The following is a 56,961-nucleotide window of genomic DNA, read 5'->3' on the forward strand; positions in this document are numbered from 1 at the left end:
CATTTTATCATGCCAAAATTCACTTTGTGGATGATTAATTAGTTTATCTTTTAATTCTTTATCTGAATTAGTTTCCAACTCTGGCTTTATGTTCAAGCTTCTTTGCATCGTTAAAGATTGGTCTAAACTTGCTTCAGAAACTTTCATATCTTTTTCAAAATAATTTACACCATCGGTATTAATTGGATTTAGCCAATTTCCTTCTGAACCTCTTGAAGGATTTATTGGATTTTTTCCTGTTTGAAATATTAAATCTAATAAATCAATTAAGATATAACTCTCTACAATTTTATCATTTTTCAATTCATGTACTTCGCAGCATTTAAGATTTACCATTTTATTAATTGGCTTTATTCCAAAAATAGGTTTTTTGAATGTGCCTGAAAGCATCGATACTGATCCAACTTGAACTTTATCTCTAAATGTACCCCCAATGACTATCTGTTCTCTTCTCTCAATGTCTGGAAAAGCTTCAAATAGAGGTAGCCAAAATTTTTCTTTAAATGTATTTGCACCTTCAAATTCATTAACAGGGTGAAAACAATTAACTTTTACATCTTTGTCAAAATAATTTTCTATATTTTGATCTAATTTAGATATTCCACCTTCTATAATTGTTTTTAAGTAGCCTCTTACTTTTGTTTTATTATTGAAATTTTCTTCAGGTGTAATTTCTAATTTTTTTACACCTTGCCGTTCTTTTAAACCTGTATCAAATTGTTGTATTGGCATTTATAATAATTTAAGTAGGGTTAATAACATAATTCAATTAGAAAAACATATGGAAAATAGGTTAGCAAAATTTAATGAGTTGGTTCCAAGCACCCTGCCCTTTGTGGAAGGAAAACTTGAAGGTCACAAAGAAAGAAAAAATTATTCTATAGTTGGACCTGGTGTAGCTGAAGATAGCAAACAATTTATAAAAATTGCTATGCCTCATAGTTTTAATTTAGGCGCTGTGTCAGCACTTCCCCAAAATGGTTCGGGCCTACATAGTCACACAACTGCAGAAGTATTTGTTATTTATTCTGGTAGATGGAGATTTTATTGGGGAGCAGAAGGAAAAGATGAAACAATTTTGAATGCTGGTGACATAATTTCAATGCCAACTAACATGTTTAGAGCATTTGAAAACGCAGGTGACGAAGAAGGACTAATTTTTGTTGTTTTAGGTGGAGATGATCCTGGAATAATAACTTGGGTTCCAAGTGTTTTAGAAAAAGCAAAAAAAACTGGTATGGCACTATTAAATGATAATTCATTAATTGATTTATCTGTTAATCAAATTCCAGACGGAAAAACAATTCTCGAGCCTATTTCTCAAGAGGAAATAAAAAAATTTGATAACTATAAATTGGATCAACTAGAAAAATTTATATGTAAAAGTAATGAAAATTCAAAACATGAAAACAAACTCAATGAGAATGTTAATTTAATTCAAATTCTTGGAAGCAAATTTGAAAAAAAAGAGTTCTCTCCAGTAATAAATCAAGATACAGGATTTAACCTTTCAATTTTAAAATCCAGTAAAGGCTATATTAATAATTTAAAATTTGAAAAACCTACAATAATGTTCTCAAGAACTGGAAAATGGGAAATTATGATTGATGATTTTAAGTGTGTTTTAAATGCTAAAGACACAATTTCTATTCCAATTAATTCAAAAGTTAATATTAAAATAGATGAAAATGAGGACAGTTACTTAAATTGTGTAACACAAATCTAATGAAAGGTTTTGATCCAAAATATAAAAACTTTCCTGATTACATACTAAAAATAACTAAACAAATTTGGGAAAATAAAGATGTTGAGTCTATTGGTCAATTTTATAGCGATAACATTCCAGTTAGATCACCATTTGGTGTCACCTATGGAAACAAACCTGTAATCGATGCTACTTATGCGACCTTAAAAGAATTTCCTAACAGACAATTGCTTGGTGAAGATGTGATTTGGAATGGAAATGATGATATCGGTTATCATTCATCTCATAGAATTTTAAGTAAAGGAACACATCTTGGTGATGGTTCATACGGCAAACCAACTGGTAAAGATATTTATTACAGAGTAATTGCTGATTGTGCATGCAAAAATAATCAAGTCTATGATGAATGGATTGTTCGTGATCAAGGTGCAATGGTAAGACAAATAGGATTTACACCAAAAGATTTTGCGCAAATGCTTATAGATAAAGAAGGTGGTGTTGAAAAAGCAAAACAATTATTTAATTCAAATTCTGAGATGAATTCAGATTACAAACAAGACGTTGTACCTAATGATTCTGCTGGAGGTAAATACTCCAAAATATTAAAAAATATCTTTAAAGATGATTATGATTTTTCCAACTATGCAAGAGCTGCAACTATTTATTGGCCTGGAAACAAAATCGGACATGGGAGAGAGGATATAATGAAATTTTGGAATGCTTTAAAAAATACTTTGAGTAATATGAAATTTTCTGTTGAGCACATTGGTTATTTAGAAGAGGAAGACAAAAATCCTAAAGCATCAATAAGATGGTTTCTAGAGGGTAAACATTCTAAAGACACTGAAGAATTTGGAGAAAAATCAAATAAAAATATTTTTATAATGGGTATAAACCATGCAGAAATAATTGATGAAAATGTTATAAGAGAATGGGTTTTGTTTGATGAGATTGCAATTTGGAAACAAATTTTAATGAAATAAATTATGAGTAAAATTAAAACAACACATGTAGGAAGTTTACCAAGATCAAATGAATTGTCTGATCTTTTATTTAAGAAAGATCAAAAAGAAAAAATAGATTTAAATCAATTTGATGAAATTGTTCAAAGAGATGTAGACAATATTGTTAAAAAACAAATAGAAGTTGGAATTGACTATATTAGTGACGGTGAAATGTCTAAGATTAGCTATGCAACTTATGTTAAAGATCGAATTGATGGCTTTTCAGGAGAGAGTGAAAGAAAAGCACCAAAAGATTTAGATGACTTTCCATCTTTTAAAGAAAGAATTGCAAGAACAGGTGGTACTCCTACTTACACAAGACCTTGTTGTACAAGTGAATTAAAAATTAAAGATAAAACTTCCCTAACAAAAGACATAAATAATTTTAAACAAGCTTTAGAAAAAAATAATCATAAAGATGCGTTCATGAATGCTGCTTCTCCAGGAGTTATTTCAGCTTTCTTACCCAATAAATTTTATAAAAATGATGATGAATATTTAGAAAATTTATCTAACCTGATGAAAGATGAATATGAAGAAATTACATCAAATGGATTAAAACTTCAGTTAGATTGTCCAGATTTAGCTCTTGCAAGACACATGACTTTTAAAGATTTATCAGAAGAAGAATTTTTAAGAAGAGCAGAAAAACAAATAGAATGTTTAAATAACGCTATTAGCAATATAGATAGCTCCAAGATAAGAATGCATATTTGCTGGGGAAATTATGAAGGACCCCATTTACATGACATTGCGCTAGAAAAAATTATGCCTATAGCTTTAAAGGCTAATATACAAACTTATTTAATTGAGTCGTCAAATCCAAGACATTCTCATGAGTGGCAAATTTTTGAAAATTTAAAAATCCCAAACGACAAAATAATTGCTCCTGGAGTAATCGACTCAACCACAAACTTTGTCGAACATCCCGAGGTTGTAAAAAATAGACTTGTAACTTATTCAAAAGTTGTTGAGAAAGATCAACTGGTTGCTGGAACAGATTGTGGTTTTAGTACCTTTGCTGGCTTTGGAAATGTTGATGAAAATATTGTTTATAAGAAGCTAGAGTCTTTGGTGCATGGCGCAGAACTTGCGTCAAAAGTGATTTAATTACCTCTTTAATTTAAACTTCTTAATAGATATAGTTTTTGAACTTAAATTATAATTTAACAACAAATATAAAGAGAGAAAACATATGAGAAAAATACTAGTTACTTTATTGTTTTTACTTTTTGGAACTTCTGCAAATGCAGATTGTAACATTAAAAGTGGTTCAATAAATATTTTGGCTAATGATTTTCCTGCATTAAGAACTTTCGTTGAAACTTCTAAACAATGTAAAGGAAGTGCAGATTTTAAAGTGACTCATTCATCTGAGCACAATAAAATCGCAGTGCCAGCTCTTACTGCAAATCCATCTGAATTTTCAGCTAGAATTGCAGCAAACAGTTCAATCGTTCCTTTAATGAACCAAGACTTAATAAGACCTTTGGATGATCTTGTTAAAAAATATGGAAAAGGAATTCAAGACTCTCAATTGATCACAATTGATGGAAAAGTAATGGCTGTAGCATTTATGGCTAATACTCAACACTTATACTATAGAGAGGATGTTTTAAAAGATCTTGGTATAGCTATTCCGAAAACATATGAAGAGGTAGTTGCTGCTTCTGAAAAAATTAGAGCTTCAGGAAAAATGCAATATCCATATGCTGCTGCTTACAAAGCAGGTTGGAACTTAGCAGAAGAGTTTGTGAACATGTACATTGGTCATGGTGGTGAATTCTTTAAGTCTGGAAGTGCAGAACCAAATATAAATAACGCAAAAGGTGTTGCTACTTTAAACATGCTTAAAAAATTATCTGAATTAAGTAACCCAGATTATTTAACACATGATAGTGAAGCTATCAAAGTTGAATGGGAAGCTGGAAATGTTGCATTAATGACATTGTGGGCTTCTAGATCAGGTACACTTTTAGATGATGAAGGTGATGCTAATATTACTAAAGCTACAAAACTAACAGGTCCAGCTACTGTTGCTGGTGGAAATATCCCTGCTGCAACTTTATGGTGGGATGGTTTCACACTTGCAAAAAATAGACCTGATGCTGATGCTGAAGCGACATTTAGAGCTTTAGCGCATGCTGCATCGAACAAGAAAATGGTTGCTGATGCTGCTGACCAAGCTGTTTGGTTAGTAGAAGGATTTGTTCCAGGACCAAAATCTATTGGTGTAATTGAAGCTGTAAAAATGGGTGCAAAACCATATCCAATGTTACCACAAATGGGTTTAATGCATGGCGCATTAGGAAGTGAGATTGTTGAGTTTTTACAAGGTAAAGAGTCAGCTGAACAAGCATTGAAAGATGTTGAAGCTGCTTACACTAGTAAAGCTAAAGAACAAGGCTTTCTATAAAATCTAATCTTTAAGTGGGGACTTGGTCCCCACTTAACAAAAATTTTCAATGCCTAATAAAACATTTTTTTGGTTTTTTTTACCAACAGGATTAGCAATGGTCCTATTTATTGGGCTTCCTATCATTTCTACTGGAATTCAATCTTTTTATGCTCAACATGATCAAGTAGTTAAAGAGGTTAAAAAATGTGATCCATTTGGCTGTACTGTTTCAATTGTAGTCGACAATGAAGCAACTACTAAAATAAGAGAGGCAAAACCTCTTGGAAAATTTAATGGTTTTGGGACGTATATAGATAGAAATCATTTAGCAACAGAAGAAATAAAAAAATTTTGGAATGAAACAGAAACTTTTGGTGAATTTGTTGACCAAGTAACTAATCTACCATTTTACAAAGCACTAATATTTACATTAACTTATTGCATATTTGTAACTCCAAATGTCTTGTTGTTAGGTTTTATTATAGCTTTGAGTTTAAACGCAATCTCAAGAAAAATTAGAGGTCCTTTAATTTTTGGTACTATTTTACCAATGATTGTAACTCCACTAGTTGGGTCTTTGGTATTATTCTGGATGATAGACTCTCAAGGAATAATTGGAGCTAATATTCAAAATTTAATGAATGATCCATATTTGTCTTTGAAATCGTCTAAAACTCTCACGTGGATAACAATTATTATATATGGAATTTGGCATCACTCCCCTTTTGCATTTGTAGTTTTTTATGCTGCGCTTCAAACAGTTCCTCAGGAACCTATTGAAGCTGCAATTATTGATGGTGCTTCAAGATTTCAAAGAATTAAACATATTGTACTACCTCATATCTACCCGGTAGTAACATTTGTTGCATTAATATCATTGATGGACAATTTTAGAGTTTTTGAGCCAATTATAGGTTTTAGTGCTGAAGGTAGTGCGCAATCTCTTTCATGGTTAATTTACGATAACTTAGTAAATGAAGAGGTTATTTTATTTGGTTCAGCTGCAGCGACATCAATGATGACAATCATCGGAATAGCTATTTTGCTTGCCCCTGTATTAGTTAGAACATGGAAAGAATTTAAAACTGCGAGATAAATATGGATTACGGTTTAGATAAAAAATCAAATACTTTAAAAACATTTAATACCATATTTATTATTTCTTGGTTATTAGTTGCATGCTTTCCATTCATCTGGACTTTTTGGGGATCATTTAAAGTAAGAGCAGATTTTTTCTCAAGGTCAGACTGGTGGTATGCTGTTTCAGCTTTTAATACCTTGATTGAAACTGGAGAAAAATTTACAACAAATGCTTATCATGAAGCTTGGTTTGAGGGTGAATTTTGGAAAGCGTCCAAAAATACGATTATTGTTACTGTGTTTGTTGTTAGTATTTCATTGTTTTTGGGAACTCTGGGAGCGTACGCTCTTTCAAGATCAACTGAGAAATACGCATTTTGGATTTTAATGGCAGCTTTAATCTTTAGAGCTATGCCACATATAACTCTAGTCTCGGGTTATCTATTTCCATTTTTTGAATTACAAATATGGGGAATACTGCCAACAACTATTGTTGTTTTAGTTGCTATTAATCAACCATTTACTTTATGGTTACTCTATTCATTCTTTAAAACAATTCCAAAAGAGCTTGATGAAAGTGCGTTGATTGATGGATGTTCATATTTTCAAGCATTCAGGCATATTATAATGCCAGTGATGTGGCCTGGAGTTATTACCGCTGGACTATTTAGTTTAATGCTTGCTTATAATGATTTCACGGTAACAGCTTTACTACTTAATCAAGAAAATCATACAATGGTTCCAAAAATACAAAGTTATTTAGGAACTAACCAACATGAGGGTAATCTAATGTGGGCAGTTTCAGCGGTAGTTTCTGCAACGGCACCATTATTTATGTTAGTCATGTTCTTCCAGAGACAAGTTATCAGTGGTTTAACTACTGGAGCTGTAAAAGGTTGAAGAAAAATTACAAAGCCTTGTTATTCGGTTCTATTGGAACTCTCGTTGAAACATCAGAAATTCAGAGAAAATCCTTTAATGAAGCATTTAAAAAAAAAGGATTGGATTGGTATTGGACTAAAAAAGAATATATCAAACTTCTAAACAAATCAGGTGGTAGAGATAGAATAACAGAATATGCAAGAACAAAAGGTATTAAAGTTAATGCTAAGCAATTAAGAGATTTAAAAACTAAACTATTCAATAATTATTTAAAAAAAAATCATTTAAAATTAAGACCTGGTGTTAAAAATATAATTAATGTTTGTAATAAAGAAAAAATTAAACTAGCTTTTGTAACTTCTACCTCAAAAAATAATATTAATTCTATTCTTTTCTCATTAAGAAAATCAATTAGTCCAAAAAACTTCAATTTTATTGGAAATTCAAAATTAGTTAAAAATTTAAAACCAAATCCAGACATATACCTTCTTGCATTAAAAAAGCTTAAATTAAAACCTAACCAATGTTTAGCTATTGAAGATTCTCAAGAAAGTTTAAATTCAGCAGTTAAAGCAAAAATTAAATGCATAATTTTTCCAGGAAAGTTTCACTTAAATAAAAAGTTTAAGAACGCTTTTAAAAAATTAGAGAAATTAAATAAAAATATTATTCTGAAATAAAATCATTTACCAGATTATTAAATCTATCTGGTTCTTCTAAGTGAACATTGTGACTGCAATTTTTAAATATTTCTAGACGACTATTTTTAATATTTTTATTTAACGTGTCGACCTGTTCAAAATTGTAAGAGATATCTTTATCACCCCATATAATTAAGGTGTCATTTTTAATGTTTTTCAAATTATCAATACCTCTCCAATTTTTCATTGCGAGTAAAGCGTTATCAGCAGTTTCTAATGAAACATTTTTAACTGCATTAGCACATAAAAAATAATTTTTATCTTTATCCCCTTTTACAAACCATTTAGGTGGAACTCTTGAAAATGATACTTCAGCACCCTCTTTCTTAAGTTTCTCTCTTGTTTCGTCCATAGTTTCAAATCTACCGGGGATATCTCCAATAGATCCTGTTGCAAAACAGATTAATTTATTAACTCTATCACCAATTAATTTTGTTATTTCTTGAACAATCATTCCACCCATTGAATGTCCAATTAAATTAAATTTTTCGATTTTTTTTTCATCTAGTATTTCAATTATTTTTTTTGCCATCGCATTAATAGAATTTAATGATTGCACATTATGACTTTCACCAAAACCAGGAAGTGCAGGAGCAATAACTCTAAAATTTTTTGAAAAGTAATCTTTTTGAAAGCACCACATCTCTGAGGAGCCTAAATATCCATGTACTAAAACAAATGGAAAACCTTCACCTTTATCATCTACAAAAATATTACTCATAAAAGCTTAATTATCATTTCCTTTAAAATAAACAAAACTAAAAAACTCATAAAAGCTATGATGAATATATTTATTACCTGCCATATTTTTTTGTCATTAGCATACTTGGAAAGATAATTTGATAAATATCCCAAAATAAAGAAAAACAAAAATGAAGCAAAAGATGCACCTATCGCAAATGAAAGTTTTTGATTTAATAAGTAGTTCTTAGAAAAATTTCCAAGAATAAAAACTGTATCAGAGTAAACATGTGGATTTAAATATGTGAACCCTAATGTTTTTAAGAAAATATTTAACTTTGATACCGCAATAACATTACTTTGAAAATTAACTTCTTTGTAATGAGTTTTAATTTTTGAATAAATAAAATGAATTAAAAAAACCACTAAAAGAAGGTTAAAAATAAATTCAACTATTGAATTAAAAAATTGATTAAAAAAATGAAATAAAAAAATTCCAAAAAAAATTAATATTAAATCAGAAACTGAGCAAATAAAACAAACTAGAAATACATGCTGTTTTTTTAAACCTTGTTCAATTACAAAAATGTTTTGAGCACCAATTGCTAAAATTAAACTTAGGCCAGTAAAAAAACCTAACAGTGCGTATTCCATTGATTTTTCTTAAACTCGTTTTCTACCCTGAACAACTCTATCAAGAATAAGAGCCACAAATAATATAGCAACACCTGCTAAAATACCTTGTCCTACGTTTGCGTATTGAAGCGCTTCTAATACATCTTGACCTAAACCTTTGGCACCGATTAATGATGCAACAACTACCATTGCTAAACTTAACATAACTGTTTGGTTAACACCTGCTAATATAGATGGAGTTGCTAATGGTAAATCTACTTTTCTAAGCAAGTACCATTTAGATGCACCATAAGCGATTGCGGCTTCCCTAATTGTTTCAGGCACTCCTCTTAAACCAAGAACTGTTAGCCTAACTACAGGTGTTCCACCAAATATCATTGTAATAATAACTGCTGCAACTTTTCCAGTTCCAAAAAATGCTATTACAGGAATCATGAATACGAAAGCAGGCATTGTTTGCATGAAATCCATAATCGGTCTGATCATTGAATAAAATCTTTGTCTCCTTGCACAAAAAATTCCAAGAGGAATACCAATTACAATACTTAATACTGCTGCTGTTCCTAAAAGAGCTAATGTTGTCATAGCTTTAACCCAGAAACCTAAAAATCCCATGTAGCACAAAAATCCTGCTGAATATATTGCAGCTCTAGGTCCTGCCGCTAATCCAGTTAAGGTTACGATGGTTGTAATAATTACTATCCAAGGAGTTTTTACAAAAAGTAACTCTAAGAAATCTAGTACTGATCTAATACCTATGGTAATTGCTGTAAATAACGCATCTCCTTTCAATACTGCATAATCAAAGATTGTTTCTACCCATTTTATTGATGTTAACCTGATATCTGGATGAGTTGGAAAATCATCCATTAATGAAATTACACCAGGAAAACTATAATGCACTACAGAAAAAAACATAATAACTGCAGCAAACATTGCGCTTGATACAAAATTCTTAACTTGCATTCCAGGTCTTAGGGTTTTGTCTGATAACCATTCTGAATATCTTTTTTCTAATATCGAGTTAGCTAGTATTCCTTGAACAATTTTAATGGCAATTAACAATCCAATACCAAAAATCGTAATCCAAATAGCTGATGCTTCAATTCTTGCTACTTCATCTATATAGCCTTGCATTGCATCTTCTAGTGATTTGATATTTCTTTTATAAACATCAACTTTATCTGGATTATTTGTAATGGCTGCTTCTAACTGCTTATTTCTAAAAGCTATTGTTGATTCAACTTGTTTGATTTTTTCTACAGCTTCTTTGGTAATATTACCAAACAAACCTCTTATTATTTGAACTACAGAAAAAGTCTCTATTATTAGGAAAGCCAAAGCCCAATTCCAAATATTTCTCATTCCAAACCATATTGGTCCTAAAATTCCAGCATACAAATTGAATGAAAATGAAAAAGAAGGTTTGCTACCAATTTTTTGAAATTCTTTAATATAATATTCAGGATTAGATTTTACAAAATCTGTAATTAATTCTGATCTAGTTGGATTGTGTATTTGTTTATTCTCCATCTCCACCCTCTATAACCGCTTTTAAAAGATCTGATTGCGTTAACACACCAACATTATTTTGATTATTATCTTTAACTAACAATGGTCCTTCGCTAGATTTTGATAACTCAATGAGCTTGCTTAATAATTCATTCTCTCCAACACTTTTGTTGTTTTCATTTAATTTTCCATTAGCACTCTCGTAACTCTCAATAGATTGCATGATTGTTTTTGCTTGAACAACTTTAAGTCTTGAAATTCCTTTTACAAAGTCAGCAACATATTCGTCTGCAGGACTTACAACTATTTCTTCAGGTGTACCTATTTGGATTACTTTTCCATCTCTCATAATAGCAATTCTGTGTCCTACTCTTACTGCTTCATCTAAATCATGAGTAATAAATACTGTAGTTTTTTTCATTTGTTTTGAGAGTTTGATGAATTCAGCCTGAAGCTGTCTTCTAATCAGTGGATCTAATGCGCTAAAAGGTTCGTCCATTAACAGAAACTCTGGATCAGCTGCTAGTGCTCTTGCAAGACCTACCCTTTGTTGCATTCCTCCAGATAGTTCGTGAGCAAACTTATTACCCCAACCTTGTAGCTCTACAATTTCTAAAATTTTATTTGCAGCGTCTAATCTATCATTTTTGCTTACACCTCTTATCTCAAGCGGCATTGCAATGTTATCAACAACAGATCTGTGAGGCATGAGTGCAAAGTTTTGAAAAACCATACCTATTTTTTTATTTCTTAATTCTTGAAGGCTTTCTCTATCTAAGGCCATTACATCCTGACCATTAATTAAAATTTTTCCTGATGTTGGTTCTAAAAGTCTATTAATATGCCTTACTAATGTAGACTTTCCACTCCCTGAAAGCCCCATAACACAGAATATTTCACCTTGTTTAACATCAAATGAAACATCTGAAACTCCAATAACTGAGTTGTAATTTTCTAAGGCTTCTGTTTTTGAAATTTTTTTATTTTGGATTGCATCTAATGCTTCTTTAGAAGTATTTCCAAATACTTTCCAAACATTTTGAATTTGTATTGCTGAACTCGATGAATCCATTTTTGTCTTTTATTATAGGAAAATATACTCGGCAATCTTAAATTGCCGAGTATAGATTTTGATTTAGATTATAGTCCTAACCAACCGTCTACAGTTGATTTATTTGCTTCCATCCAAGCTCTTGCTACATCAGCTGGATCTTTTTTCTCAACTGAAACTGCATATGCCATTGCAGAAACATCATCAGCTGTTAATTGAAAATTCTTAAAGAATTCTACAATTGCTGGTGATTGACTCTCTAAAGAAGTAGCCCAACCGATTTGGATTTGCTTAAGAGCATCTTTTGATGCAACATAAGATTTCTTGTACCAGTCAGCATCTGCTTTAGGTTGAATCATTTTATATTTTGCAGGATCATATTTTGGTTCTGTTAACATTACTACGTCAGCCATTCCCCAAATTGCATGAGGCTTGTAACAATAGAATGCATATCCTTCACCTTTTTTGATTGAGTCTAGTACTCTTGCATTTTTAACTGCTTCAGCAGCTCTAACTGCTTCGATACCAGCATCATATAAACCATAGTCTCTTAATTTAACCTGGTTAACATTTGCAGAAGCCCAACCATCAGCACCAATCCAAAATTCACCTTTACCATTTCCATCGCTGTCCATTGCTTTAACAACTTCTGGTCTAGCTAAGTCTTCAATAGCTGTAATATTCATTTTTTTTGCAAACTGTTGGGAAACACAGTAACCTTGGTTTCCTTCATATGGTTTGCTGCTTAATTTTAAAGTTCCTTTTGGAACTAAATCATTAGTGTAAGCTTCTTGGTTTGGTAACCAAATATCAGGGTGAACATCGATTTCACCTTTTCCTCTGTCAATCGCTGCATAAATTGCAGTATTGTTTCCAGGAACTAATTCTGCTTCACCACCCATTTTGTCTATAACTACTGCAGCAAGTAAATTTGCAATTGCAGTTGCACCTGTCCAACCTGGATCTCCAATTTTAACTTTTTCTGCGTTTGCAGAGAAAATTGATAAAATTGAAATTAATCCAGCTACAAGTGTAGATTTGATTATTTTCATTATCTCTCCTTAATTATTTATAGATAAAGTCTATCGCGAATTGAGAGAAGGTGTCAAAGAAAATAAGTATCTAAAAATTAGATGTATTTTTACTATTCTGGGTTAGATGTAAGAGTTTTAATCTCTAGTATATTTTCGTTAGGGTCTTTTACAAAGAATGTTTCTTGTTCATACTTTGTGCCTTTAAATCTTAAGTATGGTTCGTCATAATATTTTGTACCACTATCTTTTAATCTTTTTTTAAGTGCATCAAAATCTTTTCTAGATAAGTGTACACCAAAATGGGGTACAGACACATTTCCCATGTCCACATCATGTCTTTCGTTATCTAATTTATGATCACTTTTATGAAGTGTTAATTCATTACCCCAAAAGTCAACATCAGCCCACTCTTGTGCAGAATTATCCAATCTACATCCTAAAGTTTCGCTATAAAATTTTTTTGCGACCTCTAGATCACCACAAGGTATAGCTAAATGAAAACAATTAGTGTTTTTGTACATAATTAATCTTTAATAACAGAATATAATGACTATATAAGCCACTTATTAAAATTTCAAGTGAGCATAAAATACAATGAATGATTATTTACAATCGATAATTGATAGAGATCCTGCAGCAAAATCAAAGCTTAGTTTGATTTTAACCTATCCAGGTGTCAAAGCAGTATTCTTTCATAGAATAGCAAACTTTTTTAGTACTGCTAAATTTTATCTAGTTGCAAGAATCATTTCTCAATTTTCAAGATTCTTAACTGGAATTGAAATTCATCCTAATGCAAAAATTGGAAAAAATTTATTTATAGATCATGGCATGGGAGTTGTGATTGGTGAAACTTCAGATATTGGAGATAATGTTACTATCTACCATATGGTTACATTGGGTGGAATTGCACCAAGTATAAATTCAAATGATCAAAGAAATATGAAGAGACATCCAACAATTAAAGATGAAGTGGTTATTGGATCAGGAGCACAAGTACTAGGTCCGGTAACTGTTGGAAGATGTGCAAAAATTGGTGCAAACGCTGTAATTACAAAAGATGTTCCTGAGAATGCTGTTATGGTTGGAATTCCCGCTAAGAATGTTGGAATAGCTGATAGTGAATTTAAACCTTACGGAATTACCCCTGATAGTGATAAAAAATCAGAAAATGAATAATACGCAAAACGATTTTATTTCTGGGATTGGAAATACTCCACTTATAAAACTTAGAGCTGCATCAGAGATTACTGGTTGTAATATTTATGGTAAGGCAGAATTTTTAAATCCAGGCGGATCTGTAAAAGATAGAGCTGCACTTGCATTAATTAAAGATGCACAAGAAAAAAAATTAATCTCTAAAGGTGGAACCGTTGTTGAAGGTACAGCTGGTAACACTGGAATTGGATTAGGTCTTTTAGGAAATTCTTTAGGTTACAAAACGATTATTGTAATGAACGACAATCAAACTCAGGAAAAAAAAGATTTACTTAGAAACCTTGGTGCTGAGTTAAGATTAGTTGAACCAAAGCCTTATAAAGATGACAATAACTTTGTAAAGGTTGCTGCAAGACTTGCAGATGAATTAAGACCTTCAAATAACAATGGAGTTATTTGGGCTAATCAATTTGATAATACTGCAAATGCAAAAGGTCATTATGAGGGAACAGGTCAAGAGATCTGGGAACAGACAGATGGTAAGGTAGATGGTTTTGTGTGTTCATCTGGAACTGGTGGCACCATTTCGGGTGTAAGTAATGCATTAAAAGAAAAGAATAAAGATATCAAAATTTACCTTTCAGACCCCAAAGGTTCTGCTCTTTATAATTATATAAAGAATGGAGAGTTAAAATCTGAAGGAGGATCTATAACAGAGGGAATTGGTTCAAGTAGAGTTACAGCAAACTTTGGTGAGGCTAAAATTGATGATGCTTACTCTATTGATGACCATGAAGCTTTACCTATTCTTTATGATTTAATTCAAAATGAAGGTCTAAGTTTAGGAACTAGTTGTGGAATAAATATTGCTGGAGCTATTAGAATGGGAAAAGAATTAGGACCTGGTAAAACCATCGTTACAATCCTTTGTGACAGAAGCGATAAATATGCAACTAAAATGTTCAATAAAAAATTCTTAGAAGAAAAAGGTCTACCAATACCTAGTTGGTTTTAGATATAAATCTTATCTGCTAATCCGTAACAAAGTATTGCACTTAACAAAGTTAGAATACCTGGTGCAATAATTCCTTCATTAGATGTTTGTGGTGTGTGACCGAGCTTATTGATTTTAATATTATATATACCAACAATAAAAGCTGAAAGGTTTTGTAAAAACACTAAATTAAAAAATGCCCATGTTCCTTGAAGACCATCAGGTCTAATAAAGCCAACCCATATTGCCATCGCAACAGCACCTATAAACAAAGAACCAAAAAATCTGGTCATTCCAGCACCAGTATCATCAATACCGAACTTATCTAAAAATTTCTTTGTAGCGAAAACGGTTTGATATGCATAAACAGCAAAAACAATAAAATGTACTAAAAATACAATTAAATAAAAAATTCCATTAAATTTTTCGATCATATTAAAACCCTATCAAATTTTATCATCAGATAAAACAACATAATCAGCAATTTTTGTGCTCCTTAATTGCATAACTGACGCGCGTTATAAACACGAGAGACTTTGTCATGAATATGTAACAGTCTTCGATTACTTATAATTAATAATTAAAAAGAAAGATAAAATGAAAAAAATAATAATAATTTTGATGCTTAGTTTATTTACTACAATTGCTAACGCTGACGGCCATGCAAAAGCAAATGCGTTTGCTATTACTTTGAAAGTTCCAGCTAGTGATGTTGCTAAAGTCGAAGAAATGTTAAAAACGCACCATAAATGGATGAAAGAAACTCATCCAATGACCGGTGAAAAAAAATTAAATTCATATTCAGTTATCAAAGGACCTGAATGGAATAATCCTGCAGATCCTTCACAAGGTATGACTGGAAATATGTATTTTATTTTAACTGAGTATTATGAAAATCCTGCTGGTTTTCAAAATCACCAAGAGCTTGGAAGCAAATGGCCAATGATACAAGAATTTCAAAAAATGCTATTTAGTTATGTTGTGGGATATACTTTTCCCGGAACAACTGTTGTTACAATAAAATAAATAGAAGAAAATTATGAAAAAAATAATAGTGATTTTATTCAGTGTTTTATTTCTGACCTCTGCATATGCGGATATGTCTGATAGTGACAAGAATAGAGCTTGGGAATGTAGTGGTATTTATATGGCTAACTATTTCTTGCCAATTGGTGAAACATTTGAATATAGTATGAAAGAAAAATCTATGGCATCAGTTAAAGTTTTAAAAGCTTATGCCCTAGAAGTTGGAGTCCCTGAAAAGCAATGGGATGAAGGAGTAAACAAAGCTGTTGATAAGTTTTATGGATCTAAATTTGATAAGGCTAAAACTAACGCTTGTCATGACTTTATAAATTCAACAGTACCTAATGGAGAAGATAGAGTTAAGAAAGTAGTTCAAACTCTATATTAATAAAAGATAAAGATAAGGGAAAAAAAATGAAAGATATATTGGTAGTAGGAAAATTAAAAGAAGGATGCTTTGAAAAGTTTATGGGCTTTATGCAATCAGATGAAGGTATGGTTGAAAGAAAAAAAGTAGCTGATGTTACTAAAACAATAGCTAGTGTTTCACCTGATAAATCAACAGTAATGTTTAAAATTGTAGTTCATGACATGGCAGCACTTCATTCATTTATGGATGGGTCAAACCCAGTTTCAAAACCTGTATTTGATGAAGTAATGGATGGTTATGAAATTTACGAATTAGCTAAAGTATAAAAAGAACAGAGACTCCACATTTTGGATTATCTCTGCTAGACTTTAATTATTAAATTAAGCAACAGGAGAAAAAATGTCTAAATTTTATATTATTGGAAAGATTAGTCGTGATCTTGCTTTAAGAATGCAAAGTGATCCTAATGCAGACAGAGGAGCAGCTATCAAAGCTATTTGTGATACTGTTGGAGTAAAGTTTCATAGTTATGAGTGGGTTCGAGGAAGATTTGATGTAATCAATGTTATTGAAGGAGATTACGAAAGTGTTCTTGGAATGAAGGTTGCAATTATGAATGCAGGTTTAATGGAAGATATTATGATTCATGAAGTATTTGATTATAATAAAACTTTCAATAAAGCTGCAGATGCTGGAAAAAACTTTAAAAAACCAGGTGAATAAAAGAAAGGAATAAATGTCCATCTTAGAAAAATATAGTGCCGCATTAAAAAATAAAGACGAAGCAGCGATGAATGAGCTTTTGCATGATGATTTTAAATTTACAATGCATAAATCAGGAAATGTTTTAACAAAAGTTGATGTTATCAAATGGGCAATGAGTGGTGATATCAATCAAGATAAAGTTAGAATTGTTTACGAGAATGATGAAGTTGGAATTCATCATGCTTTTGTTACATTTAACGATGGAAATGTTGAGGCTGTAATGGCAGTTTATAAATATGACAATGGAAAAATTGTTAGTTTAGAAACTGGCGCTACTCCAATGCCTAAATAATTATATATATTTAGCGGGATTTCATTTAATATTATTAAATGAGTCTCGCTACTTCATACTTGTTCCTAGGTATTGCTGTATTCCTAGGAGTTACTTCAAATAGTTTTGCTAAAAGTGCTGAAGGATTTACTCTTCTCTTTCCAAGTATAATTACTGCAATTACAATTGTTCTGTGCATGTATGCCCTTTCCTTAGTGATGAAAAATATACCAATGGGTATCACTTACGCTTCATTTGCAGGATTAACAATCATTGCAACAGTTATAGTAGGCGTAATTAAATATAATCAAGTTCCAAATCTTTACTCCATGATCGGATTAGCATTTATTATCATTGGAGTTTTAATGGTTAATTTGTTAGGAAGTAAATAATATGAAGCCTCTTATAGGATATTTGTTTTTAGCTAACGGTATAATTTTTGGAATAGCTTCAAACAGTTTTGCTAAAATCTCTGAAGGTTTTACAAAGCTAACTCCTTCAATTTTATGTATTTTGTTTATGTGTATTACAATGTTTTCAATTGCAAAAGCTATGCATGCAATACCTGTAGGATTTGCTTATTCAATTTATAGTGGTTTGACAGTAACAGGAGTTGTTCTTTTTGCTGTATTAAAATTTAATCAAGTTCCTAATATTTATGGGATAATTGGAATTGCTTTGATTATTATTGGCGTTGTAATGGTTAATTACTTGGGTCGATTAAATTGATATTTTTTTAAAATGTCTGGAAGTTGATAACTTCCATCTTCATTTAAAGATAGTTCATATTCATTAACAACAGTAGTTATATCTAATGGAGAATATAAATGTGGGTACATATCACCATTTGATGCTTGTTCCCAAAGTAAGTGTTCAAGTTTAAAAGCATTTACTCTCAATAAAACTAGGTTTTCTTTATTTGGGAAATGTTTTTTTAAGGTTTCCTCGACCTGATCCTCTTCTGAGAAATGAATGTAGCCATCTTTAATATCTTTTTCAGATCCACCATAAGTTCCTGATTGCTTAGCTTTTTGCCATTCTTCTTTATCTATGACTTTAAAAATAAATTCTAAATTCATTTTACCAGGAAGAGTTCGGTCCTTTTAAAAATTCTAGTTCTTCTTCAGTAGACTCTCTTCCTAAAATTTCATTTCTATGAGGATATCTATGAAATTGTCTAATAGTTTTGGTGTGGTCTTGCCAAAATTTTTTAATCTTATTGTATCCTTCATGTTCCCTTAAATATTTATTTAATAAGTAATAAGCCATTTCATGATCACTAATTTCTTCACTATGAATTAAAGGTAAAAGCATAAAAAGTCTTTGATCAACATTCATAGCTTCTAAATATCCAGAATACACTGCATCATTTACTATCAATCTAGTTTTTTGATCTTGAGCAAATGCTTTTTTATTATCTCTAAATATATTTCTTGAAAATTGATCAAACAAAATTACTAAAGCTAAACAGCTCATGGGATTATCCTGCCAATCATCATATTCATTTTGACAAGCAAGCTCATAATCATTTAAAAATTTTTCTTTTATCTTTTGATCAAATTTATCATCCTTCTTAAATCTCATTTCAAAAGGAGTTTCTTTAAACCAGAAATCTAAAATTGATTGCGCTCGTTCTGGTATCATTCAGCTAAAGGCTTTAATAATTTTAATATTTGTTTATGATTTGCTTTATTATTTGAGACAATAATATTTCCTCCTACTACAGGATTTCTATTCCCCCACGTAGTTACTATGGCTCCACTTGCTCTCACTATTGGCATTATTGGATGAATGTCCCAAATTTTGTTTGCACACTGTGCAACCATTTCCAATCTACCTTCAGCTAGTTGACAATATGTTAAAGCATCAAAACATGGAAATTGCATTCTTTTAATAAATTTTTGAATTTTGGATTGTTGTTTTAAGGTTAGTTGATTATGAAAAGCTGCAGCTAATTTCGAATTTGCAAAATTTAGTTTAGAATTAACTTTTAGTTTTCTTTTTTTATTATTTTCAAAAACGTATGCAGTGTTTTTATTTACATTTAAGTAATATTTTTTCATTTTAGGGAAATTTGCTAATCCTAAAATTGGCTCTCCATTATAATTTAATGAAATCAAATTACTCCAACTAGGATTACCAACAACATATGATCTAGTTCCATCAATTGGATCTATTACCCATGAAAATTCACTTTTGGTATTTTTGTGACCATACTCCTCACCTATAATTTGATGATCTGGAAATCTTTTAGAAATTTTAGACCTTATAAACTTTTCAAAAGCTTTGTCAGATGTAGTTACTGGATCGTAACCTTTACCTTTCATCTTATTGGTTATCTTGAATGGCTTATCCAACTTAGCATAATAAAATTTTGTTAGATCTTTTGCTAACTGGTTTAAAAAACTTGAAAATACTGGATATTTTTTTGTATCAAAATTATTCACAAAGAACTCATACTATTTAATTTATATTGATTAAAGTTAAATTTTAAATAATGCTCAATGATTATTTATGAAAATTGAGCTTCACGAAAATAAAGTCTACTTCAATAATGGTACTGAAAAAAAAGAAATACATCCTTTTTGGTTAAGAGAAAGAGTGGATGGTGAAGAATTTGTTGATAAAGGAACTCAACAAAGACTTTTTGACCCAACTAGTTTGAGCAATGATATAATCATTAATAAAGCCTCTATTCATGATGAATTTTTAGAAGTTAACTTTAATGATGGAATTAGTTCTAAGCTTAATCTTAGTAAAATTGCTTTAGAATTCTCAAAAGAAGATACGGTTATAAAATCTATAGAAAAAACTAAATGGGATTCCAGTTTAAGTTATATTAAAAATTTTGAATACCAAGATAATTTTTATGAAAGTAAAGAAATGCATGACTTACTGGTTTCTTTCTATAAGTTTGGATTTGTTGTAATTAAAAATATACCAACAACTAAAAATTATATTGTTGAGTTTGCAAACTCAATAGGCAGTGTTAGACGAACAAACTTTGGAGAATATTTTGATGTTAAATCAAAACCTGACCCTAATGATCTTGCATATACTTCTTTAGCTCTTGCACCGCACACAGATAATCCATATCGAAACCCTGTACCATGTATCCAACTTTTGCATTGCATAGAGAGTAAAGTTTCAGGAGGATATTCTACACTGGTTGATGGATATACTGTTACTGAAGATTTAAAAAAAAGTTATCCTGATTATTATAAAATCTTAACAGAAGTAAAAGTAAGATTTAAATTTATTGATAAAGAAGTAATTTTAGAATCTTTGTGTCCTTTGATTGAATTAGATGAACATAAAAATTTTAAACAAGTAAGATTTAGTCCAAGATTAGATTTTGTTCCAATCTTAGATAAAGAAGAATTAGATTTATACTATCAAGCAAGAAAAAAACTGTCTGAAATGTACAATTCAGATAAATATAGAATAGAATTTAAACTTGCTCCAAAAGATTTAATGATGATGGATAATCATAGATTACTTCATGGACGAACAGTTTATGATGCTAATGAAGGAGAAAGATTTTTACAAGGTTGCTATATAGACTACGATAGTACCGAAGGAAAATTAAGACACTTAAAAAGAAAGTTTAATCTATAGAAATATTTTCTATTTGAGCTTCTGCATCCCTAATAGATTTTTCATAGTCTAAAGCCATTTGATCAGCGCTTATAACTTCAACTTTTTCAATTCCAAAAAAATTTAAAATAAATTTTAACCAAGGCGTTAAAAAATCTTCTGAGCTATTTAGTTTTGTACCACCAGAAGTAATTACAAGGTATGCTTTTTTATTTTTTAATAACCCTTCTCTTCTACCATTAGGTTTAAATTTAAAGGTTTCCCCTATTCTTGCAGCTAAATCTGACCAAGCTTTAAGAGTTGCGGGTGGTCCGTAATTATATATTGGAGCTGAAATTATAATAATATCACTCTCTTTTAATTCTTTTACAAGCTTGTCAGAAAGTTCAAACATTTTCTTATGTTCTGCAGTTTGATCTTTCTCATCAATTTTCATTCCAGATTCTGTTAAACCACTTACAAAAAGCATTTCATCATCTAAATCTCTATAAATGACTTCATCCTCTGGTTTTTTAATTTTTTCCAAAAGTTTTTTTGCTAATGCTCTCGATGTTGAGCCTTTTTTTCTAGCACTTGAATCTATTTGATAAATTTTCATTAATTACTTTAACCAAAGTTTTGCATAAAAGGAAAGATCTCAATTAAATAAAACCCAATTGCTTGCAATTTATTTGTAATAATTAATATCCCAGTTACTAAAAGAATTGCACCACCTGCTTTTGATATAATATTTATATACTGGCGCATATTTTTTGAAAAAATTAAAAACTTTTGAATTAAATATCCTGATAAAACAAAAGGTATAGCTAAACCTAAGGAGTAAAAGCTTAATAAAATTATTGCTCTTGATAAAGTATCCTCAATTGAAGCTAAAGCCAAAATTGATCCTAATATTGGACCAATACAAGGTGTCCATCCAAATCCAAAAGCAGCACCAATTATCACAGGAAAGAAAAAACTATCAATTTTTTTAAAATCAAATCTTCTATCAATATTTAAAAATCCAAAATTAAAAACACCTAATAATTGTAATGAAAAAAATATAACAATAAGTCCTGCAATTATTCTTAAAGATTGAGAGTTCTCTAACAATACTTGTCCTAAAAAGGATGCTGAAGCTCCAAAAATTATAAATACTAATGAAAAACCAAAACAAAATTTAATTAAAGGAACAATATTAAAATTTTGTTTTTCTGTTATTTCCTTAAGAGATTGGCCTGATACAAAAGATATATATCCAGGTATCAAAGGTAAAACACAAGGAGATAAAAAACTTATTAACCCTGCCCCAAAAGCAATTAAATATTCAATCATCTATCCAGTGTTTTTCATTGCTGCAGAAATTCCTGCGATAGATGTCATTAAAGCATCGTCTAAATATTTCTTATCTAAATTTTTATATTTTTTATTTGTTAATTTATTCATTATATTTGCCTGCAGAATGTTTAGCATCTCAGTGTAGTTGTTTCTGATAAATAATGCTTTTCTAAACTCTTTTCTCTCTTTTATAACTTCTTTTGGAGTAATTTTATTGTGCAATTTGACCAATGCATCAAATTGAAACCTTAATCTTTTTCCAATTCTTATCAAAGATTTGTCAGCTAAATTATTTTCATAAATTACTGATATTTCAGGATCAACCTTTGAAATCACCATGTCCAAAATATCCATTGTTGATACAAAATAAGGCCAGTTCCTCTCCATGTCTGTCATAGTTTTTTTAAATTTTTTAATTGATCCATATCTCAAAGCCTCAGTTGTACCGAGCCATGCAGGAAGCATTAATCTAATTTGTGTCCATGCAAAAACCCAAGGAATAGCTCTTAAACTTTGAATATTATCAACATTTTTTCTTTTGGTGGGTCTTGAACCAATTGCAAGTTTTCCAAGAGATTTATGTGGAGTAACAGTTTTAAAATATCTAATAAAATCTTCACTTTGATTTAAATACTTTCGGTAAGCAGATGTAGAAATCTCAGACATTTTTTGAATAAGCTCTCGCCAATTTGGTTTTGATCTAGGAGGTGGATTTAGAGTTGCCTCCATTACTGCACCGATATAACTACATAGGTTGTATTCAGCTAAAGGTTTATAACCATATTTTTGCTGTATCACCTCTCCTTGATCAGTAATTCTAATTTTTCCATTTACTGTTCCAGATGGTTGAGATTTAAGAGTTGCCTGAATTGGTCCTCCTCCTCTTCCTGGAGATCCTCCTCTTCCATGGAAAAATACAAGATCTATTTTATATTTTTTAGCTAAATTTCTAAGTTCTTCTTGAAGTTTGTATTGATGCCAACTTGCAGATAGTTTTCCTGCATCTTTACTAGAGTCTGAATATCCAATCATTACCTCTTGTTTTGAGTTGATCATTTTTCTGTACCAAGGAAGTTTAAATAAATTTTGCATAACACCATTGGCATTCTTTAAATCATCTAAAGTTTCAAAAAGTGGTACTACTCTTAACAAATTCTTTGTTTCGGCCTGTAATTGCAATAAATAAACAGATAAAATATCAGATGCTTTTGAAGTCATTGAAATTACATAAGCACCCATACATTGCTCTGGCTCTTTAGATATTTGCTTAAATGTTCTCCAAACTTCCAAATTTTCTTTGTCTCTTAATTTAATTTTATTAACAAAAGACTTTTTTTGTTTTATTAAATTATTAAGTAATTTAATTTTTTTCTCTTCAGGTAATTGTGAATAATTAATTTTATTTTTCTTTTTAAATATTTCATTTAAAAGTTTTTCATGTCTATCAGACTCCTGTCTGATATCTAATCTTGCTAAATTTATTCCAAAACATCTAACTCTTCTTATCAAATCCAACAAATCTGCATTTGCAATGTGTTGACCTTTGTTCATGTTCAAGGAAGTTCTAACTTCTCTTAATGGATTTATAATTTCATACTTATCTTTTAGTAATTTATTTTCATCTAAGGGTTTATTATAATTTATATGTGCTTCAATTAACTGATGTGTTCTTCTTACTTTGTCTCTTAAAGGTCTTAAATAAACTCTATAAGGTTCAAAACTATTTCCAGTAACTTTTTTGATTGCTTGTGAACATTCTTCCATTGATAAATCTTGAATTAATTTTGTAAGTTCTCTTTCGTATAACTTTGCAGCCTGCCATCTTGAAAATAAAATTACTTTTTTTGTTACTTCAGATGTAACATTTGGATTTCCATCTCTGTCTCCACCCATCCACGAACCAAATTGAATAGGATTAAAATTTCTAGGAAGATCTTTATTTAGATTTTTCCTAAAAATATCATTCAACCTTTTGTAAACTCTTGGAATTGTATCCCATAAACTATCTTCTATTACAGCCAAGCCCCATCTAGCTTCATCAAGTGGTGATGGCTTGGTTCTTTTTAGTTCATCAGTTTTCCAAATAATAGCTATCTCCGAATACAGTTTTCGATCTATTTCAATAATCTTTGCAGGGTATTTTTTGTAAAGATGACGTTGTTCCATCAAGGTAGTTAAATTTGCGTATTTTTGAATTAGTGTTCTTCTCTTAACTTCTGTTGGATGTGCTGTGAGTACTATTCCAATATCAAGTTTTGTTGCTTGATCATAAATTTTTTTGTCAGAGATTTTTCTATTTTTAAATAGATTGTTAATTATATCCTCAATAAAAAGATTTTGTTTTTTGTTCTTAAAATATGGATTATCGTATTCATTAAGTTTTCTAGAAGCATCTAACGACTCAGCTAAATTCATTAAATTTAGAATATGTGAAAAAGCTCGAGTGACCTTAAAAGTAATTTCAGGTGAAAGCTTTCTTATGTCTTTTGAAATTTTGGAAAATACCTTACTTTTATTTTTATCTAATAAGGTGTTTTTAGATAATAATCTTAATCGCTCAACAATATTGAAAAATTTTGTGCCTTCTTGATCTTTGATTACTCTTCCAAGGAAAGTTCCTAATAATCTTATATCTTCTCTTAAAAGCTTAGTAGGTATTCGTTCATAGTAAAGATCTCTCTGCTTCATTACTTAAAATAAATTTTTTTTGTAAAACTCCTTTTGTGTTTGTTTTTACACCAAAAAAGAATCCTGAATATCTAAATTTTCGCAAATCAGCCTTGTCCATTCCTTTTGTAGCTGTTGAAACGTACAGTTCTTGATTATTCTTGCCACCAAACGCACAATTAGTAATATTTTTGGCTGGAAACTTAATTCTGTGAATTAATTTTGCTCTACTATTAAATACTGAGACACAAGCCCCACGAAAATGTGCAACCCATAAATTTTTGTTTTTATCTACAGTCATTCCGTCTGGAACTCCTTCTTCAAGAGTTAACTTTTTAAATATTTTTTTACTAACTATTTTATTATTTTTATTTATCTTAATTTTATAGATAGTTTTTTTAGGACTATCAGTGTGGTAAAAATTATATTGATCAATAAATGCTGGGCCATTTGTAATTCTATAATTTTTATCAACTCTAGTTAATTTAAGATTTTTATCTAATTTATACAAAGATCCTTTTTCAATTTTTCTCTCTAAGTTATCCATAGTTCCAAACCAAAGATTTCCAGCAGGATCTGTTTTACCATCGTTTATTCTATTCAATTTTAATTTAGCTTCTATAGGTATCGATTTTAAAACTTTTTTTGATTTTAAATTTTGAATTCTTATTTCACCCTGCAATCCTAAAATAAATATATGATCTCTTACATGAGCAATGAAACCTACTTCTTTATTTACTTTAAATATTTTCTTTTTTTTATTTTTTATATTTAAAGAACAAATTTTCTTTTTCTTTATATCAACAAAATAAATTGAGTTGTGTTCTTTAACCCAAAGTGTTCCTTCACCTAAAGTACATCTTATTTTCCAAATTGGTTTAGGCTCTGTAGTTTTAATTTTATTCATTTACTTCAAACTCCTTAATAAAGTCCTCATTTGGGTTTATACCAATACCTGCATTGTCTGTCACTGATGCAAATCCCTTATTGTTTTTAACTTGATCTAAAATTGAAAAATTTTCTTTTGGTAGATCTGTAATAAAGATATTTTTCTCTGTTGTATCAAATTCGAGCATAGATTTTGTTGGGAATAATCCCCCTGGCATATCTGGTTGTGCAGTCAGTAAATGAAGATTTAGCGCTATACTTACAGCAGATCCCCAAACATGATTAATTACAGGAACAAAGTTAGCCTGCGCCAAGGCTGCAACTTTCAAATATTCTGTAATACCTCCTAATCCACATACTTCTGGTTGTGCTATATCGATGCAATCATTGTTAATTAATTTATTCCATCCATACTTTGTAAATTCTGCTTCACCTCCAGCAACACTGGTTGATATATTTTTTTTTAATTCTCGGTAACCGTTGTAATCTTCAGGAGCGACAGGTTCTTCAAACCAATAAACATCTAGTTCATCAAGTCCTTTTCCAACATAAAGAGCATCTTTCAGATTATAAGCATGGTTAGCATCCACCATTAATTTAAAATCTTCACCTATAGAATTTCTAACTGCTTGAACTAACTTTAAATCTTCTTTTGGACCTAGTCCAACCTTCATTTTCATTGCTTTAAAATTTTTTGATTTAATCTGTTTAGCTTCTTCTTCAAACAACGGAATTAGTTCATCCACTGATTTTTTTTGTAACATCATTCCATATCCATAAACAGGAACTTCATTATTACATTTTCCACCAACAAGTTGGTAAAGAGGAGAGTTTGTTTTTTTTCCTAAGATATCCCATAGAGCTATGTCAACACCTGACAAAGCTTGTATTGGCATTCCCTTTTGACCACTATCTCTTAAAAGATTGTAAACTTTTTGCCAGATATGTTCTTTATTCAAAGGATCCTCGCCTATTATTAAAGGCTGAATTACCTTTTCAACAATGAACTTATTGGCTAAAGCAATATTACCTGGACCAAAACATTCGCCCCATCCCGTAATGCCTTCGTCAGTTTGTACTTCAACTAAATGGGCTGTTCGGTGTTTATAATATTTTTGTGAATAACCTAGTTCTTTCTCTAACTCATATTTAAGTACATGACTTTTAATAGAAGTTATTTTCACAAAAGATTATAAAGCAACTACTTTAGAGTTTTGCTCTCCTAAATTTTCAATTGATAATCTCATTGTATCACCAGCTTTCAAGAATTGTTGTGGTTTCATTCCCATACCAACTCCTGGAGGTGTACCAGTTGTAATTATATCACCTGGCTGTAATGACATAAATTTACTTAAATAAGATACAATAACGTTAACATTAAAAATCATAGTATTAGTATTTCCAGTCTGCATTCTTTTACCATTAACATCTAAACTCATTTTTAAATTATTAATGTCAGCAATTTCATCTTTGGTTACCAAGTAAGGTCCAATTGGTCCATACGTGTCATGAGATTTTCCTTTAACCCATTGACCCATTTTTTCTATTTGCCATTCTCTTTCACTAATATCGTTAACTAAACAATATCCTAAGATGTGATCTTGTGATTGAGCTTCAGAAATATGTTTTGTATGTTTTCCAATTATAATTCCTAATTCTACTTCCCAGTCTAATTTTTTTGAACCAGACACAATTTCGATATCATCGTTAGGACCATTGATACAACTTGTTGCTTTCATAAAAGTAATTGGCTCAGATGGAACTTCTGCCCCTGTTTCAGCAGCGTGATCTGAAAAATTTAAACCTATTGCAATAAATTTTCCTGGTTTTGTAATACATGAGCCAATTCTTTCACTTGAAGATATTTCTGGAAGACTTGCTAAATCAGCACTTTGTAATTTTGAAATAGTTTCAAAATTTAAATGATCAGGATTTAAATCTGAAATATGTGAACTGATATCTCTAATTTTACCATCTTTGTCTAAAGCTGCTGGTTTTTCTTGTCCTTTTTGACCTACTCTTAATAATTTCATAATTGTCCTTTTGTTATTAAATTATATTGAAATTCCACCATCAACAGAAATTGTAGTTCCTGTTGTAAATGTTGCATCATCACTTGCGAGATAAACAGCAACTGCAGCAATCTCTTCTGCAGTTCCTAATCTTCCCATTGGTTGTCTTGCAATAAAATCTTTTTTTGCCTGAACTGGATCTGGGCTCTGGTTTACTCTGTCTTGCCAAGATGGTGAGAAAACTGTTCCAGGAGCAATTGAATTACATCTGATATTTTGTTTTACAAAGTCAGCAGCAATTGCTTTAGTTAAACCTATTACAGCGCCCTTTGTTGTTCCGTAGACAAATCTGTTTGGAAAACCTTTTAAACTTGAAGCACATGAAGACACATTAATTATGCTTCCACCATTTTGTTTTACCATCAATGGTAATATCGCCTTACACATAAAATACATTGATTTCACATTCACATTTGATGAGAAATCCCAATCTTTTTCATCACATTCAAGAATTGTTCCATGGTGAACAAATCCAACTGCATTAAATAATACATCTACTTTATCAAGAGTTTTAGTAAATTCTAAGATAGCGTTGTTATCAGTTGAGTCTAATTTGGTAACTTTAATATCTGGATATTCTTTATTTAATTCTGCTAAAGTTTTATCGTTTAAATCTGTAGCCGTTACATGAGCTCCTTCTTTATGAAATGCAATTGCTGTTGCTTTTCCAATTCCTTGTCCTGCTGCTGTTACAACAATTTGTTTGCCATTAAGTCTTCCACTCATTTTTTATTTATCCTTTCAATCTCGTTATAAAGTGAACTGTGATCAGTGTTACCATGACCATTATCAACTAATGTTTTATACATTTCTTTAACTAAATTTGAAATAGGTAAATGAGTATTATAAGAATTTGCACATTCTAAAATGTTATTCATATCTTTTAAATGAGTATAGGTCTTACCCTTAGGGCTAAAATCTTTATCAATCATTCTTTTTCCATGGGTTTGAAGTATTTTACTATCCGCCCATCCACCTGAAAGAGCTTTGATTAATTTATTTGGATCTGCTCCAGCTTTTTCACATAATGTTATGGCTTCTGCAACAGCTCCTATTGTAACTCCAACAACAATTTGATTTGCTAGTTTTGAAACTTGTCCACTTCCAATAGGTCCAACTAATGTTGGGTTTCCCATTGTTTTTAAAATTTTTTCAGAATTATCAAAAACACTTTGTTCACCGCCAACCATGATAGCTAGTGAAGCTTCTTCTGCTCCAATTGTTCCTCCTGAAACTGGTGCATCTAAATAATTTATATTTTTTGATTTTAAATTAGTTCCATGTTTTGTTGCTGTCGTAGGTTTTACAGAACTCATATCTATAACTGTTGAACCTGATTTTAAGTTGTCTAGAAAATCTGAACTAGAGGTTATTGCATCTACAGCACTATCATCAGTTAACATGGTAATGACAAAATCACTATCCTTAACTACATCGCTTATCGTTTTTGAAATTTCCGCACCAAAATCTTTTAATGGTTCTGCTTTTTCTATTGATCTATTAAAGGCTTTTAATTTAAATCCAGATTTTAATATATTTTTAGCCATTGGAAGGCCCATTAGACCTGTTCCAATAAATCCAATTGTTATCATGGCTTAGGTTTAAATTCGTGGAAATTTTGTGTCATTGCTTCAGGGAAGAACATAACACATGCTAATACAATTAACTGAATTACTATAAATGGAGCAAAACCTCTAAAGATATCTGTTAAAGATATGTGTGGAGGAGCAACCGATTTTAAATAGAAAGCGGCGGGCCCAAATGGTGGACTTAAAAATGAAACTTGCATATTTACACAGAATAATATTCCAAACCAAATAGGATCAAAACCAAGTGCAATTACAATTGGTAAAAATACTGGCATCGCTAATAATACAATTCCAACCCAATCCATAAATGCTCCCATGATTAAGAACATAATCTGCATCATGAAAATTAAATACATTGGTTTCAAATCATAAGCTAAAATTGTTTCTGCAACATATTTTGGACCACCGGCAAGAGAATAAGCTCCTGCTAAAACCGTTGCACCAAAAGTAATAGTTAAAATTGTTCCAGATGCTTTAAAAGTTCTTGTTAATGCATCCTTAAATAAAAACCATGTCAGTTCTTTTCTAGCAAAAATAATAATTAAAGTAGCAACAACACCCATTCCTGCAGCTTCAGTAATACCAGTCATTCCAGAATAAATTGAACCTAATACAATAATTACAATTCCAATTGGTGGAAGTAGACCTGGAAGGTAAGACATTTTTTCTTTTAAAGTTAAAGCCGGCTCATCACTCAATGGAGCTAAATGAGGTTGTAACCTTGTTCTAATAAGAATGTATGTAATAATTAAACCTGAAATCATTAAACCTGGAACAATTGCTTCTTGGAATAACATCGTAATAGAAGTCTCCGTTGTTAATCCATAAATAATTAAAACAATTGATGGAGGTATCATTGTTCCTAAAGATCCAGATGCACAAATAATACCAATAGACATGTCTTGATCATATTTAAGTCTTAACATTTGAGGTAATGCAATTAATCCTAATAAAACTATTTCTCCTCCAATAATTCCACTCATTGCAGCCATGATAGTTGCCATGATTGCAGTAACTACACCTACTCCACCTCTAGTTTTTCTTAACCACGCGTTTAAAGCATCATAAAGATCTCGTGCAATGTTAGAGCGTTCGAGCAAGGAGGCCATAAAGATAAACAAAGGCACTGATAAAAATGAATAAGTAACAACCAGTGAGTAATACCTTGAAAGCAATATTCCTAATGCATGCTCACCTATGTATAAAAATACTAGTACTGCACCCATGAAGCCTGATGCAAATCCCATCGGAACACCAATAGATATTAGTGCTAATAATCCCACTATTAATATTATCGAGAGTGTTCCTATTTCAAATTCCATCTTACTTTAATTCTTTAGAAGGGTCGTATTGTTTCTCTTTTGGATTTCTCCAATCAATGATTAGGTTATTTACAGATTGAACTGCTATAAGAAATACACATAAAAGTGTAAGTGGTTTCATTGTAGCTGGAATTGGAGGATCCCAATAAGTTGCAAATCTCTCCCAGGTAGTGAAAGATCTGTGTGCATCTTCCCATCCACCATAAATTACTGCTGTAGCAAAAAGAACAATAATTATAGTACTAATTAAGTCAAAAATTCTTTGAGTTGGTCTTCCAACCCAGTCGTAAAGTAAAACTATTCTAATATGGCTTCTTAATCTTGTTGCATATATTCCACCAACTAAATAGCAAACACCTGCAAGCCACAAACATAACTCATTAGCCCATAAAGTTGGCTTAAATAAAACATATCGCATAAAAATTTCATACATCATCACAATTACAATTACAGGAATTAAATATTTTATTGTGTGACTTAAAAATAAGGAAACTCTATCAATCCAATTAATTGGAAAATCATCTTTACTCGCTACTTTTTCGTTTTGTTCTTGTAACTCTTTATCTATCATTGAGTAAAAATTTTAGATTTTATTCGAAGGGCCTTTTCAGGCCCTTCAAAATTTATTTATTACATAATACCATTAGCTTTCATGTAAGCTTTGTGTATTTCGATTAAAGCCGCAGCTTCTGGAGATTTAGTCTTCCATTCTTCCCAAGCAGCAAGTGCAGCTGTTCTGAATTTAAGTCTATCTTCTCTAGACCAGTCATGAAGAGTAACGCCCATTTCATTTAAAGCTTTTACAGCTTCAGCGTTTTTTCTCTCAACTAGACTAGTAATAGTTCTTCCAGCAATTTCTATTCCAGCTTTCATAGCACCTTGCTCATGTGGCTTTAACTTGTTCCATACTTTTGTGTTACAAGCTAAGTGGTCAGCCGGCATAGAGTGGAAACCTGGGTATGTAGCATATTTGTTTTGCTCATAGTGTCCACCAGCATAGTTAGTTGCTAAAGATGAATAGTCAGCACCATCGATTAGACCAGTTTGTAAAGCTGTAGGAACTTCACCAAAGTCCATAACGATTGGCTTAGCGCCTAAAGTTGTAAAGATCATACTTTCCATTCCTGGAGGTGATCTAAATTTAAAGTCTTTCAATGAAGCAACATCTGGAATTGGTCTGCTAGATATTAAAGACTCATGTCCTGGTATCCACCAACCAATTAAAGTCATTCCATATTTGTTGTATAATGCATCAACAGCATCTTGAGCACCTGGGTAGTTCAAGAATTCATATTGTTGGTATGGGTTATCGTATCCACCCATTACATCACCTGCGAATTGGAACGCTGCATTTTTACCAGTTTGGTAACCAGCACCAGTCATATCACAATCGATAATTCCAGTTTGTGCAGAGTTAAATACCTCAGCAGATTTACCTGTTACTGAAGATGAGTAGAACATTTCAATTTTCAAGCTTCCACCAGAAAACTTTTCTACATTTTTTGCGAACTGAGCCGCAACTTCACCATTTGGTGAACTAGCAGTAAAGTGAGTTTCAATCTTTAAAGTCTTTGCATTTGCAGAGCCAAATAAAGCAACTGAAACCATAGCCACCGCTGCTAAAGTTTTAGATATTAATTTAAACATTATCTTCCTCTCGTTTATGTTTTTTCGAAAGTTAATCATAAATGATTTTCTATTTCAATTAAATCGGTTCAATTATTATATATAGAAATTATATATATTTTATAAACACAGAGAATAGAATTGTTCTAAACTACTTCTGAAATCAAAGGTTTTTCATTAAAAAAACAATAGATATTGTCTACTGCCATCATGCTCATTGCAAGACGTGTTTCATGTGTCGCACTACCTACATGAGGAAGAACAAAACAGTTATCTAGTTTTAAATATCTGTTATCTAAATTTGGTTCATTGTTGAAAACATCTAAACCGGCTGCATAAATTTTTTTATTTTCTAGTGCATCAATTAATGCATCGTCATCAATTGTTGATCCTCTTGATGTATTTATGACAACTGCATGTTTTGGTAATAAACTTATTGTATCTTTATTAAGAATGTATTTTGTTTCTGCGGTAGCTGGTGTGTGTATGCTTACAAAATCACAATTTGGTAACATCGAATTTAAATCTGAATAATATTTTGCACCATCTTCTAAATCTGCAGACAACTTATTTCTATTATAATAAATTATTTTCATTCCAAATGCTTTTGCACTTTTAGCAGCCATTCTTCCTATTCGTCCCATACCAATAATACCTAAAGTTTTGCCAGTAACTGAGTTACCAATCATAAATTTAGTTAAGTCAGGTTTTTGATTTTTCCAATTATCAGTTCTAACTAAATTATAAGCTTCGCCAATTCTTCTTGAGGCAGCTAAAATTAAAAGAACAGTCAGTTCTGCAACAGCTTCGTTTAACACGTTAGGTGTATTGGTAACTTTTACTTTTTTTTCTAAAGCAGAATTAACAGAAATATTATCGTACCCCACTCCCACCTGAGCAATAATTTTTAATTTACCATTTAGATTATTAAAAAAATTTTCTCCAATTTTATCAAACCCTGTAGAAATCATCCCATCATAGTCATTTATTATCTTGATTAACTCGCTTTCTGGAATTGGTTCGTCTTTAGGGTTTAATGTTACTTCAAACTCTTTACTCAATTTTTCTTCTGCTAAATCTGAAATTTTTCTAGAAACTAATATCTTTGGTTTCATTTAATGAGAGTCTCTGGGTAAACCTTTTGTATGAGATACATCCAAGTATTTTCCTCTAGAATTAATACAAGCACCATCATCTAATTGACCTACTGTATTTCTGAATATTTCTTGCCAAGGAGTTTGATTATTTGCTTTAAATTTCTTTCTATTTTTTCTTCGCTTCTTAAACTCAGCCTGAGAAATTAGTAAATCAACTCTTCTTTTATTTAAATCAATTTTAATTTTGTCACCTGTTTTAACTATTCCTAAATCTCCTCCAACTGCAGACTCTGGTGATACATGAAGTATTGAAGGACTTTCAGATGTTCCACTTTGTCTTCCATCTCCTAAAGTAGGTAGATGTCTAATACCTTTTTTTAACAATCTGTCAGGTGGTTGCATATTAACTACTTCTGCAGAACCAGGGTAACCTACTGGACCACATCCTCTAACAATTAAAATTGAGTTCTCATCAATTTTTAATTTCTTGTCATTAAGTCTTTTGTGGTAATCTTCAGGACCTTCAAAAACAATTGCCTTACACTCAAAAGCATTAGGGTGTTCAGGATTTGACAGATATTGATCTCTAAATTCTTTGCTAATTACTGATGTTTTCATTATTGCAGATGAGAAGAAATTACTTCTCATAACTAAAAACCCAGCTTTTTCTGTTAAAGCATTTTTAAATGTTTTGATTACTTTACTATCAACATCAATTTTCTTTTTCAAATTTTCACCTACTGTCTTTCCAGTTACAGTCTTTATGTTGGTATGAATTTTTTTATTCTTAATTAATTCTTTCATAACCGCTGGTATTGCACCTGCTCTGTGAAAACTTTCCATTAAATATTCACCAGCTGGCTGGCAGTTTACTAGCAAAGGAATATTATGACCTAATTTTTGCCAATCAGATAAATCAAACTTAATTCCCATGTGTTTAGCTATTGCACTTAAATGTGTTGTGCAGTTACTTGATCCACCTATTGCACTTGCAACCACTACTGCATTTTCAAATGCTTTACGTGTCATAATTTTTGATGGTGTTAAATCTTCATGAACCATTCCGACAATTCTTTTTCCAGTTTCATATGAAATCTGTTCTCTTTCTCTGTAAGGTGCAGGAATTACAGCTCCTCCAGGTAGAGACATGCCTAAAGCTTCTGCAACTGAATTCATTGAAGATGCTGTTCCCATAGTATTGCAATGACCAGCACTTGGTGCAGAAGATGCAACCATATCCATAAATTCTTCGTATTTAATTTCTCCCTTAGCTAACATTTTTCTAGCTTCCCAAACTACTAATCCAGATCCAGCAAGTTTTCCTTTGTAAACTCCATCTAACATTGGACCACCTGAAAGAACTATTGCAGGAATATTAACTGTGGCTGCTGCCATTAAGGCTGCAGGAGTAGTTTTATCACATCCTGTAGTTAAAATAACTCCATCTATTGGATAACCATACAAAACTTCTACCAAAGATAAATAAGATAAATTTCTATCCAACATAGCTGTTGGTCTTTTTCCGGTTTCTTGAATAGGATGAGTTGGAAATTCCATAGGAATTCCTCCAGCTCTTCTGATCCCATCTTTAATTCTTTTAGTCAAAGACATAAAATGTCTGTTACATGGAGAAAGATCACTGCCTGATTGAGCAATACCTATAATTGGATTTCCAGATTGCAATTCTTTTCTTGTAAGACCATAATTTAAGTACCTTTCTAAATATAAGGCCGTCATGTCAGGGTTTTTTGGATTATTGAACCACTGTTGACTTCGGAAACTCTTTTTTCTTTTTTTAGGCATAATTAATATAATGGTTTGTTTAAGTTATTGGTTATATAATAAATTTATGAATAATCTAATAGTTTTAAATGGCAATGACAATGTTGGCGTAAGTCAATTTATCATACCAGAAAAAACAAAAATTGAAGGACATAATATAAGTACGTTGGATCCAATCCCTTTTGGTCACAAAGTATGTTTAAAAGAGATTAAAAAAGGTGATCCTATTATCAAATATGATCAAATTATTGGATTTGCTTTAAATGATATTAAACCAGGAGAGCATGTTCACTCTCATAATTTAGAATTTAGAGAATTTAAAAGAGATTTCAAAGTAACTGATAAATCACACAATGTTGACGAAAAAGCAGATACTTTTTTCAATGGAATATTAAGAGATAACGGCCAAGTAGCTACAAGAAATTATATTGGAATAGTTAGTACCGTTAATTGCTCTGCAACAGTTACAAAAATGATTGTTGAAAAAATAAAGTATTCAGAAATTTTAAAAGATTATCCAAATATAGATGGAATTGTGCCAATTACTCACTCAACAGGATGTGGGATGAATACTGAAAGTGAAGGAATGCAAATTTTTCAAAGAACGATTGATGGTTTTAAAAATCATCCAAATTTTTCTCATGTTTTTGTTATTGGTTTAGGTTGTGAGTGTGCCCAGGTAAGTTTATTTGATGAGTCTCTTAAAAAGCACAATAGAATTCACTTCTTAACTATCCAAGATGAAGGTGGAACTAAAAAAATTGTTGATAAAGTATTATCTCAAATAAAAAACCTATTATCTGAAGCAAATAATGTTCAAAGAACATCTCAGCCTGTTAGTCATTTAACTTTAGCCTTACAGTGTGGAGGATCTGATGGTTATTCAGGAATTACAGCAAATCCTGCATTGGGAGTTGCTGCAGATATTTTAGTTAAAAAAGGTGGAAGCTCAATATTATCTGAAACACCAGAAATATATGGAGCAGAACATTTATTAATTAATAGAGCTAATTCACAACAAACTGCAGATAAATTAATTAAAAGAATTGAATGGTGGAGACATTATACATCGATAAATAATAGTTCTATGGATAATAACCCCGCACCAGGAAATAAAAAAGGTGGACTTACAACTATTTTAGAAAAATCTTTAGGAGCAGTTGCTAAAGGTGGAAACTCAATTTTACAAGACGTATTGAATTATGCTGAACCTTTAAAAAATAAAGGTTTCAATTTTATGGATTCACCTGGATATGATCCAGTATCTGTTACAGGGCAAGTTGCATCAGGCGCAAATGTAATTTGTTTTACAACTGGAAGAGGATCTTGTTTTGGATGTAAGCCAGTTCCAAGTTTAAAGCTCTCAACTAATTCAGCAATGTTTGAAAGAATGTCAGAAGATATGGATATTAATTGCGGAACAATAGCTGAAGGAAAAGAAAAAGTTGAGGAAGTTGGTCAAAAAATATTTGAATTAGTAGTAAATACTGCATCAGGAAATAAATCAAAAAGCGAAATCAATGGCTACGGTGACGAGGAGTTTAATCCTTGGCAAGTAGGCGTTGTAATGTAAAAAATTTCCTAAAGTGCAAAATCAAACATCTTTATTAAACGTAATTTTATTAGCTGCAGGTGGTTTCTTTATGTTTGTTTGTATGGATTCTGGTGCAAAATACCTAGGTACAGTCATGCCTATTCCACAGGCTATATGGGGAAGATTTTTTTTTCATCTAGTATCTTTAATTGTGTTTTTTTTAATTTTTAAGCCAAAAGTAAACTTAAAAAAAAATTTCAAAGTTCAAATAATTAGATCAACATTAATGGTGACAGCTACAACGTTTATGTTTTTTTCTCTTCAAAAGTTTGACCTAGTAGATATTTATGTAGTTTTCTTTACAGCCCCATTAATCGTTGCTTTACTTTCTGCTTATTTTTTAAAAGATATTTTGACTTTTAAAGGAATTCTTTTGATGCTCCTTAGTTTTAGTTCAATTGTTTATTCTTTAAGTCCTAGCATGAAAATATTTAGTGTAGATTTAATTTTTCCAATCGTTCCACCTATATGTTGGGCACTTTACCAATTTTTTACAAAAGTAGTATCAAGTGATAACGATCCATTTGCAGCAATATTTTATACTTCTATTTTGGGAGCAATAATATTTAGTATTTATATTTTTTTTAAATGGGAACCATTAAGTAATAATATTTTTTGGTTATACTTAGCACTACTTGGTTTTGCAGGCTTTGTAAGCCACTCTTTAATTATTTATGCAATTCAATTATCAAATTTATCTTTTGTAACTAATTTTCAATATTCTCAATTAGTTTGGTCTACAATTTTTAATTTTTTCATTTTTGGTGTACCATTTGATATAAATAAGATTGTGGGTGTTGTGGGTGTAATAATATTTGGTTTATTATTTATAAGAACTGAAGGTAAAAAAACTTAAAATTGGAGGTTTGATGAAAAATATTGGTTTTATTGGTGTTGGTTATATGGGTTATGGAATTGCTAAAAACATCATTAAGCACAAAAATAATCTTTTTGTAATTGCTAACAAAAATCGTAAAACTATTGAAAAGATAGTAAGTGAGGGAGCTGAAGAAGTTAAGTCATTTGAAGATTTTGCGTCTAAAAATTTAGATGCTTTATTTATGTGTGTTACCAACACACCTATTGCAAAGTCTATTTCAGAAAAATTATCAAATATATTAAGTAATAAAACAATTGTGATTGATATTACTACTCACAATAAAACTGGCTCTATTGAAACTGAGGCAATTTTTAAATCAAATAATATCAACTACGTTGAATGTCCAGTAATGGGTGGACCTGTTCAAGCAGAAGAAGGTGTTTTAGGAGGTATTGTCGGAGCGTCAGATGAGAATTTTAAAATAGCAGAGCCTTATTTTAATATATTTTGTAAAGATTATTTTCATTTTGGACATGTTGGGATGGGAGCAAAATCAAAACTTTTAAATAATTTTTTAACTCTAGGAAATGCAGCATTGATTAATCATATGGCTAAAAGCGCTAAAGAGTTAGGTTTAGATTTAGAAAAATTATATGATGTTGCAAAACTTGGTTCAGGAAATTCTGCAGCATTAATTAGAATTTTTGATAATTTACTTAAAGGTGATTACACAGGATTTAAATTTACTGCAAGTAACTCTGTTAAAGATTTAACTTACATTCAGGATCTTTTAAAAGATTTTCCTGAAGCTGAAAAAGTTGCTGAACTAAATAAAAATTATTTTCAAAAAGCTGTTGATGATGGTTATGGAGAAAACTTTATTAGTGAATTAATTAATAAAAAATAATTGAAGGAAGTTAAATAAGATATCGGGAATCTACTAAAGCAGTGGGTTGTATTCAACTTATATATTTGCACTAAATGCAAATAAATTTATTGAAAATAATTTTGATATAATTATCTTTTTATATGAAGGAGGTTTATGTTAAAATTGCTACCACCTGATACTTAGCTGAAGATTTTTAGATATAAAAAAACTTAAAATAATAAAATCCGTTTGGATTTAATGCCAAAGAGGCGATAAAAAGGGAGCTCTTTAGGTATCAACTAAAGAGCGAACCCTTAAAAAAATTAATTTTTAGACTTTAATATTTCTAGCGGAAGTGGTGCTTCTGGATATTTTTTTTCACACAACTTTTCATAAATTTCACAAAATTTAAAAATTGTTTTTACTACTTCATTTTCGTCTCTTGAGTTTAATTTTGTAATTAGTTTATCTCGATCTTTTTCTAACTCTTTAATTTGCTCACCTGAAAAAAATTCTCCAGTTTCTATTTCCCAGTAAGTATCCTCTAATTCTATTTCACTTAATTCATTTAATTTTTTTTGTAACATTATAATTGTTTCATCATCAGTTTCTGTATTTCTCATAGGAGAATTTTTTAATTTGCCCAAACATTTGTCTCTTAAACCATCAATAAAATGATCGTAAGGTTTTCCTAAACTTAATTCTTTAAAATGATTACTAACAAAATATTTTTTGATTGCTGAATCTGTAGAAATTTTTTCTTTACCCTTAATTATTGCAACCTGAACATATATCTCTTGAGAAAGGTATTCCTCTATATGATCTGTTACTGATACTGGAAGCATTGTTTATTTTAAGATTTTAGCCTATCGTTATTTACATCAAAAGCAGGTTCATCAATAACTTTTGATTTAACATCTTTTCCTTGGATTTTAATCAAAAACTCATTTCCAACTTTTGCAAATTCAGTTTTGACATATCCAAAGGCTAAACTTTTGTTTACTCTATACCCATAAGCCCCTGATGTTGTAAGACCAACTATAATACCATTAAAGTAAATTGGTTCATTTCCATGAGCATCCGCATCTACAGCATCAACTTCCATATAAACTAGTTTAATTTTTGGGCCATTTTTTATTAATTTAGATACAATTTTGGACCCTTTAAATTCAGATTTTTTTTCAATATTAAAAAATCTTTCCAAGCCTGCTTCAACTACACTAATTTCTGGAGTTAATTCTGACCCCCAACCTCTGTATCCCTTCTCAATTCTCATAGAATTCATTGCATGAGCTCCAAAATCTATAATATCAAATTCCTTACCAGCTTCGAATAATAACTCATATAGTTTTTCCATATCTTTAAAGTCATGATGCAGTTCCCAACCTAGTTCACCCATATAGTTTACTCTTAAGGCTGTTACAGTAATGTTGCCTAAACTTATTTCCTTACTTTTTAACCAAGGGAAATTTTCATTTCCTAAATCTGTATTTGTTAATTTTTGTAAAACCATTCTTGATTTTGGTCCTATGATACCAATTACACCTTTGTCTAAAGTTATATTTTTAATTTCAACTTTTTCGTTTTCTTTTTTATTCTGATTTAGCCAATCCAAATCTCTAATTTCTGATACTGCTCCTGATAATGCGTAATAATGGTTATCTTTTAATTTAGTTAAAGTTAGTTCAGTTTGAATTCTTCCAATATCATTTAAAAGATGAGTTAAAACAATACTTCCATCTTTTTTTGGAACTCTATTAACACAAAGTCTATCTAAAAAGTTATAACTATCTTCTCCAGTAATTTCATATTTTGAAAAAGTTGATAGATCTATCAAGCCTACATTGTTATGAACATGTAGACATTCTTTTTGAATTATAGGAAATAAATTATTTCTTTTATAACTTAATTCTTCTTTAATATTATCTTTATTAAACCAAGCTGGTTTTTCCCATCCATATAAATCAAAATATTCAGCACCTTTTTCTTTCAACTTTTGGTAAATTGGTGTTGTTTTCATTGGTCTTCCAACCTCTACAACATCATTAGGCATTGGAGTTACATACATTCTTCGATATTGCTCTTTTGATTTTTCAACTGAATAATTTTTATCAACCCAACTCATGTATCTTCTTGGTTCAAATTCCATCATATTTATTTCTGAGTCACCATGCACAATCCACTGAGCCATATATTTTCCAGCTCCCCCTCCATGAGCAATTCCAATACTTGCCGCACAAAACATCCAAAAGTTTTTAAGTCCGGGTGCAGGACCAGCTAAAAAATTATCATCAGGAGTATGTGTAATAGGACCACATATAATTCTTTTAATACCTACATCTTTAAACTGTGGAATACGATCCATTCCTTTTTCTAAGTGTTCTGCAATTCTATCAAGATCTGGATCTAACAACTCCATATCAAATTTCCAATCCATTCCATCTAAAGCCCAAGCTGCTACATCTTTTTCATAAGGACCAATTAAAAGTCCTTTACCCTCTTGTCTTAGATAAGAAGAAGAATCTGGGTCTCTTACAACTGGTAATTCTTTACTTAATTTTTCTATTTCAGGATGTGCTTCTGTAACTAGGTATTGATGGATCATATTTATACTTGGAACATTTTTTAAACCAACCATCTGTGCTACTTCTGGACAAAAACTTCCTGCAGCGTTAACAACATGCTCGCAAATAATGTCACCCTTTTCAGTAATTACTTTCCACTCTCCTGAAGGCAATTGTTCAATGTCAGTTACTCTATTTTTTCTATAAATTTTGGCTCCACTATTTCTTGCTCCTTTAGCCATTGCATTTGTTGTGCTGGTTGGATCTGTATAGCCATCTTCTGGAGTTAAAAAAGCCCCTTTAATTCCATCTAACTTTATAAAGGGATGATATTGATGAATTTCTTCTGTTGATATAATTGAACATGGAGAACCAGCTATATCTAAAATTCCTTTAGTATAATCAAACCACTCAAGATCCTCTTTGGTATATGCTAACCTTAAACTTCCTGTTTCATGAAATCCTGTTGGTTGCTCAGTTTCTTTTTCTAGTGACTTATAAAGGTTAGTTGAATGAAGATGTATTTTTGCAAGATTTAAACTCGTTAACATATGAGGACATTGACCTGCAGCATGCCAAGTTGATCCTGAAGTAAGTTCACTTTTTTCAATCAATACGACATCACTCCATCCTTCTTTTGTAAGATGGTAGAGCAAACTAACTCCCATTATTCCACCACCAACAATTACGAGCTTTGCGTGAGATTGAATTTTATCCATAAAAAAAGAAACTACTAAGATTTTAAATTAATTAAACAAAATTAATTTTAATTAACCAAAATTAATTTTAATTAACCAAAATGGGTATATGAATTTATTAATGAGGTTTTCTATATTTGGAATGACAGGCCTTACAATTTGCCCACATTAATTTTCCAAGAGTTCCTCTAATATCATCTTCATCTTCTATAATTGAAGTGAGTTTTATCATGTCTTCAGCAGATTTTTGCATTAATGCATTGAAAGCATCTTTTTCTTCCCAAATTATAGGTAAAGCCTCTGTTTTAAATCCTTCTTTAGAATTTTCTGGAAATAGATCTAACAATGTAATGTAATTTTCATTCATTTCTTTCATTAGCTCTATTGCTTCATCAAAATCTCCATTTGAAGAAAAAGACTGTACCCTCTTAGCAGTACTATAATTCTTACTAAATAGTGCTTTTCTACTTTTAATAATATCTTCTACTGACAACTCTGCATTAGCTAATGAACCAGAAAATACCATTATTAAAGATAAGATTACTGTACCAAAGATCTTCTTGGTATGTTTTAATATGCTATGCATGTTAAGAACACTTTAACAGAATACGGATTTATTTCCAAGTCTCTGCATTGGCTAAGTGCAATTTTACTTTTGATACAAATTCCTCTTGGCTTTTATTTAGTAGATTTAGATTTTGGAGAGGAAAGAATAACTATTGAAAATATACATGTGACAATTGGGCTTGGGATATTTTACGTTATAATTTTTAGGTTACTTAATAATTTAATTAACCCTGTTCCAAAGTTAGGACCTGCTACTTTTATAGGACAAAGGTTTATTGCTAAACTCAATCATTTATTATTATACATCACTGTCTTATCAGTAACCATTTCAGGAATATTGAAGAAACTCTTCAATGGTGAGCCTCTGATGATTTTTTTAAAAGAAATAAAAATAAAAGACAATTTTGAGCTTGCTGATCAATTTTATAATATTCATATTATATCTAACTATGTACTTATTGGTTTAGTTGCCTTACATGTAAGTGCTGTAATAATTCATAAATTATTCTTTAAAGAAAATTTATTAAAAAAAATATTATAATATTTTATCATCAGACATGGAAAAATCATCTATTGGATATATTCTAAAATTATCTATTCCAATATTTTTTGCCAATCTAGCTATTCCATTAGTGGCTATAATTGATACTTCTTTAATGGGTAATTTAGGAAATGTTTCCTATTTATCTGCAACTTCTGTTGCAGCAAATTTATTTTCAATGATTTTTTGGAGTTTTGGATTTCTAAGAATGGGGACCGTCGGTATGGTTTCTCAAGCAAATGGAGCAGAAAATTATAAAGACATTCTAAATATTATTTTAAGAAATTTGTTATTTGTAATTATTCTTTCTATTGTCTTATTTTTTGCTCAGAATTTAATTCTTAAGATAAGTCTTCAAATATTTGATCTAAATTCACAAACTACTACTTTTTATAAGGAATATTTTAAAATTAGAATTTATTCAGCTCCTGGAGAACTTACTCTTTATATAATAACAGGTCTTTTTGTTGGATTACAAAAAACAAAAATTTCAAGTATTGCAGTAGGTTTTTTTTCAATATTAAATATTATACTTAGTATAATTCTCGTAACTCAATACAATTTAAATATTAAAGGTGTTGCTTATGGAACTCTTTTTTCTGGGATAATTACCTCTACTGTATTTTTAATTTATACTTTTTTTTATTTAAACAAGCTTACAAAAATTAATTTTATAATAAGGGAAATTGTTGATCTAAATAAATTAAAAAATATTTTTGATATTAATTTTAATATTTTTATTCGAACTATATTGCTTACTTTTTCTTTTTTATGGTTCACATACCTTGGATCAAAAATTGGAGAGGAGTATATAGCTGCTAACGCGATTTTAATTAATCTTGTTTTTCTATCCGCATTTATTTTAGATGCTTATGCATTTTCAACTGAAGGCATTATTGGTTATTCTTTGGGCAAAAAAGATAAAAATTTATTTAGTTCTATTGTAAAAAATTCATTTATTTTAAGTTCAGTAACAGGCTTAGGTATTTCTATTGTGTATTATTTTATTCATAAGAATGTGATCTTTATGATGTCTGATATTGATTTAATAAGATCTTTAAGTTTAGATTATTCAATTTGGATGATTATTTTGCCTTTTTTTGCATCCTTTTGTTATCAATTTGACGGTATTTTTATTGGAGCCTCTCAAACAAAAGAAATTAGAAATGCTATGTTTTTTTCTGTTTCTTTATATTTACTAATTTCTTTAGTTCTAACAAATTACATTTCAAATCATGGGGTATGGATATCTTTAACGATATTTATGATCTTGAGAGCTTTGTCTTTATATTATTATTTAAACAGGATTTATTTAAGATTTAATGGCAACTAATACCAAATTTCTTTAATCTCCAATAATTATAAGGCCATGGAGTTAAAAAACCAACAATAAGCATTATTGGTACCACCCGCCATGTCAACATAGCTCCGCCAGTTAGAAGATAATCTGTTAAATTCATTGCAACTTCCATGCTTACCATAGAAATAAAACTCATTCCAAAGGCAGTTTTTAATGCATCTTTAAAAGTAAAGTTTTGTTTAAATAAAATAATTGTCTCTAAAATTATACTGGTAATTAGTCCATTTATAATTGCTAAGGTCATTATTGCAATAACTGGCCACGGAATTCCAGTTAATTGAAAATATAAAATTGTACCAAAATCACCAATGGCACATCCCAATAAACACCATGCAGTATTTTTTGCACTTCTTCTCCAAGTGTGCTTACATGACCAATTCAATGTTGCAACTGCGCTCATTACTTACTCATATTAATTTGAATTTCATACAGATCAAGTGGCCAGTAAGATTTAATATAAGCTAAAACACTATCTATATCTTTATCTGACAATTTATCTCCAAAACCCATCATTTTCCCCTCATAATTTTTAACCAATTTAGCTAACCCATACTTTATTATAGCATGCAAAGTTTTATCGTCATGATGCCAAGTATGACCAGTGCCATTTAATGGAGGTGCTTTTCTATGTCCATCATCATCTAAATCTTTCCAATTTTTTGCTCCTGATAAATCTATCATATGACATGAAACACAGTTTTGGTTATACACTAGTTCTCCTCTTTTAATCATCAATGAAGAGTCTGTTGTAATTGGAAAATGATTATGAGCAAGTGAAACGTTATTAAAAAAAAATAATAGGAAAATTATTTTTACAAGATTCAAAATATTTAATTTCATCATATTAATTAATTTTTAATCCTTTTTTTTTCCATTTTTCTAACCCACCAATTAAGTGAAAGCAGTTACCAAAATTATATGATTTAGAAATCTGAACTGCCAAAGTAGATCTGTGTCCATGAGCACAGTAAAAAAGAATTTTTTTATTTTTTAAGCTATCTTTATTTTTTTCAATGTAATCATGCATGGAAGGAAATGGGACTATATTACTATTATCTAATTTACCTTCTTTATCTATTTCATTTTGCTCTCTTAAATCTATCAGAACTGTATTCTCCTCTTTTTTTATCTTGTTAAACTCCTCTGGCTCAATTCCATTGTTTACTTTTTGACGGTTTAAATCAATGCCCAACTTAAGATTACTTGGAACTGCAACATCCATCATTTTGGGATCTGGTAAATTTAAATTATTCATAATATCAACGTACTCTTCTACTGATTTTACCTGTAATCTTGGATTAAATTGTCTTTCTTCTATAATAGTGCTTACCATTTCTCCTTTATAATCATGTGCAGGATAAACTAGAGTTTGATCAGGAAGTTTTAATAATTTGTTAAATATTGAATTATAAGAGTCTTTAGCGTCCCCGTTTTGAAAATCTGTTCTACCTGTACCTCTAATTAATAATGTATCTCCTGTAAACACTCTATCACCCATCAAAAAACTAAAGCTCTCAGAAGTATGACCAGGAGTGTATAAAGCTTGTAGATCAACTCCATCTATTTTGATTATCTCTTCATCTGATACTCTCATTGCAACTACATCGGCAGGAGTTTTATTACCCATAACAGTTACACAATTAGTTTTATCTCTTAGTTCAGCAATTCCAGAGATATGATCTGCGTGAATATGGGTATCTATCACCTTTACTAATTTTAAATCTAATTGATTTAACAAATTAATATACTGATCAACTTTTTCTAAGACTGGGTCTATTATTAAAGCTTCACGTCCCCTTCCAGATGCAATTAAATAAGTATAAGTGCTAGAAACACTATCGAATATTTGTCTAAAGATCATTTTAGATAAATATCAAAAACCAATAAGAAATTAAACCAGACAAAATAGTTGCGATTATATTTCTTGAAAAATAACCAACAATTACAGCAACAATTGCAGCAAATATTTTAGGGTCATCCATTTCAATGAACTGACCGTAGTCATTTATAAAAATTCCTGGAAATATTATTGCAGGAAACACGGCTGATGGAACATAAGCTAACACAGCTTTTATTTTATCTCCCAACATGTCTCGACTTACTAGAGCTACCATCGTCATTCTAGTAAAGTAAGTTAATATTCCTGCAACAATAATTGATAACCAGGTCATTTTATTTTTTTAACCTCAATATTAAAGCTGCAACAAACAAAGCGAGTATAGGTGAAATAATTATATAAGATCTAAATGGAGCATCATAAAATAATAACGAACTCAATCCACATACAATCATTACAATTAAGTGATCAATTTTTTTTAAATCTTGTATTACAATAGCTATAAACGTAAGTGGTATTGCAAACTTTAATCCAAGTTCCTCTGGCACAAATGAACCTAAAATGATTCCTGACAAAGTAGCAATTTGCCAACAAACCCACATTGTACAACCTGTACCAATCAAATGATAATGTAAGTACTGCTCTGATTTATTTTTTTTAAAAAATTTATTAGACTCTGCAAAACCTTGATCAACAATAATATAAGAAATTAACAATTTTTTTATTAATGATAATTTTTCCAAGTACTCTGATAAAACTGCTCCATACAAAAGATGTCTTGAATTAATAACACCGACAGATGTTGCTGCTACCAATCCAGATGCACCACCTGATAGTAATTGTAAAAAAACAATTTGTGATGCACCACCAAAAATTATTATAGACATCGCATAAACTAATAATGGGTCAAAACCCAATTCAACACCGATAGCTCCACAAATTATTCCAAATGGAATCACCGACAACATGTGTGGAGAAATATCCAACATGCCTCTAGTAAATAATTGTTTTTTTGTAAGCATTTATTTGGGTTCTATTAAAAACAAACTATGTGATCAATATTTATCGGACGTTTGATCCCAAATTTTTCATCAATTTCATGTTGGTGAACGTGATGTGAATGAACAAAAACAGGAATTAATAAATCACTACTAGTTTTAAGAGTATATATAAAATTTGTTCCCCTAAACTTTCTATCAACCACTTCTAATTTTAAATTGCTTTTATCGTCATGTTCTAGATCTTCTGGCTGTAACAATAACTGTACTTTAGATCCTTTTGGATAATGTTTTGTAAAATTGCCTTTAATTGTACCTAAATCATCATTTTCTAAAGTATTTTCATCTGTAACTTTTGCTGGAATTAATATCCCTCTGTTTAAAAAATTTACTACATCAACAGAATTTGGGAAATGATAAACATTATAGGGATCATCAAATTGTTTGAGTTCTCCATCTAAAATAATTCCACATTTGTTACCTAAATAGAATGCTTCGTAAGAGTCATGAGTAACAATTATTGTTGTAATTTTTAAGTCTTTTAAGATTTGCTTTAACTTTACCTGTATTTCTTCTTTGAAACTTTGATCTATATTAGACAGAGGTTCATCTAATAGTAACAAATCAGGATTTGATAACAAAGATCTAGCTAAAGAGGCTCTTTGAGCTTCTCCAGAGCTAATTTCATGAGGATATTTTTCTAAGATTTTTTCTAAATGAAGAAATTTCACTATTTCTTTGAAATTTAGACCTTTCTTCTTTTTTTTATTTCTCTCAGCCCCAAAATTTATATTTTCCAAAACATTGTAGTGAGGAAATAGAGAGTTATCTTGAAAAGCCAAAGATATATTTCTATCCTCAGGTTCAACATGGCTCTCTTTAGATGAAATAATTTTATTTTTTAAGATAATTTTACCAGACTGAATTTTTTCAAGTCCAGCTATTGTTCTTAAAATTGTAGTTTTTCCAATTCCAGAAGGGCCTAGCAAACAAACTATGTCTCCTTCATTTTCAATATTAAATGAAACATTGGTTACTTTATTTTTAGAGCTTGCAGCAAAAGTAACATTCTCAATTTCTAAAAAATTATTTCTCATTTTATTTGTCTTTAAACATATACTTAGATGTAATTAAAATAAAAATACTTGCAATCATAATAAGTATTAATGAAGGTGCAGCAGCAGCTTCTAGTAAATCTTGTGAAGCAAATATATAGGCCTGGGTGGCAAATGTTTCGAAATTAAAAGGACGCATAATTAATGTAATTGGTAATTCTTTGATTATTTCGATTGATAATAATATAGCAATTAATAGAACTGAGTTTTTAAGATAAGGAATATGAATATTTAAAAAAGTTTTTAATTTTGAATAACCTAATAGATATGCACTTTCATCAATTGAGTAATTTATTTTTAAATATCCAGATTTAATACCGTTGTTAGCTAAAGAATAAAATCTTACAAAATAAACAATTACTAAACCAAGTATAGATCCAATAAAAATTTGTTTTATATCAAAAAAATAAAATATATTTTCATCAAACCAAGAAATAAAAGTTATGAAAGCTACAGCTAATATTATTCCTGGTACTGCATAACCAGTAATTGAAAAAGTTGTTAGTATATTTAATAACTTGTTTTTGCTAATTCTATTTCCATAATTTGATACGAAAGATAAAAATATCAAAAGAAAGCCCGATAAGAAGACTAATATCAATGTGTTTGATAATAATTCTATAATATTTAAATCTATAAAATGTTTTGGAAATTTGATTGTCCAGTAAAGCATTTGCAAAACTGGGAATACAAAGCTTGCAAGAAATACAAATGAGCAAAATATTAATGCCATTAAAGATTTATAACCATTTAATTGTTTCAAAGTTTTAGTCTTAAAATTTCCTTTGGCAGGAGAATGATACTGTGCTTTTTTTCTAGATAAGTTCTCTAAATAAAATAATCCAAATATGAAAATTAAAAGAAAAAAAGATATTCTATTCGCTAAAGCCAAATCATCAAAAGATATCCACGCATCATAAATTCCAGTAGTTAAAGTCGATATTCCAAAAAAAGATACTGCACCAAAATCTGATAAAGTCTCCATAGCAACTAAAGATAATCCAGCAATAATTGCTGGTCTTGCTGATGGTAAAATAATTTTAAAAAATGTTTTTTTTGTTGAAAAACCCAGGTTTTTACCAAGTTCTAACAAATTTTGAGATTGATAATGAAATGAGGTTCTTGTTAACACATAAACATAACCAAATAGAGAAAATGAAATTGAAATTATAGCTCCTAGCATTCCATCAAATTTAGGTAAAACATTATTGTAATTTCCATCACCGAATAAGCTTTTCATAATTGAAAAAGCTGTTCCATAGTTTTCAAAAAAAGCAGTTAGTGAATATGCATAGATATAAGCTGGAACTGCAAAAGATAAAATCAACACCCATTTAAAAAAATTAACTCCTGGAAATTTATAAAATGAAACTAAATAAGCAGATCCTACACCAATTACAAAAGTTGTAATTAAAACTCCAATTACAAGAATTATTGAATTTGAAATATACTCATACAAAAATGTATTTTTTACAATTGATAAATACTCACCTGTTGGTTCAAAAAAACTACTAAATACAGTTACAATTGGTATTGCAACTATAATAGAAATGAGCAAAGAGCTCAAAAACCAAATATTAATTTTATTACCCATTTTAACGAAGTACTAATGATATAAAGTAGGGTAATAAACTTTATACCAAAAGTACTTAGTGTTAACCTCTTTTATTTCCAACCAGACATCAACATTACCTCCAATGCATCAGCCTGATTTTTTTTATAGTCTTCTACTTTTGTTTTTAAATCCTGTTTAAAATTTTCACCCATTTTTTTTATAAGAGGGTGTGGTTCAACACCATCTATCATTGGGTATTCAAATGTATTGTTTACTATATGCTGTTGTGCTTCTTTTGTTAAAAGAAATTCTAATAATTTTTTTGCATTTTCAGGATTAGGAGAATTTTTTAAAATACCTCCACCACTTATATTCATATGTGTCCCTCTATCATTTTGATTTGGGAAATAAGGTAATACCTTTTGAGCAGCTTCTTTTTGATCTTCTCCTTTTTGACCAGATAACATCAAAGCATAATAATAAGTGTTTGCTATAGCTAAATCAGCTTCACCAGCGGCAACAGCTAAAATTTGAGCTCTATCATTTCCTTTAGGATTTCTTGCAAAATTTGAAACTAATTTTTTTGCCCATTCTAAAGTTTGTTCTTTACCATTATTTTTAATTAATGATGCAACAAGAGATTGATTGTAAATATTATTAGATTTTCTAATTACAATTTTTCCTTTCCATTTTGGATCTGACAAACTTTCATAAGTTATTCCTTTTAAATCTTCTGAACTTACTCTTTCTGGTGAATAATAAATAATTCTCGCTCTTTTGGCGATACCTGTCCAATTATCAGATCTAAAGTTTTCTGGCACTGAAGCTTCAATTTGCGCTGACATAGAGTTCTGAAACATCCCTTTTGCATCAAATGCACCTAGTCTTCCAGCATCTGCTGTAATATATAAATCAGCTTTAGAATCTTTTCCTTCTTCAGTAATTCTTTTTTGTAACGCTTTGTCTTTACCTGAAACTACGTTTACTTTTATACCTGTTTTGTTAGTAAACTTTTCATACAACTGAATGTCAGAGTCGTAATGTCTTGCACTAAAAACATTTACTTCACCTGCTATGCTCGTTTTGGCAAAAAAAAATAAAATTAATGCTAATAATGTCATTTTTTTCATTTGTATCCTTTTCTTTACCCTAGTTTATTTGCGAATGAGAATTATTCTCAATGAGAATGATTATCAATCGCATATATTGACGTATATATCAATACTTTTTTTTCTATTGGTAAATGTGGGGAATTTTTATTTCCAGTCGCCGATTTTACTAAATAAGAAATTTCTAAATGCTTGAACTCTAGCTGTATTTTTTAATGACTGAGGATACACAAAGTGTGCTTCTGTTATAGGTCCTTCTACTTTTGGTAGTACTTTAATTACGTTGTTTGAGTTTGTTACAAGATATTCAGGAAGTGCAGCCAATCCTACCCCAGATTCTACAGCTAACAAGAGCCCCATTACACTATTTACCTTCATGATTGATTTTCTTTTTTTACCATCATGCATTCCAATTTTTAGTGCCCAATCTGGATTATAAACTGGAGAAGGTGCCCCTTTTCCAAATGAAATAAATTTATGTTTATTTAAATCGTTTATTGTCTTCGGCATTCCATTTTTTTCTAAGTACTTATTTGATCCATAAATATAATATTTAATATCAACTAGCTTTTTTTGAATATAATTAAGCTGTTTTGGCCTTCTCATGAAAATTCCAATATCAGCCTGCCTTGTACTTAAATCTAATTCTTTGTCATCGAAAACTAACTCTATTTCAATCTCTGGATTAAGTCTCATAAATTCTTGAATTCTAGGCGTTAACCAGTGAGTACCAAAACTTCTTACTGTTGTTATAGTTAATTTTCCTGTTGGTTTATTTTTTTGATCACCTAGAGATGTTTCGACTTCTTTTAACTTGCTTATTACTTCGTGTGCAGTTTTAAAAACATACTCGCCATTTTCTGTAAGAGTTAATCCTCTTGCATGTCTTTCAAATAGTTGTACTTTCAAATCTTGCTCTAGGGACTGTATCTGTCTACTGATTGCAGATTGGCTAAGGTTTAAATTAACAGTAGCATTTGTAAAACTTCCAGCTTCTGCAACTGCATGAAAAATTTTTAATTTATCCCAATCCATTATTTATTTACATCCACCAATACTCTTCCAGAAATTTCACCTTTTAAAATTTTAGGATAAGTTTCAATTAGTTCATCTAAACCTACTATTTGAACTGATTTTTCGAGTAATTCAAAATCAATTAACTTTGTGGCTTCACTCCACATAAATTCTCTTCTTTTTATGCTGCAATTAGCAGAGTCCATTCCCCAAACCTTAATTCCTCTTAACATAAATGGAAGTAAATTGGTATTAAGTTCATTACTATTTGCATTTCCACATACAGCTATAATTCCATTTGGTTTTGTTTGTGCTATTGCATTTGCTAAAATTTTACCTCCAACAGTGTCTACTACTCCATCCCATAAACCTTTATCTATTGGTCTTGGGTCTTTATCAAATTCAGCTCTATTTATAATGTTTTTTGCACCTAAAGATTTTAAATAATCTGACTTACTTTCTTTTCCAGATACTGCAGTTACATTGTATCCTAATTTTGTTAAAACCATTATTGCAACACTACCAACGCCTCCAGTTGCCCCCGTTACTAAAACTTGATTAACTTTTTCTCCAAGCAAAATACTTTCTCTTGCTTGAATTGCAAAAGCACTCATTAAAGAAGTTAAGCCTGCAGTACCTAAAATCATTGCCTGCTTACTGCTTAAGTCATCAGGTTTTTTAACTAGGAAATCTGCATTGACTTTTGCTATCTGAGAATAACCGCCAAAAAATACTTCTCCAACTCTAAAACCAGTTAATATTACTTCGTCACCTGATTTAAATTTTGAATTTTCACTTTCAATTACTTTTCCTGAAAAATCTATTCCTGGTATGTGCGGATACTCTTTTACTAGTCTTCCACCATTCTTTAGAATCATTCCATCTTTAAAATTTAAATCAGAATATTCTACCTGAACAGTTACATCCCCATGTTTTAAAAAACTTCTATCTAAAGATTTTACTTCTCTAGAAAAATTTTCACCCTCTTGATTAAGAACTATTGCTTTGAATTGATCAGACACTTTAATCTTTTAGCGTAGTGCTAATAAATCGTAAATATCTATTTTGAAAACTTAAATCTTCTTTAAATTGACCTAAATAATAGTTTGTCACTGTAGTTGCTTGTTCTTTTTTAATTCCTCTCATAGTCATACACTGATGAGTTGAATCTATTGTTACTGCAACACCTTTGGCATCTAATGATTCCATTAAAGTATTTGCAATTTGCATTGTAAGTCTTTCTTGTGTTTGAAGTCTTTTAGAAAATACTTCAACTACTCTTGCAAGTTTACTTAAACCTACAACTCTTTCTTTTGGAATATATGCAACATGAGCTTTTCCAATAATTGGTGCCATGTGATGTTCGCAATGACTTTGAACAGAAATATTTTTTTGGACAACCATGTCATCATAACCCTCTACATCACCAAAAGTTTTATCCAAAATTTTATCTGGATCTTCTTTGTAACCTTTAAAATATTCTTTAAATGCTTTAACAACTCTTTTTGGAGTTTCTAATAAACCTTCTCTATTTGGGTCTTCGCCCATCCATGTTAAAATTGTTTTAAAAGCTTCTTCAGCATCTTTGTCTGAAATTTGCTTATTTTCATTTAACTTGTTATCAGTGTCTTTTACTAATTTCATAGCGCCTTTTTATACAGTAATTACCTAATTTTAAAATATTTATTATATCTAGATATGTGCTACATAATCACATTCTATGTTCAAAAAAAGAGAAAATATCTACGATATCGAGGAAGGAAATCTTCTTTCTCCAAAATTTGATAATGATGGCTTAATACCTGTCATTACTATGTGTTCAAAAACCAAAGACATTTTAATGCACGGATATATGAATGTTGAAGCATTAAAAAAAACAATTGAAACCAAAGAAGCTCACTACTTTAGTAGATCTAGAAAAGCAATCTGGCACAAAGGTAAAACAAGTGGCTTTACTCAAAAAGTTACTGAGATCAGAATTGATGATGATCAAGACTCAATTTGGTTAACAGTTGATATAGGTGACGGAGCTAGTTGCCATGTTGGATACAGATCATGCTTTTATAGATCTATTCCTATGGGACCAATTGATAATGGACGCAAAGTAGAAATGGAATTTCTTGAAAAAGAAAAAAAATTTGATCCTGAAGAAGTTTATAAGGGACAACCAAATCCTACTAAAATTTAATGAGTGAAAAACAAAAAAATGTTCTAGGTGAAGATCTAGAAGAATGCTCCAATGATCCATTAACAGGTTGGTTTCGCGATGGTTGCTGTAACACTGACGAGAATGATCATGGACTTCATACAGTTTGTGCTAAAGTTACTACTGAATGCTTAGAGTGGATGAAAGAGGCAGGTAACGATTTAATTACTCCACATCCTGAATTTGGATTTCCAGGTTTAAAAGATGGAGATGGATGGTGTCTGTGTGCTAGTTGGTATGCAAGAGCAGTTGAAGCTGGTAAAGGATGTCCAATATTTTTGAAAAGAACCCACGAAAACACTCTTAAATATGTGCCTATTGAAACTTTAAAAAAGTTTGCAATAGATTTGTCCTAATTTACATATTTCCATATCTTGGTCCGCCACCACCTTCTGGTGTCACCCAAGTTATGTTTTGTGAAGGTTCTTTAATATCGCAAGTTTTACAGTGAATACAATTTTGCGAATTAATTACAAATTTATTAACATCATTTTCTTTCTGCACTTCGTATACTCCAGCAGGACAATATCTTTGAGCAGGTTCATCAAATTTTTCTAAAGTGTATTTGATTGGTAAATCGGGATCTTTAAGTTGTAAGTGGACAGGTTGATTTTCAGCATGGTTAGTTCCTGTAAGATAAACTGAACTAGTTTTATCAAAAGTTATTACATTATCGTACTTTGGATAATCAATTTTAGGCATTTCACTCGCAGGTTTTAATGTTTCATGATCTGCATGTTTGTGTTTAAGAGTGAAAGGAAGTTTTCCTCTAAACAAAATTTGATCAATACCTGTAAAGATAATCCCCAAAATCAGTCCCCAACTAAAACTAGGTTTTACATTTCGAGCCTCAAATAATTCTTTATATAACCAGCTATTTTTAAATTTATCTTCATAAATAGATAAATCCTTATTTTCTTTTAAGTGTTCATTAATAGTTTCAGCTGCTATCATTCCACTTTTCATTGCGGTATGAGAGCCTTTAATTTTAGGCATATTTAATGTACCAGCATCACATCCTACTAGTAAGGCACCTGGCATAAACATTTTAGGTAAACTTTGAAATCCTCCCTCGATTAATGCTCTTGCGCCATATGAAATTCTTTTTCCTCCTTCTATTATTTTTTTAATTGCTGGATGAGTTTTAAATCTTTGAAATTCATCATATGGAGATAAATGTGGATTTTTGTAATCCAATCCTATTACATAGCCTAAAAACACTTGTTTATTTTCAGCGTGATACATAAAGCTTCCACCGTAAGTATTGTTATCAAGTGGCCATCCAGCTGTATGCATTACTAGTCCTTCTTCATGATTTTTTTCTTCTATTTCCCAAATTTCCTTAAAACCAATTCCATATTGCTGGGGATCTTTTCCTTTACTCAGTTCAAATTTTTGAATTAATTGTTTTCCTAGATGACCTCTGCAACCTTCAGCAAAAACTGTTACTTTTCCTAAAAGCTCAATGCCTGGTTCAAAGCTATCTTTTTTGTTGCCCTCTTTATCTATACCCATATCTTGGGTAGCTACTCCTTTAACAGACCCGTCATCGTTATATAAAATTTCACTTGCTGGGAAACCTGGAAAAATTTCTACACCCAAAGCTTCTGCTTGTTCAGCTAACCATCTACATAAGTTAGCTAAACTAATAATATAATTTTTATGATTTTGTTGAACTGCTGGCAAAAGCCAAGTTGGCCAACTTAAAGATTTTGTTTTTCCTAAAAATAAAAATTTTTCTTTTGTTACTTTTGTTTTAATTGGCGAGTTAAGTTCTCTCCAATTAGGTAATAACTCATCTAGAGCTCTTGTTTCAAAAACATTCCCACTCAAAATATGAGCTCCTATTTCTGAAGCTTTTTCAAGCAAACAAACATTCAAATTTGAATCTAATTGTTTTAATTTAATTGCAGTCGCTAATCCTGATGGGCCACCACCAATGATTACAACATCATATTCCATAGATTCTCTAGACATAATCTAATTTTTAACTGTAAGGATTATTTTTGTATAGTGTTTAATTTGTTCAGTTCTTCCATGAACTGAGGCAAAGCTTCAAAGAGATCTGCTTCAAGACCATAATCAGCAACGCTAAAAATTGGGGCCTCACCATCTTTATTAATTGCAACTATAACTTTACTTTCTTTCATGCCCGCTAAATGCTGAATTGCTCCTGATATTCCAACAGCTATGTATAAATCTGGTACAACAACTTTTCCGGTTTGCCCAACTTGATGATCATTGCTTATATAACCAGCATCAACTGCAGCTCTTGATGCTCCAATAGCTGCTCCAAGCTTATCAGCAATTTCAGTAATTAATTTAAAGTTATCTCCACTTTGCATTCCTCTTCCACCTGATACAACAATTCTAGCTGTACCTAGTTCAGGTCTATCAGATTTAATTTCTTCTCTTTTTATAAATTTTGTATTTGAAAATTCTTCACCAGCATCAATTTTCTCAATTGGTGCTGAACCCCCTGAGCTTTCACAAGGATCAAATGAAGTTGGTCTAATAGTTACACATTTTTTTGCATCATTACTTTTAACTGTTGCAAAAGCATTCCCAGCATAAATTGGTCTAACAAAAGTATCAGATGATATTACTTTTATAATGTCACTAACTTGTGAAGTATCAAGATGAGCTGCAATTCTTGGCATTAAATTTTTACCAAATGTATTTGCTGAACAAATGATATGAGAATAACTTTCCGCTAGTTTAACCACAACTGGAGCAAAATTTTCTGCAGTGAAATTTTCATAGTGTGGTGCTTCAACACTTAATACTTTTTTAATTACTGGAAGCTCTGATAATTGTTTTGATGCCTCTGCACTATCATTTCCAATTATCACAGCATGAACTTCGCTATCAATTTGTGAAGCGGCTGTAG

The 56,961-nt window shown here is 30.6% G+C and carries 64 protein-coding genes (2 of these 64 cut by a window edge); 24 read left to right on the forward strand and 40 right to left on the reverse strand.

The window, feature by feature from the left end; all coding sequences use genetic code 11:
• Nucleotides 1–732 carry the 5' portion of an ester cyclase gene (locus tag ACTTA0_RS06095; protein WP_440648057.1) on the reverse strand. It extends 354 nt beyond the left edge of the window, so 732 of the gene's 1,086 nt are visible here — the first part of the coding sequence; its start codon is at nt 730–732; the stop codon falls past the left edge of the window.
• 49 nt (nt 733–781) lie between these two features.
• Here ACTTA0_RS06095 and ACTTA0_RS06100 point away from each other — a divergent pair, with 49 nt between their 5' ends.
• The 7 genes from ACTTA0_RS06100 to ACTTA0_RS06130 all read left to right on the forward strand — a co-directional run bounded on the left by ACTTA0_RS06100 (nt 782) and on the right by ACTTA0_RS06130 (nt 7,749).
• Complete coding sequence (locus ACTTA0_RS06100) at nt 782–1,726, forward strand: cupin domain-containing protein (RefSeq protein WP_440648059.1); 945 nt, start codon at nt 782–784, stop codon at nt 1,724–1,726.
• Nucleotides 1,726–2,688 carry an ester cyclase gene (locus ACTTA0_RS06105; protein WP_440652300.1) on the forward strand — a complete coding sequence of 321 codons (963 nt, stop codon included), beginning with the start codon at nt 1,726–1,728 and terminating at the stop codon, nt 2,686–2,688. Before ACTTA0_RS06100 ends, ACTTA0_RS06105 begins: the two co-directional genes overlap by 1 nt.
• A gap of 3 nt (nt 2,689–2,691) precedes the next feature.
• Complete coding sequence (locus ACTTA0_RS06110) at nt 2,692–3,819, forward strand: cobalamin-independent methionine synthase II family protein (RefSeq protein WP_440652299.1); 1,128 nt, start codon at nt 2,692–2,694, stop codon at nt 3,817–3,819.
• A gap of 85 nt (nt 3,820–3,904) precedes the next feature.
• Complete coding sequence (locus ACTTA0_RS06115) at nt 3,905–5,125, forward strand: ABC transporter substrate-binding protein (RefSeq protein ID WP_440652298.1); 1,221 nt, start codon at nt 3,905–3,907, stop codon at nt 5,123–5,125.
• Between the two features lie 49 nt (nt 5,126–5,174).
• Nucleotides 5,175–6,203: a carbohydrate ABC transporter permease gene (locus ACTTA0_RS06120; protein WP_440648067.1), complete on the forward strand. Its 1,029-nt coding sequence runs from the start codon at nt 5,175–5,177 to the stop codon at nt 6,201–6,203.
• Nucleotides 6,204–6,205: 2 nt separating this feature from the next.
• Nucleotides 6,206–7,087, forward strand: a complete 882-nt coding sequence (locus ACTTA0_RS06125; RefSeq protein WP_075505887.1) for a carbohydrate ABC transporter permease — start codon at nt 6,206–6,208, stop codon at nt 7,085–7,087.
• Nucleotides 7,084–7,749, forward strand: a complete 666-nt coding sequence (locus tag ACTTA0_RS06130) for an HAD-IA family hydrolase (RefSeq protein WP_440676445.1) — start codon at nt 7,084–7,086, stop codon at nt 7,747–7,749. The genes ACTTA0_RS06125 and ACTTA0_RS06130 overlap by 4 nt, the downstream gene beginning before the upstream one ends.
• Here the strand turns inward: ACTTA0_RS06130 and ACTTA0_RS06135 are convergent.
• From ACTTA0_RS06135 to ACTTA0_RS06160, 6 genes are all read right to left on the reverse strand, one after another.
• Nucleotides 7,736–8,491: an alpha/beta fold hydrolase gene (locus ACTTA0_RS06135; protein ID WP_440648071.1), complete on the reverse strand. Its 756-nt coding sequence runs from the start codon at nt 8,489–8,491 to the stop codon at nt 7,736–7,738. The genes ACTTA0_RS06130 and ACTTA0_RS06135 overlap by 14 nt on opposite strands.
• Nucleotides 8,488–9,105: a LysE/ArgO family amino acid transporter gene (locus ACTTA0_RS06140; protein ID WP_440648073.1), complete on the reverse strand. Its 618-nt coding sequence runs from the start codon at nt 9,103–9,105 to the stop codon at nt 8,488–8,490. The genes ACTTA0_RS06135 and ACTTA0_RS06140 overlap by 4 nt, the downstream gene beginning before the upstream one ends.
• Before the next feature lie 9 nt (nt 9,106–9,114).
• Complete coding sequence (locus ACTTA0_RS06145; RefSeq protein ID WP_440648075.1) at nt 9,115–10,620, reverse strand: ABC transporter permease; 1,506 nt, start codon at nt 10,618–10,620, stop codon at nt 9,115–9,117.
• Entirely contained in the window at nt 10,610–11,671 is a 1,062-nt protein-coding gene (locus ACTTA0_RS06150; protein ID WP_440652296.1) for a quaternary amine ABC transporter ATP-binding protein, read from the reverse strand. Before ACTTA0_RS06150 ends, ACTTA0_RS06145 begins: the two co-directional genes overlap by 11 nt.
• Nucleotides 11,672–11,739: 68 nt before the next feature.
• Entirely contained in the window at nt 11,740–12,702 is a 963-nt protein-coding gene (locus ACTTA0_RS06155) for an ABC transporter substrate-binding protein (protein ID WP_262590496.1), read from the reverse strand.
• A gap of 92 nt (nt 12,703–12,794) precedes the next feature.
• Nucleotides 12,795–13,205: a VOC family protein gene (locus ACTTA0_RS06160; RefSeq protein WP_440652295.1), complete on the reverse strand. Its 411-nt coding sequence runs from the start codon at nt 13,203–13,205 to the stop codon at nt 12,795–12,797.
• A 73-nt stretch (nt 13,206–13,278) separates the two neighbouring features.
• Between ACTTA0_RS06160 and epsC the strand changes: the two genes are divergently transcribed.
• A complete protein-coding gene (epsC, locus tag ACTTA0_RS06165; RefSeq protein WP_262590495.1) occupies nt 13,279–13,863 on the forward strand; it encodes a serine O-acetyltransferase EpsC in 585 nt (194 codons plus the stop codon).
• Entirely contained in the window at nt 13,856–14,857 is a 1,002-nt protein-coding gene (locus ACTTA0_RS06170; protein ID WP_440614186.1) for a cysteine synthase A, read from the forward strand. The genes epsC and ACTTA0_RS06170 overlap by 8 nt, the downstream gene beginning before the upstream one ends.
• Here ACTTA0_RS06170 and ACTTA0_RS06175 read toward each other — a convergent pair.
• Nucleotides 14,854–15,270, reverse strand: coding sequence for a hypothetical protein (locus ACTTA0_RS06175; RefSeq protein ID WP_440614185.1), 417 nt, complete (start codon nt 15,268–15,270; stop codon nt 14,854–14,856). The two genes, ACTTA0_RS06170 and ACTTA0_RS06175, sit on opposite strands and share 4 nt — an antisense overlap.
• 163 nt (nt 15,271–15,433) lie before the next feature.
• Here ACTTA0_RS06175 and ACTTA0_RS06180 point away from each other — a divergent pair, with 163 nt between their 5' ends.
• The 7 genes from ACTTA0_RS06180 (at nt 15,434) to ACTTA0_RS06210 (ending at nt 17,997) form a co-directional block, all read left to right on the forward strand.
• Nucleotides 15,434–15,862: a hypothetical protein gene (locus ACTTA0_RS06180; protein ID WP_440614184.1), complete on the forward strand. Its 429-nt coding sequence runs from the start codon at nt 15,434–15,436 to the stop codon at nt 15,860–15,862.
• A gap of 13 nt (nt 15,863–15,875) precedes the next feature.
• The gene (locus tag ACTTA0_RS06185) at nt 15,876–16,250 is read left to right on the forward strand and encodes a hypothetical protein (RefSeq protein WP_440614183.1); all 375 of its coding nucleotides are present in this window, start codon (nt 15,876–15,878) and stop codon (nt 16,248–16,250) included.
• Between the two features lie 26 nt (nt 16,251–16,276).
• Nucleotides 16,277–16,558 carry a hypothetical protein gene (locus ACTTA0_RS06190; RefSeq protein WP_440614182.1) on the forward strand — a complete coding sequence of 94 codons (282 nt, stop codon included), beginning with the start codon at nt 16,277–16,279 and terminating at the stop codon, nt 16,556–16,558.
• Nucleotides 16,559–16,631: 73 nt separating this feature from the next.
• Nucleotides 16,632–16,955: a GYD domain-containing protein gene (locus tag ACTTA0_RS06195; RefSeq protein WP_075505873.1), complete on the forward strand. Its 324-nt coding sequence runs from the start codon at nt 16,632–16,634 to the stop codon at nt 16,953–16,955.
• Nucleotides 16,956–16,968: 13 nt separating this feature from the next.
• Nucleotides 16,969–17,289, forward strand: a complete 321-nt coding sequence (locus ACTTA0_RS06200; RefSeq protein ID WP_440652294.1) for a nuclear transport factor 2 family protein — start codon at nt 16,969–16,971, stop codon at nt 17,287–17,289.
• Between the two features lie 38 nt (nt 17,290–17,327).
• Nucleotides 17,328–17,660, forward strand: coding sequence for a DMT family transporter (locus ACTTA0_RS06205; RefSeq protein ID WP_262590487.1), 333 nt, complete (start codon nt 17,328–17,330; stop codon nt 17,658–17,660).
• A 1-nt stretch (nt 17,661) separates the two neighbouring features.
• Nucleotides 17,662–17,997: a DMT family transporter gene (locus ACTTA0_RS06210; protein WP_440648086.1), complete on the forward strand. Its 336-nt coding sequence runs from the start codon at nt 17,662–17,664 to the stop codon at nt 17,995–17,997.
• Here the strand turns inward: ACTTA0_RS06210 and ACTTA0_RS06215 are convergent.
• From ACTTA0_RS06215 to ACTTA0_RS06225, 3 genes are read right to left on the reverse strand one after another with little or no spacing between them, the layout of a single operon-like run.
• On the reverse strand, nt 17,976–18,347 hold the full coding sequence (locus tag ACTTA0_RS06215) for a DUF952 domain-containing protein (RefSeq protein ID WP_440648088.1): 372 nt from the start codon (nt 18,345–18,347) through the stop codon (nt 17,976–17,978). The genes ACTTA0_RS06210 and ACTTA0_RS06215 overlap by 22 nt on opposite strands.
• 1 nt (nt 18,348) lies before the next feature.
• A complete protein-coding gene (locus ACTTA0_RS06220; RefSeq protein WP_440648090.1) occupies nt 18,349–18,912 on the reverse strand; it encodes a DUF924 family protein in 564 nt (187 codons plus the stop codon).
• Nucleotides 18,909–19,715 (reverse strand): inositol monophosphatase family protein, encoded by an 807-nt coding sequence (locus ACTTA0_RS06225; protein ID WP_262590483.1) that lies wholly within the window; start codon nt 19,713–19,715, stop codon nt 18,909–18,911. Before ACTTA0_RS06225 ends, ACTTA0_RS06220 begins: the two co-directional genes overlap by 4 nt.
• 67 nt (nt 19,716–19,782) lie before the next feature.
• Between ACTTA0_RS06225 and ACTTA0_RS06230 the strand changes: the two genes are divergently transcribed.
• Nucleotides 19,783–20,886 carry a TauD/TfdA family dioxygenase gene (locus tag ACTTA0_RS06230; protein WP_440676446.1) on the forward strand — a complete coding sequence of 368 codons (1,104 nt, stop codon included), beginning with the start codon at nt 19,783–19,785 and terminating at the stop codon, nt 20,884–20,886.
• Here the strand turns inward: ACTTA0_RS06230 and ACTTA0_RS06235 are convergent.
• The 13 genes from ACTTA0_RS06235 to ACTTA0_RS06295 all read right to left on the reverse strand — a co-directional run bounded on the left by ACTTA0_RS06235 (nt 20,876) and on the right by ACTTA0_RS06295 (nt 35,246).
• Nucleotides 20,876–21,463, reverse strand: a complete 588-nt coding sequence (locus tag ACTTA0_RS06235; protein ID WP_262590481.1) for an FMN-dependent NADH-azoreductase — start codon at nt 21,461–21,463, stop codon at nt 20,876–20,878. The two genes, ACTTA0_RS06230 and ACTTA0_RS06235, sit on opposite strands and share 11 nt — an antisense overlap.
• Before the next feature lie 8 nt (nt 21,464–21,471).
• Nucleotides 21,472–22,179: a cytochrome c biogenesis CcdA family protein gene (locus ACTTA0_RS06240; protein WP_440676447.1), complete on the reverse strand. Its 708-nt coding sequence runs from the start codon at nt 22,177–22,179 to the stop codon at nt 21,472–21,474.
• The gene (gene ppc, locus ACTTA0_RS06245) at nt 22,180–24,870 is read right to left on the reverse strand and encodes a phosphoenolpyruvate carboxylase (RefSeq protein WP_440676448.1); all 2,691 of its coding nucleotides are present in this window, start codon (nt 24,868–24,870) and stop codon (nt 22,180–22,182) included.
• Nucleotides 24,845–25,756, reverse strand: coding sequence for an SMP-30/gluconolactonase/LRE family protein (locus tag ACTTA0_RS06250; protein ID WP_440676449.1), 912 nt, complete (start codon nt 25,754–25,756; stop codon nt 24,845–24,847). Before ACTTA0_RS06250 ends, ppc begins: the two co-directional genes overlap by 26 nt.
• Nucleotides 25,749–26,921 (reverse strand): mandelate racemase/muconate lactonizing enzyme family protein, encoded by a 1,173-nt coding sequence (locus ACTTA0_RS06255; protein ID WP_440676450.1) that lies wholly within the window; start codon nt 26,919–26,921, stop codon nt 25,749–25,751. The genes ACTTA0_RS06250 and ACTTA0_RS06255 overlap by 8 nt, the downstream gene beginning before the upstream one ends.
• 6 nt (nt 26,922–26,927) lie before the next feature.
• On the reverse strand, nt 26,928–27,770 hold the full coding sequence (locus ACTTA0_RS06260; RefSeq protein WP_440676451.1) for a fumarylacetoacetate hydrolase family protein: 843 nt from the start codon (nt 27,768–27,770) through the stop codon (nt 26,928–26,930).
• Between the two features lie 21 nt (nt 27,771–27,791).
• Complete coding sequence (locus ACTTA0_RS06265; protein ID WP_262590475.1) at nt 27,792–28,535, reverse strand: SDR family oxidoreductase; 744 nt, start codon at nt 28,533–28,535, stop codon at nt 27,792–27,794.
• Nucleotides 28,532–29,401: an NAD(P)-dependent oxidoreductase gene (locus ACTTA0_RS06270; protein ID WP_440676452.1), complete on the reverse strand. Its 870-nt coding sequence runs from the start codon at nt 29,399–29,401 to the stop codon at nt 28,532–28,534. Before ACTTA0_RS06270 ends, ACTTA0_RS06265 begins: the two co-directional genes overlap by 4 nt.
• Nucleotides 29,398–30,720, reverse strand: a complete 1,323-nt coding sequence (locus tag ACTTA0_RS06275; RefSeq protein ID WP_075506115.1) for a TRAP transporter large permease — start codon at nt 30,718–30,720, stop codon at nt 29,398–29,400. Before ACTTA0_RS06275 ends, ACTTA0_RS06270 begins: the two co-directional genes overlap by 4 nt.
• A 1-nt stretch (nt 30,721) precedes the next feature.
• Nucleotides 30,722–31,291, reverse strand: a complete 570-nt coding sequence (locus ACTTA0_RS06280; protein WP_262590473.1) for a TRAP transporter small permease subunit — start codon at nt 31,289–31,291, stop codon at nt 30,722–30,724.
• Nucleotides 31,292–31,350: 59 nt separating this feature from the next.
• Entirely contained in the window at nt 31,351–32,367 is a 1,017-nt protein-coding gene (gene dctP / locus ACTTA0_RS06285; protein WP_262590472.1) for a TRAP transporter substrate-binding protein DctP, read from the reverse strand.
• A gap of 125 nt (nt 32,368–32,492) precedes the next feature.
• Nucleotides 32,493–33,461 carry a 2-hydroxyacid dehydrogenase gene (locus tag ACTTA0_RS06290; RefSeq protein WP_440676453.1) on the reverse strand — a complete coding sequence of 323 codons (969 nt, stop codon included), beginning with the start codon at nt 33,459–33,461 and terminating at the stop codon, nt 32,493–32,495.
• Complete coding sequence (locus ACTTA0_RS06295; protein WP_440676454.1) at nt 33,462–35,246, reverse strand: IlvD/Edd family dehydratase; 1,785 nt, start codon at nt 35,244–35,246, stop codon at nt 33,462–33,464.
• A 46-nt stretch (nt 35,247–35,292) separates the two neighbouring features.
• On the opposite strand from ACTTA0_RS06295, the gene ACTTA0_RS06300 reads away from it, so the two are divergent.
• Genes ACTTA0_RS06300 through ACTTA0_RS06310 form a run of 3 tightly spaced genes read left to right on the forward strand, consistent with a single transcriptional unit; the run spans nt 35,293 to nt 38,546 of the window.
• Nucleotides 35,293–36,798, forward strand: a complete 1,506-nt coding sequence (locus ACTTA0_RS06300) for a UxaA family hydrolase (protein WP_440618227.1) — start codon at nt 35,293–35,295, stop codon at nt 36,796–36,798.
• 13 nt (nt 36,799–36,811) lie between these two features.
• On the forward strand, nt 36,812–37,675 hold the full coding sequence (locus ACTTA0_RS06305) for a DMT family transporter (RefSeq protein ID WP_440676455.1): 864 nt from the start codon (nt 36,812–36,814) through the stop codon (nt 37,673–37,675).
• 13 nt (nt 37,676–37,688) lie between these two features.
• Complete coding sequence (locus tag ACTTA0_RS06310) at nt 37,689–38,546, forward strand: NAD(P)-dependent oxidoreductase (RefSeq protein ID WP_440676456.1); 858 nt, start codon at nt 37,689–37,691, stop codon at nt 38,544–38,546.
• A gap of 284 nt (nt 38,547–38,830) precedes the next feature.
• On the opposite strand, the gene ACTTA0_RS06315 is transcribed toward ACTTA0_RS06310, so the two are convergent.
• The 3 genes from ACTTA0_RS06315 to ACTTA0_RS06325 form a co-directional block, all read right to left on the reverse strand.
• Complete coding sequence (locus ACTTA0_RS06315) at nt 38,831–39,352, reverse strand: hypothetical protein (protein WP_440676457.1); 522 nt, start codon at nt 39,350–39,352, stop codon at nt 38,831–38,833.
• An 8-nt stretch (nt 39,353–39,360) separates the two neighbouring features.
• Nucleotides 39,361–41,790, reverse strand: coding sequence for an FAD-dependent oxidoreductase (locus ACTTA0_RS06320; RefSeq protein ID WP_440676458.1), 2,430 nt, complete (start codon nt 41,788–41,790; stop codon nt 39,361–39,363).
• A 97-nt stretch (nt 41,791–41,887) separates the two neighbouring features.
• The gene (locus tag ACTTA0_RS06325) at nt 41,888–42,355 is read right to left on the reverse strand and encodes a c-type cytochrome (RefSeq protein ID WP_440676459.1); all 468 of its coding nucleotides are present in this window, start codon (nt 42,353–42,355) and stop codon (nt 41,888–41,890) included.
• Between ACTTA0_RS06325 and ACTTA0_RS06330 the strand changes: the two genes are divergently transcribed.
• The gene (locus ACTTA0_RS06330; RefSeq protein ID WP_440633560.1) at nt 42,350–42,877 is read left to right on the forward strand and encodes a cytochrome b; all 528 of its coding nucleotides are present in this window, start codon (nt 42,350–42,352) and stop codon (nt 42,875–42,877) included. The genes ACTTA0_RS06325 and ACTTA0_RS06330 overlap by 6 nt on opposite strands.
• Nucleotides 42,878–42,893: 16 nt before the next feature.
• A complete protein-coding gene (locus ACTTA0_RS06335) occupies nt 42,894–44,210 on the forward strand; it encodes an MATE family efflux transporter (RefSeq protein ID WP_440676460.1) in 1,317 nt (438 codons plus the stop codon).
• Here the strand turns inward: ACTTA0_RS06335 and ACTTA0_RS06340 are convergent.
• The 11 genes from ACTTA0_RS06340 to folE all read right to left on the reverse strand — a co-directional run bounded on the left by ACTTA0_RS06340 (nt 44,197) and on the right by folE (nt 53,509).
• Nucleotides 44,197–44,637, reverse strand: a complete 441-nt coding sequence (locus ACTTA0_RS06340; protein WP_440676461.1) for a DUF4396 domain-containing protein — start codon at nt 44,635–44,637, stop codon at nt 44,197–44,199. The genes ACTTA0_RS06335 and ACTTA0_RS06340 overlap by 14 nt on opposite strands.
• Nucleotides 44,637–45,080 (reverse strand): c-type cytochrome, encoded by a 444-nt coding sequence (locus ACTTA0_RS06345; protein WP_440676462.1) that lies wholly within the window; start codon nt 45,078–45,080, stop codon nt 44,637–44,639. Before ACTTA0_RS06345 ends, ACTTA0_RS06340 begins: the two co-directional genes overlap by 1 nt.
• Before the next feature lies 1 nt (nt 45,081).
• Entirely contained in the window at nt 45,082–46,098 is a 1,017-nt protein-coding gene (locus ACTTA0_RS06350; RefSeq protein ID WP_440676463.1) for an MBL fold metallo-hydrolase, read from the reverse strand.
• Between the two features lies 1 nt (nt 46,099).
• Nucleotides 46,100–46,408, reverse strand: coding sequence for an AzlD domain-containing protein (locus ACTTA0_RS06355; RefSeq protein WP_075506129.1), 309 nt, complete (start codon nt 46,406–46,408; stop codon nt 46,100–46,102).
• 1 nt (nt 46,409) lies between these two features.
• Nucleotides 46,410–47,096, reverse strand: coding sequence for an AzlC family ABC transporter permease (locus ACTTA0_RS06360; protein ID WP_440647618.1), 687 nt, complete (start codon nt 47,094–47,096; stop codon nt 46,410–46,412).
• Between the two features lie 14 nt (nt 47,097–47,110).
• On the reverse strand, nt 47,111–48,169 hold the full coding sequence (locus ACTTA0_RS06365; protein ID WP_440618220.1) for an ABC transporter ATP-binding protein: 1,059 nt from the start codon (nt 48,167–48,169) through the stop codon (nt 47,111–47,113).
• Nucleotide 48,170: 1 nt separating this feature from the next.
• Nucleotides 48,171–49,781 carry an ABC transporter permease gene (locus ACTTA0_RS06370; protein WP_440676464.1) on the reverse strand — a complete coding sequence of 537 codons (1,611 nt, stop codon included), beginning with the start codon at nt 49,779–49,781 and terminating at the stop codon, nt 48,171–48,173.
• Nucleotides 49,782–49,852: 71 nt separating this feature from the next.
• Nucleotides 49,853–50,872 carry an extracellular solute-binding protein gene (locus ACTTA0_RS06375; protein WP_440676465.1) on the reverse strand — a complete coding sequence of 340 codons (1,020 nt, stop codon included), beginning with the start codon at nt 50,870–50,872 and terminating at the stop codon, nt 49,853–49,855.
• Nucleotides 50,873–50,998: 126 nt separating this feature from the next.
• Entirely contained in the window at nt 50,999–51,886 is an 888-nt protein-coding gene (locus tag ACTTA0_RS06380; RefSeq protein WP_075506134.1) for a LysR family transcriptional regulator, read from the reverse strand.
• The gene (locus tag ACTTA0_RS06385) at nt 51,886–52,887 is read right to left on the reverse strand and encodes an MDR family oxidoreductase (protein ID WP_440676466.1); all 1,002 of its coding nucleotides are present in this window, start codon (nt 52,885–52,887) and stop codon (nt 51,886–51,888) included. Before ACTTA0_RS06385 ends, ACTTA0_RS06380 begins: the two co-directional genes overlap by 1 nt.
• Before the next feature lies 1 nt (nt 52,888).
• A complete protein-coding gene (folE, locus tag ACTTA0_RS06390) occupies nt 52,889–53,509 on the reverse strand; it encodes a GTP cyclohydrolase I FolE (RefSeq protein WP_440614151.1) in 621 nt (206 codons plus the stop codon).
• Nucleotides 53,510–53,585: 76 nt separating this feature from the next.
• Here folE and hisI point away from each other — a divergent pair, with 76 nt between their 5' ends.
• Together hisI and ACTTA0_RS06400 are read left to right on the forward strand one after the other, a co-directional pair.
• Nucleotides 53,586–54,053: a phosphoribosyl-AMP cyclohydrolase gene (gene hisI / locus ACTTA0_RS06395; RefSeq protein ID WP_075506137.1), complete on the forward strand. Its 468-nt coding sequence runs from the start codon at nt 53,586–53,588 to the stop codon at nt 54,051–54,053.
• Nucleotides 54,053–54,427 (forward strand): DUF2237 family protein, encoded by a 375-nt coding sequence (locus ACTTA0_RS06400; RefSeq protein WP_072090395.1) that lies wholly within the window; start codon nt 54,053–54,055, stop codon nt 54,425–54,427. Before hisI ends, ACTTA0_RS06400 begins: the two co-directional genes overlap by 1 nt.
• A 1-nt stretch (nt 54,428) precedes the next feature.
• Here the strand turns inward: ACTTA0_RS06400 and ACTTA0_RS06405 are convergent, their stop codons facing one another.
• Nucleotides 54,429–56,048, reverse strand: a complete 1,620-nt coding sequence (locus ACTTA0_RS06405; protein ID WP_440676467.1) for an electron transfer flavoprotein-ubiquinone oxidoreductase — start codon at nt 56,046–56,048, stop codon at nt 54,429–54,431.
• Nucleotides 56,049–56,071: 23 nt separating this feature from the next.
• A protein-coding gene (locus ACTTA0_RS06410) for an electron transfer flavoprotein subunit alpha/FixB family protein (protein ID WP_440676468.1) crosses the window boundary here: on the reverse strand, nt 56,072–56,961 show its 3' portion. Its footprint extends 64 nt past the window's final position; 890 of the gene's 954 nt are visible here — the last part of the coding sequence; its start codon lies beyond the right edge, outside the window; the stop codon is at nt 56,072–56,074.

The organism is Candidatus Pelagibacter sp. HIMB1593 (assembly GCF_052047755.1).
GTDB lineage: Bacteria > Pseudomonadota > Alphaproteobacteria > Pelagibacterales > Pelagibacteraceae > Pelagibacter.

Excerpts from the sequence above, each read along its gene's own strand:
- ACTTA0_RS06100 (WP_440648059.1), top strand. The coding sequence starts at position 782 with ATGGAAAATAGGTTAGCAAAATTTAATGAGTTGGTTCCAAGCACCCTG.
- ACTTA0_RS06105 (WP_440652300.1), top strand. The coding sequence starts at position 1,726 with ATGAAAGGTTTTGATCCAAAATATAAAAACTTTCCTGATTACATACTA.
- ACTTA0_RS06110 (WP_440652299.1), top strand. The coding sequence starts at position 2,692 with ATGAGTAAAATTAAAACAACACATGTAGGAAGTTTACCAAGATCAAAT.
- ACTTA0_RS06115 (WP_440652298.1), top strand. The coding sequence starts at position 3,905 with ATGAGAAAAATACTAGTTACTTTATTGTTTTTACTTTTTGGAACTTCT.
- ACTTA0_RS06120 (WP_440648067.1), top strand. The coding sequence starts at position 5,175 with ATGCCTAATAAAACATTTTTTTGGTTTTTTTTACCAACAGGATTAGCA.
- ACTTA0_RS06125 (WP_075505887.1), top strand. The coding sequence starts at position 6,206 with ATGGATTACGGTTTAGATAAAAAATCAAATACTTTAAAAACATTTAAT.
- ACTTA0_RS06135 (WP_440648071.1), bottom strand. The coding sequence starts at position 8,491 with ATGAGTAATATTTTTGTAGATGATAAAGGTGAAGGTTTTCCATTTGTT.
- ACTTA0_RS06140 (WP_440648073.1), bottom strand. The coding sequence starts at position 9,105 with ATGGAATACGCACTGTTAGGTTTTTTTACTGGCCTAAGTTTAATTTTA.
- ACTTA0_RS06145 (WP_440648075.1), bottom strand. The coding sequence starts at position 10,620 with ATGGAGAATAAACAAATACACAATCCAACTAGATCAGAATTAATTACA.
- ACTTA0_RS06150 (WP_440652296.1), bottom strand. The coding sequence starts at position 11,671 with ATGGATTCATCGAGTTCAGCAATACAAATTCAAAATGTTTGGAAAGTA.
- ACTTA0_RS06155 (WP_262590496.1), bottom strand. The coding sequence starts at position 12,702 with ATGAAAATAATCAAATCTACACTTGTAGCTGGATTAATTTCAATTTTA.
- ACTTA0_RS06160 (WP_440652295.1), bottom strand. The coding sequence starts at position 13,205 with ATGTACAAAAACACTAATTGTTTTCATTTAGCTATACCTTGTGGTGAT.
- epsC (WP_262590495.1), top strand. The coding sequence starts at position 13,279 with ATGAATGATTATTTACAATCGATAATTGATAGAGATCCTGCAGCAAAA.
- ACTTA0_RS06170 (WP_440614186.1), top strand. The coding sequence starts at position 13,856 with ATGAATAATACGCAAAACGATTTTATTTCTGGGATTGGAAATACTCCA.
- ACTTA0_RS06175 (WP_440614185.1), bottom strand. The coding sequence starts at position 15,270 with ATGATCGAAAAATTTAATGGAATTTTTTATTTAATTGTATTTTTAGTA.
- ACTTA0_RS06180 (WP_440614184.1), top strand. The coding sequence starts at position 15,434 with ATGAAAAAAATAATAATAATTTTGATGCTTAGTTTATTTACTACAATT.
- ACTTA0_RS06185 (WP_440614183.1), top strand. The coding sequence starts at position 15,876 with ATGAAAAAAATAATAGTGATTTTATTCAGTGTTTTATTTCTGACCTCT.
- ACTTA0_RS06190 (WP_440614182.1), top strand. The coding sequence starts at position 16,277 with ATGAAAGATATATTGGTAGTAGGAAAATTAAAAGAAGGATGCTTTGAA.
- ACTTA0_RS06195 (WP_075505873.1), top strand. The coding sequence starts at position 16,632 with ATGTCTAAATTTTATATTATTGGAAAGATTAGTCGTGATCTTGCTTTA.
- ACTTA0_RS06200 (WP_440652294.1), top strand. The coding sequence starts at position 16,969 with ATGTCCATCTTAGAAAAATATAGTGCCGCATTAAAAAATAAAGACGAA.
- ACTTA0_RS06205 (WP_262590487.1), top strand. The coding sequence starts at position 17,328 with ATGAGTCTCGCTACTTCATACTTGTTCCTAGGTATTGCTGTATTCCTA.
- ACTTA0_RS06210 (WP_440648086.1), top strand. The coding sequence starts at position 17,662 with ATGAAGCCTCTTATAGGATATTTGTTTTTAGCTAACGGTATAATTTTT.
- ACTTA0_RS06215 (WP_440648088.1), bottom strand. The coding sequence starts at position 18,347 with ATGAATTTAGAATTTATTTTTAAAGTCATAGATAAAGAAGAATGGCAA.
- ACTTA0_RS06220 (WP_440648090.1), bottom strand. The coding sequence starts at position 18,912 with ATGATACCAGAACGAGCGCAATCAATTTTAGATTTCTGGTTTAAAGAA.
- ACTTA0_RS06230 (WP_440676446.1), top strand. The coding sequence starts at position 19,783 with ATGAAAATTGAGCTTCACGAAAATAAAGTCTACTTCAATAATGGTACT.
- ACTTA0_RS06235 (WP_262590481.1), bottom strand. The coding sequence starts at position 21,463 with ATGAAAATTTATCAAATAGATTCAAGTGCTAGAAAAAAAGGCTCAACA.
- ACTTA0_RS06240 (WP_440676447.1), bottom strand. The coding sequence starts at position 22,179 with ATGATTGAATATTTAATTGCTTTTGGGGCAGGGTTAATAAGTTTTTTA.
- ppc (WP_440676448.1), bottom strand. The coding sequence starts at position 24,870 with ATGAAGCAGAGAGATCTTTACTATGAACGAATACCTACTAAGCTTTTA.
- ACTTA0_RS06250 (WP_440676449.1), bottom strand. The coding sequence starts at position 25,756 with ATGAATAAAATTAAAACTACAGAGCCTAAACCAATTTGGAAAATAAGA.
- ACTTA0_RS06260 (WP_440676451.1), bottom strand. The coding sequence starts at position 27,770 with ATGAAATTATTAAGAGTAGGTCAAAAAGGACAAGAAAAACCAGCAGCT.
- ACTTA0_RS06265 (WP_262590475.1), bottom strand. The coding sequence starts at position 28,535 with ATGAGTGGAAGACTTAATGGCAAACAAATTGTTGTAACAGCAGCAGGA.
- ACTTA0_RS06270 (WP_440676452.1), bottom strand. The coding sequence starts at position 29,401 with ATGATAACAATTGGATTTATTGGAACAGGTCTAATGGGCCTTCCAATG.
- ACTTA0_RS06275 (WP_075506115.1), bottom strand. The coding sequence starts at position 30,720 with ATGGAATTTGAAATAGGAACACTCTCGATAATATTAATAGTGGGATTA.
- ACTTA0_RS06280 (WP_262590473.1), bottom strand. The coding sequence starts at position 31,291 with ATGATAGATAAAGAGTTACAAGAACAAAACGAAAAAGTAGCGAGTAAA.
- dctP (WP_262590472.1), bottom strand. The coding sequence starts at position 32,367 with ATGTTTAAATTAATATCTAAAACTTTAGCAGCGGTGGCTATGGTTTCA.
- ACTTA0_RS06290 (WP_440676453.1), bottom strand. The coding sequence starts at position 33,461 with ATGAAACCAAAGATATTAGTTTCTAGAAAAATTTCAGATTTAGCAGAA.
- ACTTA0_RS06295 (WP_440676454.1), bottom strand. The coding sequence starts at position 35,246 with ATGCCTAAAAAAAGAAAAAAGAGTTTCCGAAGTCAACAGTGGTTCAAT.
- ACTTA0_RS06300 (WP_440618227.1), top strand. The coding sequence starts at position 35,293 with ATGAATAATCTAATAGTTTTAAATGGCAATGACAATGTTGGCGTAAGT.
- ACTTA0_RS06310 (WP_440676456.1), top strand. The coding sequence starts at position 37,689 with ATGAAAAATATTGGTTTTATTGGTGTTGGTTATATGGGTTATGGAATT.
- ACTTA0_RS06315 (WP_440676457.1), bottom strand. The coding sequence starts at position 39,352 with ATGCTTCCAGTATCAGTAACAGATCATATAGAGGAATACCTTTCTCAA.
- ACTTA0_RS06320 (WP_440676458.1), bottom strand. The coding sequence starts at position 41,790 with ATGGATAAAATTCAATCTCACGCAAAGCTCGTAATTGTTGGTGGTGGA.
- ACTTA0_RS06330 (WP_440633560.1), top strand. The coding sequence starts at position 42,350 with ATGCATGTTAAGAACACTTTAACAGAATACGGATTTATTTCCAAGTCT.
- ACTTA0_RS06325 (WP_440676459.1), bottom strand. The coding sequence starts at position 42,355 with ATGCATAGCATATTAAAACATACCAAGAAGATCTTTGGTACAGTAATC.
- ACTTA0_RS06335 (WP_440676460.1), top strand. The coding sequence starts at position 42,894 with ATGGAAAAATCATCTATTGGATATATTCTAAAATTATCTATTCCAATA.
- ACTTA0_RS06340 (WP_440676461.1), bottom strand. The coding sequence starts at position 44,637 with ATGAGCGCAGTTGCAACATTGAATTGGTCATGTAAGCACACTTGGAGA.
- ACTTA0_RS06345 (WP_440676462.1), bottom strand. The coding sequence starts at position 45,080 with ATGATGAAATTAAATATTTTGAATCTTGTAAAAATAATTTTCCTATTA.
- ACTTA0_RS06350 (WP_440676463.1), bottom strand. The coding sequence starts at position 46,098 with ATGATCTTTAGACAAATATTCGATAGTGTTTCTAGCACTTATACTTAT.
- ACTTA0_RS06355 (WP_075506129.1), bottom strand. The coding sequence starts at position 46,408 with ATGACCTGGTTATCAATTATTGTTGCAGGAATATTAACTTACTTTACT.
- ACTTA0_RS06360 (WP_440647618.1), bottom strand. The coding sequence starts at position 47,096 with ATGCTTACAAAAAAACAATTATTTACTAGAGGCATGTTGGATATTTCT.
- ACTTA0_RS06365 (WP_440618220.1), bottom strand. The coding sequence starts at position 48,169 with ATGAGAAATAATTTTTTAGAAATTGAGAATGTTACTTTTGCTGCAAGC.
- ACTTA0_RS06370 (WP_440676464.1), bottom strand. The coding sequence starts at position 49,781 with ATGGGTAATAAAATTAATATTTGGTTTTTGAGCTCTTTGCTCATTTCT.
- ACTTA0_RS06375 (WP_440676465.1), bottom strand. The coding sequence starts at position 50,872 with ATGAAAAAAATGACATTATTAGCATTAATTTTATTTTTTTTTGCCAAA.
- ACTTA0_RS06380 (WP_075506134.1), bottom strand. The coding sequence starts at position 51,886 with ATGGATTGGGATAAATTAAAAATTTTTCATGCAGTTGCAGAAGCTGGA.
- folE (WP_440614151.1), bottom strand. The coding sequence starts at position 53,509 with ATGAAATTAGTAAAAGACACTGATAACAAGTTAAATGAAAATAAGCAA.
- hisI (WP_075506137.1), top strand. The coding sequence starts at position 53,586 with ATGTTCAAAAAAAGAGAAAATATCTACGATATCGAGGAAGGAAATCTT.
- ACTTA0_RS06400 (WP_072090395.1), top strand. The coding sequence starts at position 54,053 with ATGAGTGAAAAACAAAAAAATGTTCTAGGTGAAGATCTAGAAGAATGC.
- ACTTA0_RS06405 (WP_440676467.1), bottom strand. The coding sequence starts at position 56,048 with ATGTCTAGAGAATCTATGGAATATGATGTTGTAATCATTGGTGGTGGC.